Raw genomic sequence first — 51,349 nt, 5'->3', positions numbered from 1 at the left:
CGCGTCGGCGAGGGCGCGGCCATGATCCGGACCAAGGGCGAGGCCGGCACCGGCGACGTGGTCGAGGCCGTGCGCCATGCCCGGACCGTGCAGGGTGAGATCCGCCGGGTCCAACTCATGCCGGCCGAGGAACTCATGACTTTCGCCAAGGTCATTGGCGCGCCCGTGGAGCTGTTGCGCCAGGTGCGCGAGCTGGGCCGTTTGCCCGTGGTCAATTTCGCGGCCGGAGGCGTGGCCACGCCGGCCGACGCGGCCCTTATGATGCAGCTCGGCATGGACGGCGTGTTCGTCGGTTCGGGCATCTTCAAGAGCGGCGATCCGGCCAAACGGGCGCGGGCCATTGTCCAGGCCGTGACCCATTACGACGACGCGGACATCCTGGCCCGCATCAGTGAAAATCTGGGTGAGGCCATGTCCGGCGTGGCCGTGCGCAGCCTGGACAACGCGGAGAAGTTGGCCGGACGGGGCTGGTGATGCGCATCGGCGTTTTGGCCCTGCAGGGCGCTTTCGCCGAGCATGTCGCCATGCTTGACACCTTGGGCGCGCGGACCGTGCTGGTCCGCCTGCCCGAACATCTTGACGGATTGGACGGACTGATCCTGCCCGGCGGCGAAAGTACGAGCATGCGCCTCTTGGCCCAGGATTTCGCCCTGACCGGGGACTTGCGCGGGTTTGCCGCGCGCCTCCCGGTCTGGGGAGTGTGCGCCGGACTTGTCCTGCTGGCCAGGGATGTGGCCGGCGAGCCGTCGCTGCTCGATGGCCTCGATATTGGCGTGGCCCGCAATGCCTACGGCCGGCAAAGGGACAGCTTCGTGGCCACGGTGGCCATGGCGGGTATTTCCGATTCGGAGCGTCCGTTTCCGGCCGTGTTCATCCGCGCGCCGCGCATTGTCGCGACGGGTGTGAACGTGACGATTCTGGCCAGGTATCGGGGTGAACCCGTGGCCGTGCGTCAGGGGCGGCTCATGGCCACGGCCTTTCATCCGGAATTGACCGACGATGTCCGCCTGCATGTCTTTTTTGTGGGCCTTTGCGCTGGCCAGCAATGACGGGCGCTGTCAGGCCTTGATGGACAACGGGGCGTTGATCCCGTTATCAGGTACCTCCATTCATTACGGCGCAACCGGAGGTACCCGTGACTATTCTGATCAAGAACGTGCGCTTGAAGGGCGAACCCGTGGATGTCCTCATTCGCGGCAATCGCTTCGATTCCATCGGCCCTGGCGTGGACGCGCCGGCCGATGTCGTCATCGACGGCACGGGCAAGGCCATCCTGCCCTCGCTTCACAACTGCCACACCCACGCGGCCATGACGCTCATGCGCGGCTATGCCGACGACATGAGTCTGCATACCTGGCTGGCCGATCATATCTGGCCTTTCGAGGCCAAGCTGACCGAGGACGACATCTACTGGGGGGCCAAGCTGGCTTGCCTGGAGATGATCAAATCCGGAACCACCTTTTTCACGGACATGTACTGGCATTGGCGTGGCACGGCCCGTGCCGTGGAGGAAATGGGCATGCGCGCGGCCCTTTCGGCGGCGTTTTTCGATTTCGGAGATGCCGCCCGGGCTGAGTCCATGAAGCGCCAGGTCATGGACCTGCATGCGGCCAGCTCGGCCTATTCCGACCGCATCCAGTTTATTCTGGGGCCTCACGCCATTTATACCGTTTCGTCCGATTCCCTGCGCTGGCTGTGGGACTATGCCGCTCGTCATGACCTGCTGATCCATACCCACCTTTCCGAGACGCAAAAGGAAGTGGAGGATTGTTTGGCCGCTCATGGCAAGCGACCCGTGGAGTATCTGCACGATTTGGGTTGTTTGGGGCCGAATTTGAGCCTGGCGCACGCCATCTGGATGACGGATGCCGAGATGGCCCTGTTGGCCTCACACGGTGTGCCAGTGGTGCATTGTCCAGTCTCGAACATGAAGCTGGCCTCGGGCCGATTCGACCACGCGGCCATGATCCGTCAGGGCGTGACCGTGGCTCTGGGCACGGACGGCTGTGCCTCCAATAACAATTTGGATATGTTCGAGGAGATGAAATTCGCGTCCTTGTTGGCCAAATTGGGGACCATGGATCCGACCGCGCTGCCGGCCCGTGATACCTTTGATTTGGCCACGGTCAACGGGGCGCGCATGTTCGGCCTGGAGGGCGGGCGTATCGCCACCGGCCTGTTGGCCGACTGCATTTTGGTCGATCTGAACGATGTCCGCCTGGTGCCGGGGTTCAATCTGGTCTCGGACATGGTCTACGGCGCGGATGGTGGATGTGTGAATACAACCATCTGCAATGGTCGCGTGCTCATGCGGGATGGCAAGGTCGAGGGCGAGGAGGAAATCCTGGAGCGGGTCAGGGCCTGCGTGGCCCGTCTGACCGGACGGCAACCGGAGGCAGATGCGTGCTCCTGATTTATACCGGAAACGGCAAGGGCAAGACCTCCGCCTGCGTGGGGCAGGCCGTGCGCGCCCTGGGTCGGGGATTCAGGGTGGCCTTTGGTCAGTTCATGAAACGCCCGGATCAGGCCGGCGAGCAAAAGATTCTGGCCCAGCTTCTGGGCGCGGCTTTTTTTGCGTGCGGCGCGGGTTTTTATCGCGATCCGGCTGATTACCAGCGGCATCGCTCCAGGGTGGAAGAGCTGCTTGGCTGGGTCCGGACCCGGCTGGCCGATGGACTGGATCTGCTGGTCCTGGACGAGGCTGTCTATGCGTTGGGCGCCGGACTGCTCACGGCGGAGGAAATGATGGAGATGATCCAGCTCTGCGCGGCCCGGAATTGCCATTTGGTTCTTTCCGGTCGGGGCGCTCCAGGCTGGCTGGTGGACCGGGCGGATATCGTGTCCGAGATCGTCGAGGTCAAACATGTTTTCGCCCAGGGGGGAAAAGCCCGGCCGGGTATCGAGTTTTGATCGGCCCGGCCACGATTGCTGCTTTAGAGATTGCGCCCCAGATGCTCCGGCTTGATGATGACCCTGCCGCAGGAGTTGCAGCATCCATCGGTCAGGCGGGTGCGGCGGATGGTGAAGCCCGCGCGTTCGATCACGACGTGCCCGCAGCCCGGACAGATCGTGTTTTCCAGATCCGATCCGGGCACATTGCCCACGAAGACATAGTGCAGGCCCTCGGCCCGGCCGATGTCATAGGCCCGTTTCAAGGTGTCGAGTGGTGTCGAGGGATGGTCGGCCATGCGGTAGCAGCCATGAAACCGCGAGACATGCCAGGGCACGTCCGCGCCCAGTTCGCGGACCACGAAGCGGGCGATGTCCGTCAGTTCCTGATCGGAATCGTTGAGTTCCGGAATGATCAAGGTGGTGACTTCCAGATGCCAGCCCAGGCGGCGGATGTGGCTCAGGTTTTTGAGCACGGGCGCCAGACGGGCCGAGCAAACGTCACGATAAAAATGTTCCGTGAAGGCCTTGATGTCGATATTGGCGGCCTGGATCAGTCCATCCAGGGCGTCCAGACAGGCCGGACTCTGAAAGCCGTTGCTGACCATGATGTTTTGCAGCCCTTCTTTTTGCGCTAGTTCGGCCGTTTCACGCATCAACTCGAAAAAAATCGTGGGTTCGGAATAGGTGTAGGCCATGGATGCGGCTTTTTGGCGCAGGGCCGTGCGGACGAGATCTTGGGGAGGGATGCGTTCCCCCTCGATACGTCCGCTTTCGCGAGGGGTTTGGGACAGACTGGCGTTCTGGCAAAAAGCGCAGGCCAGGTTGCAGCCCGGCGTGCCCAGCGACAAGGCGGTGGTGCCGGGCAGGAAATGGAAGAGTGGCTTTTTTTCCACCGGATCCAGGTTGAGGGCCGCCACGGCGTCGTGTACCAACGTGAAAAGCTCGCCATCGCGATTTTCGCGTACCCCGCATCGGCCTCGCTGGCCGGGCTTGATGACACAAAAATGCGCGCAGAGCTGGCATTGTACGTCATGATCGGTTAGGGCTTTCCAAAGGAGTGCTGGGGTGGACATGGTGCATGCTCCCGTACCCGGATTTCCGGGGTTATGATGATCGGCTCGGTCCAGGTTTCTGGCGGAGCCTGTGGATGAGCTTCCATGACGGTGTCCTGATTTTCGCCGGACTCGATGATGACAGACCCCGGATTGGTGGATGGTGCGTTCGGGTTCACGGAGATGATGGTGTCTTTTTCCTCGCCGGACTCGATCCGGATTTCTCCGCCCCAGGCCGCGCTCCCCAAGAACGTGGCGACAATCCACGCCAGGCACGCCGTGCCCAGGGATTTCACTTTACTTGGGTTGGGGTTGTGATTATTCAAATGGGCCTCCCAAAGGGGAAAGTTCTTTTTTTGATCTGTTACATGGTTGGCGCGTAAGAAACAAGGAGATGGATCGTGTCCGAGAGAGATAAGGCATACAAGGAAGCCGGAGTGGATATTGAAGCCGGGAATGCGTTCGTGTCCCGCATCAAATCCCTGGTGGCCTCCACCTATACCAAGGGCGTGGTCAACGATATCGGTGGATTCGGCGGCCTGTTCAAGCCGTCCATGACCATGGTTAACGAGCCGGTACTGGTGGCCTCCACCGATGGCGTGGGCACGAAACTGAAACTGGCGTTTCTGTTTGACAAGCATGATTCCGTGGGGATCGATCTTGTGGCCATGAGCGTCAACGATATTATCGTTCAGGGAGCGCGCCCCCTGTTTTTTCTCGATTATTTCGCCACGGGCAAGCTGGATATCGACAAGGCCGAGGCGGTCATCAAGGGCATCGCGGACGGGTGCAAGGAAGCGCAATGTGCCTTGATCGGCGGCGAAACCGCCGAGATGCCAGATTTTTACGCCGACGGGGAATACGATCTGTCCGGATTTTGCGTTGGCATGGTCGATAATGATAAAATTGTCGACGGCTCCAGTATCGGCGTGGGCGACCTGGTCATTGGCTTGGCTTCATCCGGTATCCATTCCAATGGGTATTCCCTGGTTCGCAAGCTGTATGCCCAATCCGGCCTTAAGCCCGATGATATTTTTCCCGGTACGCAACAAACCGTGGCCGAGGTGTTGTTGACGCCGACCCGTATTTATGTGGAGGCCGTGCGCAATATCATGCGCGACTGGGAAATCCACGGCATGGTTCATGTCACTGGCGGCGGTTTTTACGACAACATCGTGCGCATCCTGCCCAAGGGCGTGACCGCCACGATCACGTTCGGGACCTGGACCGTTCCGCCGGTCTTTGAATGGCTCCGTGAGCAGGGCGATTTGTCCTGGGAGGAGATGCTGCAGATCTTCAACAGCGGTATCGGCTATATCATGGTGGTCAAGAAGAACGTCGCCAAGGATGTGGTCCACCGGTTGGGGGCCCTGAAACAGGACGCCTGGATCATCGGCGAGATCGCGGAGCGAAACGGTGACGAAGAACAGGTTCGGATCAGTTTTTAATGATCCAGAGATCATGGGCGGCCACGGCCGCCTTTTTTATTGGGTGCGTGTCCTTTCGATCCCCGCGATCCATTTCACTCCATAATAGCCCGACTTGATCCGGATCGTGACCCTGCTGCCGGGCACGGCGAGGATCGGGTCAAGGTCGCGCGGTCTGCTTTGCTCTTCGGTTTCTTGTGTTTTGGGCATGATCGTGCCGTCCCGAAGTATCACTGCCTCGCGGAGACGGCCCTCCGACGTGTCCAGCCAGCCATTGCCGAAGTGATGCCAGCCGACACCGGCCACGGTGCCCCCGCCGAGGAGCAGGGCCAATATCGCGCTGGGTAGGAACGGATTGATCGTGCCCAGCGGATTGGTTCGCCGTTGCATCCAGATCGAGGCAAAGGCCGAGGGCACGGCCAAGGCCAGGGCCGGCGGCAGGGCTTGAAGGACGGCGCGTCCTGGGTCGCTGGTCACCGCCGGGAAGAAGTTGATACCCCAGGTGGTTCCGATCACGCCAAGCATCGCGGCTGCATGGGCCAGACCGATCACGAAAAAACGCCATGCGCCGCGTCCATGCCGGGCCAGGGCGCATGTCCCCCAGATAAGAATCAGGGCGCTCCAAGCCAGAACGACAAAGTGGATAAGCATGCATGCCTCCAACGTGAAGCACGGCGTGTTGTGGGTTGAAAGGGCGTTGTCCCGTCAACGCCCGGTCGGGTCGTTTGGCTGGCTAGCCCCACAACACGGGGCTGCCGTTGTCCAGATAGGGGTTGAAGTATCCGTACTCAATCCATGGGCAGGCTTTTTTGAGGCGCTTCATGAAGTTGTGCAAACCCATGGAGGGTTCCAGGGGGGTGCCCACGCAGCGCAGGTAAATTTCCGGGTCCAGGCTCAGGTTGCGCATTTGGATGAAGTCTGGCCTGGTCGTTTCGACCAGCGCGGTCAGGGCTCCAAGTTCGCTTTCGACATCGCTCACGCCCGGAGCGAAGAGATAGTTCAGGGAAACAAACAGACCATGGGCCTTGGCCGTGCGGATTGTTTCGAGGACATCGTCGAAGCAGTATCCATGCGGACGATAATATGCGGCATACACAGCGGCGCGGGCGCTGTTCAGGCTGACGCGGATGGAGTCCAGGCCGGCCTCGGCCAGCCCGGGGATGACAGTCGGAAGGCTGGCGTTGGTATTGATGTTGATCGTGCCTTGCCCGCCGGCGGCACGGAATTGGCGGATGGCCGTGCCGATGAGAAGGGCTTCGGTCAGGGGCTCGCCTTCGCAGCCCTGGCCAAAGGACAGAACGGGATTCTTGGCCCGCCTGGCGTGGAGGAGCATGACCTCGGTGATTTCTTCGGGCGTGGGGGTGAAATCGATCCGGTTTTGGGAGGCCGGAAAGCCTGAGTCGGCGGGTTGGTGTGAAATGCAGCCCAGACAGCGGGCATTGCAGGTTCTGGCCGTGGGCAGGGGACCCTCGTAGCGGCCCAGGGCCAGGTTTTTGGCCGCGGGGCAGCAGAAGGTCAGGGCGCAGCGGCTTAAGTGTTGAATGAGACGGTTTCCAGGGTAGCGCTTGAGCAGATCGTGGGCGCCCTTGGTGATGCGCTCCGGCGTGATGTGCGTGAAGACTTGGCGGCGGTCTTTGTCGACCTGCCTGGCCGCGACCCAGAAGCGGTCCTGGGCAAAACCAACAGCCCCATAGGCGAACAGCGGCAGGGCTGGCGCGCCCTCGCTGGTCAGGTAGGCGGCGGTGGCGGACAGGGTGTAGGCCGGGCAGACAAAGGCGGCCACGGCCTGCTCCTCCATGGCTTCGACCGATCCGGTTTGCGCGTCCAGTCCCAGGGCGTGTCGTCCAGGCAGGAGATAGAGATCGCTGCCTTCGGGCAAGGGGATGAGTTCGTCCGGCCGGGGCTGGGTCAGTTCGTGGCCTCGTCGGACGAGCATCAACAGCTCCGGATGGTCGTAGATATTGCCGCTTTCGTCCGCGAAAACGAGATAAGGATGAATTTTTTTGGCGGCCATGGGGTTCTCCCTAAAAAAGCAAGGCAGGGATGCACTCGCACCCCTGCCTTCGATGAATCGTCGTGACCAGCGGATTAACGCTTGGAGTACTGGTAGCGGGCGCGGGCGGCGCGCTGGCCGTACTTCTTTCTTTCCTTGACGCGGGAATCACGGGTCAGGAAGCCGGCGCGTTTGAGCACGCCACGCAGTTCCGGATCGAATTCCAGCAGGGCGCGGCTGATGCCGTGCCGCACGGCCTGGGCCTGGCCGGACAAGCCGCCGCCGGTGACCCGACAGGCGATGTTCAGTTTTTCCAGTGTTTTTGTCAGCTTGAGCGGCTGGCGGATGATCATCTGCAACGTGGCCCGGGGAAAATAATCACCCAGTTCACGGCCGTTGATGGTGATGCTCCCCGTGCCTTTGTACAATCTGGTCCGGGAAACGGACGTCTTTCTTTTGCCGGTACCATAGAAGAAATCTTGACTCATAATCCTCTCCATCCCTGATTAGATGTCCAGCACTTCAGGCTGCTGCGCCTGATGGGGGTGTTCCGCGCCGGGGTAAACCTTCAGTTTCGTGATCAGCTGGTAGCCCAGGGCGCTTTTGGGCAGCATGCCGCGAACAGCCTTGGTGATGACGTCCGAGGGTTTCTTGTTCAGCATTTCCTGCAGGGTGGTTTCCTTGAGGCCGCCGATATGGTGCGTATGCCGGTAATAGACCTTCTGGGCGAGTTTGTTGCCAGTCACCTTGATTTTGTCCGCGTTGATTACAATGATGAAGTCACCATTGTCCATGTGCGGGGCAAATTCTGCTTTGTGCTTGCCGCGAAGGCGGGAAGCAATTTCCGTGGCAAGCCGTCCCAGGACCTTGTCCTTGGCGTCGACAAGATACCATTTATGGGTCAATTCACTTGCTTTGGGACTGTACGTCTTCATTTTTGTGGCTCCTGCCTGATAAAACCCGTGTCGTCGCGGGCGCTCTCAACGTTGAAATCGGCGATAAGGCCCAATGATGGTTGCGCTTTTTCGCCGGAACCGCTACAACGTAACGAAACAATACTAGTGGGATAAGGAACGAAAGAGCTATCCGTCCTTGCTTTGCTTGTAAAGTTTTTTTCTGGAATTTTCGGAAAAAACATGACCGGCCGCGCGCGCTGCTGGCATTGATGGGGAGGTGTTCGTGGCCAGTATTCGCAAGGGGCTGTTGCAGCTAGTTTTTTCGGGAAGCTTCATGAAGCGTTGGAACGACAAGATGCGCCCCATGGAGCTTGTGGAGGTGGACAAGCAGGCGCACAAGATGATCGCTGCGTGGCTTCTTTTCGAGCTCAATTCCCGCGACTTGTCGCCGCGGGATAAATCCAGCCTGGGCGAGGAGATCGTCCGGGGAGGAATTTTCGATTATCTCTATCGCCTGGTCATCACGGATATCAAGCCGCCCATTTTTTATCAGATCAAGGCCAATCCCGCTCATTATCAAAAGCTCACGGCCTGGGTGCTTGAGCAGCTCCAGCCCCGGGTACAACCCCTGGGCAAGGATTTTTGGGATGGAATGTGTCGTCATTTCGAACTTCAGGCCCGTCGGGAGCAGCGGTTGGCCACCCGGATTCTGGACGCGGCCCATCTGTTCGCCTCGCGTTGGGAGTTTCATCTTATCCGGGGCATGAATACCTGGGACGAGGAGATGGACGACATCGAGGCCAATTTCCGGCATGGCCTGGAAGCGCATCTTGACTTGATCGGGGTGTCCCAGCTTTTGGAGGGGCCAACCACCCGTCTGGGAAAATTCGCCTATATGTGCGGCCAGTTGCGTTTTCAGAAGCGTTGGTCCCAGACGCCGCGCATTCCGGAGACCTCGGTTCTGGGGCACATGTTCATCGTGGCCTGTCTGGCTTATTTTTTCAGCCTCGCGGCCGGAGCCTGCCCGGTGCGGCGTCACAACAATTTTTTTGCCGGGCTCTTTCATGATATTCCGGAACTGTTGACGCGGGATATCATTTCCCCGGTCAAGAGTTCGGTCCAGGGCATCGGGGATTTGATTCGTGAATACGAGGCCCAGGAAGTGGAGCGACGTCTTTTTTCCATCCTGGACCGCTCCGTGTATACCAGCCTCATCGAGCGATTGAGCTATTTTTTGGGCATTGCCGTGGGCTCGGAGTTCGAATCCACGATCTTGCGGGATGGCGTTGCGCGTATTGTCAGCTGGGATCAGCTCCAAGGCGCGTACAACAAAGACGAATTCTGTCCCAAGGATGGACGGATGCTCAAGATTTGCGATCATTTGGCCGCGTTTCTGGAGGCATACACGGCCCTGTCCAACGGTATCACCAACGATCAGCTCCAACAGGCGCTGTGGCGGATTCGGACCAAATACCAGAACGAATCCCTGACCGAGGACCTGCATATTGGCGCCCTGCTCGCGGATTTTGATTGACGCGCGACCTCGGACATCCTGTCCGTTTTTTTTTACGAAGGAGGAAAGCATGCTGTTACGTAAACGAGCCTGGGATATCATGCGCGAGGATTTCGCTGCGGTGCGTGAAGACGCGAGCCTGTCCGAGGCCATCCGCGCCTTGAGCGCCAGCCGGGAAAAGCAGCCAGACAGTTCGTTTGTGCTGGTTTTTTCCAAAAGCGACCATTTTTTGGGAATCCTGTCCATGTGGAACCTTGTTCAGGGCATGGGCCCATGCCTGCTCAAGGGTGCTCTTGGGGATGGTCCCGATGTTGACTGGGACAAGGCCTTTGGTCTGGCCTGCCGTAACTGCGCCCAGGTCCGGATTTCGGAATGTCTGCAAACCGATGTGCCGGTGCTCAAGCCCAACGATCCCCTGGCCCGGGTTCTGGAGGTTTTTCTTGATTACCGGCGGGGACGGGCCGTGGTCGAGGAAGGCGGCCGCGTCATCGGCGTGGTCACTCTGGCCGATTTGTTCAAGGAGATCGCCGGCTCGCTTGATGCCTAGGTTGTGATCGGAGCCCTGGCCAGGGCTCCGATTTCCATCATGATTTGACACCGAATCAGGGGTGGCGTTGTTGCAAGGCGATTTTGAAGCAGCTTCCGCGCGGCGTCATGGCCGTGGCCGTGATGGTCCAGCCTTGGTGGGCGCAGATGCGTTGCACCAGGGACAGGCCCAGGCCCAGACCTTCGCCCCGTGTGTGGGAACCGCGCACGAAGGGGTCGAAGATCCGCTCCCGGTCTTCGTCCGGGATGCCGGGACCGCTGTCCTCGACGCGGAATCCGTCGCGTCCCAGCACCAAGCGGACCTGGCCACGGTCCGTGTAGTGCCAGGCGTTGCGGAGCAGGTTGGAAAGGACCGTGTTCAGGAAGGTCTGGTTGTAGCGGCCCGTGTCGGTCTCTTCCTCGATGATGGAAAACTCCAGGCCCTTGTCCCGGAAGCGCGTTTTCCAATGCAGGGCCTGGTCGCGCGCGGCCTGGAGCAGGGTGATCCGTTCCTCGGCCGCGTTTTCGCGTACTTGGGATCGGGCCAGGAGCAGGAAGGCCTGGATCAGGGTGCGCATGTCGCCGGTCGCGCTTTCGATGCGGCGAATCTGGGTTTGCTGGTCCGGCGTGAGGGAGGATTCCCGCAGCAGTTCGCAGGACGAGGCGATGACCATGAGCGGGGTGCGCAGTTCGTGGCTGACGTCGCTGGTGAAGAGGCGTTCCCGGTCCAGGGCCTGGCGGAGCTGGGCAAAGGCGGCGTCGAAGGTCGCGGCCAGGCGGCCGATTTCATCGTCGGCGAATTCCGGAGCCAGGGGAGCGCGGCGGTCCGCGCCCTGTACGCGGCGGGCCAGGCGCGTGACCGGCTCCATGACCCGCGCGGCCATGAATTCACCCAACGCCCACGATCCGGCCACGCACAGCAGGAATCCGGCCAGGGCCACATTGAACAATACATGTTCGCGGGCCTCGAACTCGCTTTGCTCCTGGATCAGGGCATGGCGGGTTTCCCCCACGTCGCGCAGGAAAACATAGACCGCCTCGCGCTCGTTGGCGATCTCGGTGAAGCCTTCAGGCAGTGCACGGAAACGGTCAGGAATGGGATGGTCCGTGGAATCGGAGGACAGGAGGCGGGTCCGGGCATCGAGACGCGGTGGGCGGCCGGCGGCCATGTCCTCCAGCGCGCTGGCGAGTTCTCCCTCCAGTTCCTTGGACACCAAGTGCTCCTCCACGAAGAGCACCGTGCCGTAGATGCCCCAGGAGAAGAGGCCGCTGACCAGGGCGGTCATGAGTACGAAGGCCAGGACGATGCGGCGGGCCAGGGGCAGCTTAGCGAGCATCGTCGTCCTCGGCCAGACGGTATCCGATGCCGTGCACGGTGTGCAGCAGGGGATGGCCAAAGGGTTTGTCCAGGACTTGGCGCAACTGGTGGACGTGGGTGCGCAGGCTGTCGCTGTCCGGGCAGTTTTCGCCCCACAGTTCGGCTTCCAGGGTTTCGCGGCGGACCACGGCCGGACTCTTGCGCATCAGGATTTCCAGCAATTTGAGGCCCAGGGGATTGAGCTTGAGGGACGCGCCGCCCCGTGTGACCCGCAGGGTGTCCAGGTCGTAGTGCAGATCGCTGACGCGCAGACCGCGCGCGTGCCCTCCGCCGCGCCGCAGCACGGCCAGGATGCGGGCGTGCAGCTCGGCCAGGGCGAAGGGTTTGACCAGATAGTCGTCGGCCCCGATGTCCAGGCCGTGCAAGCGGTCGTCCAGGGTGTCGCGGGCCGTGAGCATGATGATGGGGATCTCACTGCCCGCGTCCTCGCGCAGTCGTTTGCAGATCTGGTAGCCGTCGATGCTGGGCAGCATGACGTCGAGTACGATGAGGTCATGGCTTCCGGTCACGGCCAGGTGCAGGCCGCTCAGTCCGTCCTGGGCGCAGTCCACGACATGGCCCTTGAGGGTCAGATAGTCGGCCACGTTGGCCAGGATGTCCGGATTGTCCTCGATGATCAGAATGCGCACGGCGCCTCCTTGGCGTTTCACGAAATTTTCACATCCCCATGACGCGGGGCTGACGGACCGAGGGCTAGAGCGGGGGCTCATCACAAGGAGGAACCCATGTCCCTGTTCCGTCATGTTCTGGTCCGTTACCTGACCGCCCTTGGCCTGGTTTGGCTGGCCGCATTTTTCCTGACCCGTTGTGCTTTGCTTGTGGGCCATTTCGGCCAGATCGATCCCGGCCTTCTGGACGTGCTCCGCATCTTCGGCGTCGGCCTGATTTTCGACCTGGGTTTTCTGACCTACGCGGTCGCGTTCCTGGCCGCGCTGTTGATGCTCGCCCCGCGCCGCCTGTGGGCCGGCCGAAAGGTCGCGCTTCGCGTTCTGACCACGGCGGTGCTGTTCGTGATGTTTTTCACCGCCACGGCGGAGTGGTTGTTCTGGGATGAATTTTCCAGCCGATTCAACTTTATCGCCGTCGATTATCTGGTCTATTCGCACGAGGTGGTCAACAACATCCTGGAATCCTACCCGGTCTATCCGCTCCTGGCCCTGTTCGTGCTTTTGGCCATGGCCGGGGCCGTCCTGCTGCACCGGACCCTCGACCGTGTTCCGGATGCCGGACCTGTCCGGCGGCCCTGGCCGTTTTTGGCTGGGCTCGCCGCCCTGGCGCTTTTGGTCACGGCCGGGATCGATCAGGATTTTCCGCGCGGTCTCGGCGGCGATGTCCCCCAACGGGAGCTGGCCGGGAACGGGCCGTTTCGTTTCTTCGCCGCCTTCCGTAACAACGAGCTGGATTATGGGCAATTCTACGCCACAATGCCGGAGCGGGAGCTGGGCGAGCTGCTGCGCCGGGAAGTGGGCGAACCCAACGCGCGGTTCCTTAATGTGGACCCTCTGGATATTCGTCGTTCAATCGACAATCCCGGACAATTTAGTCCCCTCAATGTGGTGTTGGTCACGGTGGAAAGCCTGAGCGCCAAGTATCTGGGCAGCTTCGGGGATACCTGCGGCCTGACGCCCAACCTGGACCGGCTGCGGGCCGAGAGTCTGTTCTTCACCAACGTGTACGCCACCGGCACGCGCACCGATCGCGCGCTGGAGGCCATCACCCTGTCCCTGCCGCCGACACCGGGGCGTTCCATCGTCAAACGCCTGGGTCGCGAAAGCGGTTACGCCAGCCTGGGCCGCCAACTCGGGGCCAAGGGATACGACTGTGCGTTTTTGTACGGGGGACGTGGTTATTTTGATAATATGAACGCGTTTTTCAGTGGCAACGGGTACCGCATTGTCGATCAGAGCAGCGTTCCCGAAGAGGAGATTTCTTTCAAGAATGCCTGGGGCATGTGCGACGAGGATCTTTATTCTCAAACCTTGCGCCAGGCGGATGTCGACACCGCCGTGGGCAAGCCGTTTTTTTTCCATCTGATGACGACCTCCAATCACCGCCCTTTCACGTATCCCGAGGGCCGTATTGATGTCCCGTCCGGGTATGGCCGGGATGGCGCGGTCAAATACACGGATTTCGCCCTGGGCCGTTTTTTGGATCAGGCCCGGACCAAGCCCTGGTTTGATCGGACCATTTTCATCATCGTGGCTGACCATGACGCCAACAGCGCCGGCAAGGACGATCTGCCCGTGGCCAAATACCATATTCCGCTCCTGGTGTACGCACCCAGGCTGATCCCGGCCAGGGACGTGGACATCCTGGCCAGCCAGATTGATTTGGCTCCGACTCTGCTTGGTCTTTTGAACATGGATTATGAATCGACGTTCTTTGGCCGCAACGTGTTGCGCGAGGACGCGGCCCCTGGCCGGGCCTTGATTGGCAACTATCAGCATCTGGGGCTGTTCGACGGCCAAAGTCTCGCGATTTTGAGCCCCAGGCGGGGCCTTCGCCGCCACGACGACGCTCTGGGCCTGAGCGATGAGTCCGCAGCCAGTGTCTCCGACCCGTTGGTGCGGCGCGATATCGCCTATTACCAGGGTGCGAGTCACGGATTCCGGCACGGGTTGTTGCGGTGGCCCTCAGGGCGTGCGCGATGATGCGTGTCGGTCGTGGAACATGTCTTCGCAATCATGCCCGCGTCATGTGGAGAGTTCATGATTGACCGTTTGCTTCGTTCGTTCGTGGCTCTTGGCGGCATGTCCGGACTTCTGTTGCTGCTTGCCGTTGGGATTTTTGCCCATCGCGACCTGCTTGGCGTGGACATCATGGAGGCCCGCAATCTGATCACGGCCCGCGAAATGATCGACACGGGCCAGTGGTTCCTGCCGACCATGTTCGGCCAACCACGTCTGGCTAAACCGCCTTTGCCGACCTGGCTCACGGCCATGGCCATGCTGGGCGGCAACGCCGGACTGGACACGGATCTGGCCGTGAATCGCATCCCCTCGGCCTTGGCTGGATTGCTCCTGGCCGCGTCGCTTTTCGGCCTGACCAGGTTTTGGACCAAGAGCACGGAAGCTGCGGCCTGGGCCACGGCTTTTCTGGCCACAAGCTACATGTTCGTGCTCATGGCCCGCCGCAACAGTTGGGACATTTATTGCCACGCCTTCATGCTGGCCGCGATCTGGGCTCTGGCCGTTATCGCGGACTCGCCCGCGCCCCGAAAGCGGCTGGCCGTTGTCGCGGGCGTGCTCCTCGGGCTGTCGGGCCTGAGCAAGGGACCGGTGAGTTTTTACGCGCTGCTTGCGCCCTGGATCGTGGCCATGCTGGCCACGGGCGGGTGGCGGGGCATCCGGCTCCGCCTCAAGGATCTGGGGCTGGCGCTCGGCCTCGGCCTGGCGTTGTCCGTGGTCTGGCCGGTGGCGGCCTGGGTCGTGATGCCGGGCGCGTTCTCGGACATGGTGGCCGTCGAACAGGCCGCGTGGATGGTGGAACACACCAAGCCGTTCTGGTTCTATCTCCAGTTTCCGCTCATGACCGGCGTCTGGACGCTCATGGCCTGCGCCGCGCTGTGGCCCGGACACGCCCGGAGCCGGGTCGAGCCGTTTTTGCCCTATTGGCGTCCGGCTCTGTGGACCTTGATCTGCGTGGGCCTGCTCATGCTTGTGCCGGAAAAGAAGGACCGCTACCTGCTGCCGGTTCTGATTCCCTTGTGCCAGCTCATGGGCGTGTACCTGACCGGCCTGCTGCGTGATCCGGACGCGGGCGGGCGCGTGGGCCGTTTCGTGGTTTGGGTCAATGGCGCGGTTTTCGGATTGGTTTGTCTTGCCGCGCCCGTGGGGTTGTGGTGGCTGCGCGACCGCTTCACCCTGGACATTCCGACCCTGGGCGGGGTGTTCCTGGCCGGCGTGCTGGGCGCGGCGCTGCTGTATCGTCTGGTCCGCGCGGGCGATTGGCGTCTGCTTTTCGGATTTCAATTCCGACTGCTGGGGCTACTGACTTTCGGGTTGCCCGCCCTTGTCCATCCTCCGGCCGGGGACATGTCCGTTCCCCTGGCCAAGATCCGCGCCCTGACCGCCGGCGCGCTCGTGGTGCGCGACACGTCGCTCAAGTTTCAGGATTTTTGGGTGCTTGGCGGAAAACCGCTGCGTCTGGAAGCGTTTTCCGCTCTGGAGGGCTCCGCGCGGGTTTGCTTCGCGTCCCGCGAGGAACCTCCGGTCATTCCGGGCGCGTTGCGCGGGTATGTCGAATGCGAACGGCTCGACGTGTCCAATTTTTCCGGGAAGACACTCCATCTTACCGTGCTGCGGCGCGAGACAGCGGATCGGGGAGAGAAGAAATGAAGCATTTCCTGTGGGCCGCCCTCGGACGGCGGTTGTTGTGGAGCATGGTTGGGTTGTATGCGCTGGCTCTTGGCGTGCAAGTTTACGCCGTTGTCGCCACAAGTGCGGCCCGATCAAGCGTGCTGCCGGAGAATTTCGGCAATTTCTAGCACGTGCGAACGATGCTGCCCGCTTCCGATCCGGGAGCGCCATTCACTTTCGTCGTGGTCGGCGATCCCCGCAGCAAGGGGACGTTCGAGGCCCTGGCCGAGGACATCAACGCGGCCAAGCCGGATTTCGTGGTCATTCTCGGAGATTGGGTCGATGCGGGGTCCACGGACTGGCACGCCTATTACCGGCAGGAATGCCCGGAGTACGGCTTTACCTGTCCTGTCTTTTTCACGCCCGGCAATCATGATGTCGATCCCAAAAAATACGACCTGGACGCGTTCGCGCGCGACTACGGGCCGCGCAATTTTTCCTTTGTCCATGGCGATTGTCTGTTCGCCTTCATCAGTCATCTCGACAGGCGCTTTTCCAACCGCGAGTCCCTGGATTATCTGCGCTCCCTGGCGGGCCAGGACCTTGGAAAGTATCGCAGGCGTTTCGTGTTCATGCACATTCCTCCCTGGGTCTCGCCAGACATCAAGGAACGGCACACGACCGACGAGGCTGAACTGACGCGGATTTTCGAGGATCTGCATATTGACTACGCCGTGGCTGCGGATTTTCACGGCTACAACCAGACTTGGCTGCGCGGGGTGGAGTATCTCGTCACCGGTGGCGGCGGGGCGCACCTGCACGAATCGATGGGGAAGCAGTTTCACCACGCCGTGGCCCTGACCGTTGGGTCGGACATGGTCTCGGAGCGCATCCTGCCGGTGGCGGCGCGGTTCGATTTTGGCGACTGGCTGGAGTTGAATTCCGTGGTCCGCATTGGGCCGATGATGCTGGCGCATCCCGTGCTTTTTGCCGTGGGCAACGCGATCATGGCCCTGGCCGTGGCTGGATTGTTCAGGAAGCGAACCGGCGGGAGCTGAGGCGGCTTCGTCCCAGGAGCTGTTCCCGGGACGCGGCGCTCTGAAAAACAACGATGCGCTCATTTTTCTTCACCGCCGGTTTGAAATTTTTGCTCGGCTATCTTGGCGTCGTGATGCTGGTGATCGCCTTTGCCGTGTTCCTGAATATCTGGATAAACGGCAATTTCGCGGTGCTCACTCCGGGCGCGGTCTACCGATCCGGACAATTGCCCCCGACCAGGCTTGACCATGTTCTGCGCACCTACGCCATCCGCAGCGTATTGAATTTGCGAGGTCGATCATCCTCCAGGTGGTATGCGGAGGAAATCGAAGCGTGCGGAGCTGCTGGTGTTGAACACTATGATCGAAAATTGTCCGCCAGGAAGTTCGTGACGCCTTTCGATCTCGCGGAGATCATTGAACTCGTCCGGCTCGCTCCCAAGCCAATCCTGATCCACTGCGATGGCGGCGCGGACCGCACGGGCCTCGTCGCGGCCGCGTGGATGATCGCGGGGGAACATGCCGCGCCGCATCGTGCGGAACTGGAACTTTCCCTTTGGCGTGGCCATGCTCCATTTTTTATCTGGAAAAAGAGCGCCGCCATGGATAAAAGTTTCAGGCGCTTCATGAATTCCCAAAAACACTGACGCGTTATCTTCCGTTCAAGGACCGACAAGCTCGGAACGAGCGGAATCAGATATGCACCTTTTGCCCTGAGTTTGAAAACGGACACGATCAGTCCGTCCATAAACGCACGAAATGATGCAGCGGACCTCGCGGCGTTCCTCATGGTTCCCGCCCTCGGTTCATTCATTTCCACTGTCTGCGACACGATCCCTGTGTTTAAGGATACGAATATCCGGATCGAGGCGGTGTCTCTGGTTTGGCCGGCATCCCTTTCTTCCCCGCTAAGTGGATCAGTTTTCCGCCTCGCCCGTGATGTGTTTGCGCAACGTCACCGCGACCAGAACAGCCAGAAACGCCGCCACTCCGTCGAGCACGAAGGGCGCTCCAGGTCCGATGAGATCCCAGCACAATCCGGCGGCGATGCTTCCGGCCAGGGCCATGAACCCGACTCCCATGTGGAAGATGCCCATGGCCGTGCCCTTGCGGTCCTCGGGGATTTGGTCGCGGATGAGGGCGCGGTCGACGCCGTCGGTCAGCCCCATGAACAGGCCGTACACGGCAAAAAGCCACCACACGTCGCTCATGTCCGCCCAGGCCACGCCCAGATAGACGAAGCCATACAACGCCCAGCCGCAAAGGATCATTCGCCAGCGGCCCACGCGGTCGCTCAAGATGCCGAGCGGGTAGGCGCTGAGGGCATAGACAAGGTTGAAGAGCAGGTAGGCCATGATGGACTGGGTGTCGGAGAGGCCCAGGTTCTTGGCCCGCAGAATGAGGAACGTGTCCGAGGAGTTGGCGAAGGCGAAGACGAGGAGCGGGGCCAGGGTCATCCAGAACGCTTTTGGCAGGCTGACCCAGGCCTGGCCGGTGAATAGGTCGCGGGTCGAGGATTGCGCGCAGGCCGGGGCCTGTGCGGCTTCCTTCAGCCGGAAGGTCAGCCATACCGCCGCCAGTCCGGGCAGCGTGGCGACCAGGAAAACAATCCGGTAGTGGCCGGGGAGCAGGGCCAGCAGGATCGTGGCCAGAAGCACGCCGAGCATGGCCCCGGCCGTGTCCATCATGCGGTGGAAGCCGAAGGCCTGGCCGCCCTGGGATGCGTCCACGGCGTCGGCGATGAGGGCGTCCCGGGCCGTGGTGCGCAATCCTTTGCCGGTGCGGTCCACGGCCCGGGCCAGCAGGATTGTGGGCCAGGAAAAGGCCATGGCCATGAGCGGTTTGGACATGGCCCCGAGGCCATAGCCCCACCGGATATACGGTACGCGGCGCCCCAGTTTGTCGCAATGCCAGCCGGAAAGGCCTTTCATCAGACTGACGATGACCTCGGCCAGACCCTCGATGGTCCCCAGGATGGCCACCGGCGCGCCAAGCACCGAGGTCAGGAAGAGCGGCACCACCGGATAGATCATTTCCGAGGCCACATCGGTGAAGAAACTGACCCAGCCGAGGCGTTTGACCTCCTCGGGCAGGGCAGGGCGCGCCGTGAATGTATCGTGGAAGAAACCCATGCCATGCTCCGTAGGTTGGGGGCGGCCCAAAATAAAAAACCACGCAAAGCGTGGTCCAGACCACTGACAAGAGCCGGGCGGCCGTTGTCAGGACAGTACAGGTCTTTGACCTTGTCGAGGATGAAACGGAAATCGACGAATTTGGTGATTTTGCGAAGCAGGTGATCCTTCGGAACCAAGCGCTCGATGCAGACGAATTCGTATTTCAGTTGTTTGGATCCTGTGCTGCGTAGCCGCTTTCATAGCAAAACAACCGTCATTTGATGATGGTTTTGAGATGACTTTGGCAGCAGCCTGAACCCCGTCATCCTTGCTGGATGGCGGGGCTTCGCGTTTAGAGGCATTCCACGCTATTTCTGGACCCGGACTTCCGGCCAGATTTCGTCCACGCATTCCACTGTTTTGACCACGATGCGCTTGCGCAAGTCCTTGGGTATTTCGTCCAGGTCGTGGGCGTTCTTGGCCGGGATGAGCACCTTGCTCACGCCGTGGCTGACCGCGGCCAGGATTTTTTCCTTGATGCCGCCCACGGGCATGACCCGCCCGCGCAGGGTAATCTCGCCGGTCATGGCAATATCCGAGGCTATGGGCGTATTGGTGATGGCCGAGACCAGGGCCGTGTACAGGGTCACGCCAGCCGACGGCCCATCCTTGGGCGTGGCACCGGCCGGGACATGGATGTGGATGTCGTGGGTGTCGAAGAAATCGTCGGCGATGTTCAGGCTCGCGCTTTTGGTCCGGGCGAAGCTCAGGGCCGCCTGGGCGCTTTCCTTCATCACGTCGCCGAGCTTGCCGGTCAGCAGCAGTTTGCCCTTGCCCGGCAGCAGGCTGCACTCGATGTGCAGAATTTCCCCGCCGTACGGAGTCCAGGCCAGACCCAGAGCCACCCCCGGAGGCATGGTCTGCTCACGTTCCTCGTCCATGAACTTGGGTTGCCCCAAGAGCTTGACCAGGGCCGCGCTGGTCACCCGGAAGGGGCCTTTTTTGCCCTCGGCCACCTTGCGCGCGTACTTGCGACAGACCGAGCCAATTTCACGTTCAAGGTTGCGCAGGCCCGCTTCCCGCGTGTAACCACGGATAATTTCGGACAAGACCGCGTCGGACACGATCAGGTTTTCGTTGGTCAGACCGTTTTCCTTGATTTGACGGGTCAGCAGATAGCGTCGGGCAATGGTGATTTTTTCCTGTTCCGTGTAGCCGGGGATGCGGATGACCTCCATGCGGTCCAGCAGGGCCGAGGGGATGGTATCGAGCATGTTGGCCGTGCAGATGAACATGACCTTGGACAGGTCATAGGGCACGTTCAGGTAGTGGTCGGTGAAGGAATTGTTTTGTTCCGGATCAAGCACCTCCAAGAGGGCCGAGGACGGATCGCCCCGGAAGTCGCTGCCGAGCTTGTCGATTTCGTCGAGCATGATGACCGGGTTGATGGTCGCCGCGTCCTTCATGGACTGGATGATGCGACCGGGCATGGCTCCGATGTAGGTCCGGCGATGGCCCCGGATTTCCGCTTCGTCACGCATCCCGCCCAGGGACATGCGCACGAATTTGCGCCCCAGGGAGCGGGCGATGGATTTGCCCAGGGATGTCTTGCCCACGCCGGGAGGGCCGACAAAACACAGAATGGGGCCTTTCATGGACGGGTTCAGCTTGCGCACGCTCAGGTATTCGAGAATGCGTTCCTTGACCTTTTCCAGATTGTAGTGGTCCTCGTTGAGGATTTTGGCGGCTTCCTTGATGTCCAGGCGGTCCTTGGAGGTTTTTTTCCAGGGCAGGTCGATGATCCAGTCCAGATAGGTGCGCAGGACCGTGGCCTCGGAACTGTCCGGGTGCATGGATTCCAGGCGTGTCAGTTGCTTGTCGGCTTCCTTTTTGACTTTTTTGGGCAGGCCCAGGGAGTTGAGGGTGGAGCGCAGTTCCTCCATCTCCTCGCCCTCGCCACCCTTGTCGCCGAGTTCGCGACGGATGGCCTTTAATTGCTCGCGCAGGAAATACTCGCGTTGGGCCTTGTCCATGCCTTCCTTGGCCATGGACTGGATCTTGGCCTGCATGGAGGCCACTTCGACTTCCTTGACCAGCTGCGTGTTGACCAGATTCAGGCGTTCGATGGGGTCGTGGCTTTCCAGGATGCGTTGGGCCTCGGATGCCTTCATGCGCAGGTTGGAGGCCACCAAATCGGCCAGCCGGCCATGCTCGTTGACGGAATTGAGCACGTTCATGATTTCGGTGGAGTCGATGCCGCGCAGGCTCAGGATTTTTTCACTCTGTTCCTTGACCGTGCGCAACAACGCCTCCTCCTGGGGGCCGGGGTTTTCCATGACCAGCTCGTCGATGAGTTCGATGTCGACCGTGTCATAGGGCTCGTGCTGGACGAAGTTCGTGATCCGGGCCCGGGTCAGCCCCTGGACCAGAACTTTGAGACGGCCATCGGGCATTTTCAGCATGCGCATGATCATGGCCACCGTGCCAACCTGATAGAGGTCGTCCGGACCTGGATCGTCGACGCTTTCGTCTTTTTGGGTGCAGATCAGGATATACCGGTTGCTGTTCAAGGCCGCATCCACGGCCTGGACGCTTTTTTCACGCCCTACAAAAAGGGGCAGGATCATGTAATTGAAAACGACAATGTCCCGCACGGCCAGCAAGGGCAGGGTGGTCGGAATATCCGCTTCCTCCATGGCGCCCTCGGCACTGGCGTTTTCCGTCGGTTCGGTGGTCGGGGGGGTATTTTGCTCCGAAGCGGGCGTGTGTTCGTCGCTCATGGGTTTCTCCTCGTGATAGGGGGGGCGCGAATGGTCTGGATTCGCGAAAAGTGAGACAAGTATAAGTCGATTCAAGGGGCAGGCAAGGGAAAAAAGCGGTTTTTTCCCTCGACGAGGCGAAAATCAGAGCAAATTCAGGCTTCGGAAGCTGGAATAGGTCTCGCCCGTGACAATAAGATGGTCCAGCAGACGGATTCCAAGCTCTTTGGCGCCCCTGGAAACAGATTCAGTCAGATTTTTATCCTGAACGGAGGGCGTGGGATCGCCACCGGGGTGGTTGTGGACCAAAATCAGGCCGCTGGCCTTGTGGCGCAGGGTCAATTCGAGGATTTCGCGTGGGTAGGCCGCGGTTTGGTCCACCGTGCCGCTGAAAACACGTTCGAAATTGATCAAACGGTTTTGGTTGTCCACCAGAATGACCCAGAATTCTTCCTTGGCGAGGTGGCCAAGACGCGCGCAGACCATGCTCCGCACTTGTTCGGGAGAGGAAAATTTGACCTTGTCGCGGACGCAGTCCTGGGCGCGGCGGGCGTGACATTCCTGGAGCAAGCGCCAGAACATGGCCACGCCCTGGCCCAGACCCTGGACCTCGGTCAGGCGGTCCGGATCGGTCCGCAAAACCTCGTCCATGGAGCCGAACCGGGCCAGCAAGGCCTTGGCCATGGGCTTGGTGTCCTTGCGGGGGAGGGCGTGGGCCAGCAACAGTTCAAGGAGTTCGTAGTCGGCCAGGTCCTGGGGATTTTTGGCCAGCCGGGTCCGCAGGCGGGCGCGGTGGCCATCGTTGCCGGGCGGGTTCACCATAGACGCTGCACGTCGCGGATGAGAGCTTCCATGGCCTGGAACGGCTTGACGCGTCCGGTTTTGATATCGGTGTCGGCCTTGAGGGCCAGATCCCAAAAGCGACCGATGCGGGCCGGACCCAGTCGCTGGGCCAGCTTTTTCTTGTCCGCTTTCATGCCGGGAGGCAGGCTTACCTTGGAGTCCTCGCCGTGGGCCAGATGCCAGAGCTGGCGTGCTTCGCGCACGAGCAGGGCCGAGATGGGAAAGATCATGTCGCCGCTGGCCATGGCCGGGTCGTTGAGAACGCGGTCCCAGGCGACGCGGCGACCATTGGGGTGTTGCAGGCCGCGCAGGAAGGCGAAGATGTCGAATGCTTCTTCCTGGGTCAGGGCGTCCAGGTGGGACAGGGTGATGGTCGTGGCGTCGCCGGCCCGAAGAAGGATCTTGTCCAGCTCGTTGCGCAGGGCAATGGTCGCGAGCGGGAGAACCTCGCCCAGGTGTTTTTTGACCCCCGGTGCCAGGGCGCGGCCATTTTTGGCCGCGAACCGGTCCAATTCCTGTCCGATAGTGTTGCGGGACAGGCCCGGATGCTCCCAGATCCAGCCCTTGGACTGGGCCACGGCCCAGTATTTTCCCTTGGTGATGTGCTTGGCCACGGCCGGCTTGCCCGCCTTCCACTCGCCTTCCAGGCAAAACATGGGCCAGATGGACGAGCGGGCCATGGCCAGGATCGAAGACACCTTGGACCAGAACTCCTCGCCTTGCTCCTGGGCCCGGCGCAGGACCACGGCGGTGGGTGGAGCCATCATGGCCGGCACGGTCAAGGCCTGCCAGTATTCGGCCGGCAACTCCTCGTCACCCCAAAAAAATTTGGCCGCGAAGCCCCCAGAGTCGTGCAGGAGGTCTGCGACCCGGTCCTTGATCAGTTCCGTGTCCGCGCAGACAAGAAAGGAAAAGCCGTGCTTGGCCATGGTCGCGTCAGAAGTTTTGGCTCATGCGGTCCGCCACCATGCGCATGGCCAGCTCCACGGCCTTTTGGGTCGCGTCGCGTTTGGTCTTGGCGCCACGGAAGGATTCACTGGCCACGACCGGGCCAGAGGTCCAGATGAGGACGTTGGTGCGGGCGTTGTAGAAATTGACCGTCAGGTTGATGGTGGCCGCCGATTTGAGGGTCTGATCATCCTGACCGGTGAGGGCGGTCGACGAGCTGTAGGACGTGACCGCTACCGTGACCGTGGCCTCGGCGTGTTCCCGCTCCACCCACGTGACCTTGCCCCGGCGGGTGAATTCGTCACGCAGGGCGGTGCGCAACATGGGATCCATCCAGCTTTCGGTGGTCGGGTTGGTCACGTTTGTCAGGAAAAGCCTGGTGCTGTCCTCGGGCAGGACAATGGGTTCCTGGGCCGTGAGGTGGTAGCCACAGGCCGTGGCAAGGAGGGCGACCACAAGGATCGCCCCAAGAATCCTAGCGGACCACCACGTTGACCAGCTTGCCGGGGATGACAATGACTTTGACAATGGTTTTGCCCTCGATGTGCCGTTCGACATTTTGATCTCCCAAGGCCTTGGCCTGGATTGTCTCCGCGCTGGCATCGGCCGCGACGGTGATCTGCCCGCGCAGTTTGCCGTTGACCTGCACGACCACCGTCACCTCGCTGGTTTTGAGCGCTTCCGGGTCATGGGCCGGCCAGGGTTCCGTGGCCAGGCTCCGGTCATAGCCCATGCGCGCCCACAGTTCCTCGCAGATGTGCGGGGCAATGGGGGACAGAGCCACCAGCAGGGAGGAAATGGCCGAGGACAGGAGCCGTCGGCCGTTTTCGGTGCCGCGCAGGTCATCCTTGGCGGTGTACAGGGCGTTGACCAATTCCATCATGGCCGCGATGGCCGTGTTGAACTGGAATTTGTTTTCAATGTCGCGTTCCACACGACGGACGGTGTCGTGTTCCTTGCGCCGCAGGTCGGCCTCGGCCTCGCTCAAGATCCCTTCAACCGTGGCGCACGGGCCAACCGGGAGCAATGCGTTTTCCAGTTCGTCCACCAGACGCCAGAGGCGGTTCAGAAAGCGGCTGGCCCCCTCGATGCCCTTGTCGTTCCATTCCAGATCCTTTTCCGGAGGCGCGGCAAAGAGGCAGAACAGACGGACGGTGTCGGCCCCGTATTTGCCGATCATTTCGTCCGGATCGACCACGTTGCCCTTGGATTTGGACATTTTGGAGCCGTCCAAAAGAACCATGCCCTGGGTCAGCAGGTTTTGGAATGGTTCGTCGAAGCCCAGATAGCCTTCGTCGCGCAGGGCCTTGACGAAGAAGCGCGAGTACAACAGGTGCAAAATAGCGTGTTCGATGCCGCCAATGTATTGATCGACCGGCATCCAGTAGTCCGTGTCCGCGGGGGAAAAGGCCGCGTCTTCATTGCGTGCCGCGGTGTACCGGCAGAAATACCAGGACGATTCGACAAAGGTGTCCATGGTGTCGGTCTCGCGCCGGGCCGGCTTGCCGCAGATCGGGCAGGCCACGTTGACGAAGGACTCGCAGGCCGGCAGGGGCGAGCGGCCGTCCGGATTGACCTGGACGTCCAGGGGGAGCTCCACCGGAAGCTGCGACTCCGGAACCGGGACAATGCCACAGTCGTCGCAGTAAATGACCGGGATGGGCGCGCCCCAGTACCGCTGGCGGGAAATGTTCCAATCCCGCAGGCGGTAGTTGACAGTGGGTTTGCCCAGACCTTTGGTCCCGAGCATGTCCACGATGGCCTTTTTGGCCGGTTCGGAATCCATGCCGTCGAATTCGGCGGAGTTGGTCATGACGCCGGCCTGGGTGTAGGCCTCGGTCATGGTTGCCGGGTCCAGGTGTCCCTCTTTGGGGGAGATGACCACGATTTTGGGCAGATTGTACTTGGCCGCGAATTCAAAATCGCGCTGGTCGTGGGCGGGAACAGCCATGACCGCGCCCGTGCCGTAGCCCATGAGCACGAAATTGGCGACATAGATGGGCATTTCCCGGCCCGTGACCGGGTTGAGGCAGTAGCGGCCCGTGAACACGCCTTCCTTTTCCAGGTCCTCGGCCGTGCGCACGATGCGGTCCATTTTGGCGATGCGATCGACAAAGGCCATGACCTCGGTTTCCTGGCCAGTACCGGCGATAAGCGTGGACACCAGCGGATGTTCCGGGGCCAGACTCATGAAGGTCGCGCCGTAAATGGTGTCGGGGCGGGTGGTGAAGACCGAAATTTTTTCGTCCAGCTCCTTGACGGCGAAGGACAATTCCGCGCCCACGCTCTTGCCAATCCAGTTGCGCTGCATGGTCAGGACGCGTTCCGGCCAGCCTCCGGACAGCTTGTCCAGATCCGCCAGAAGCTCCTCGGCGTAGTCGGTGATGCGCAGGAACCACTGGGACAGTTCCTTTTGCTGGACTTCGGAATCGCAACGCCAGCACAGACCGTCCTCGACCTGTTCGTTGGCCAGAACCGTGTGACAGCTTGGGCACCAGTTGACCGGAGCTTTTTTGCGGTAGACCAGCCCTTTTTTGAGGAATTTGAGGAAAAATTCCTGCTCGAAGCGGTAGTATTTGGGGTGACAGGTCGCGATTTCCCGGTCCCAGTCGTAGGAATAGCCCAGGCGCTTGAGCTGGCTGCGCATGTAGGCGATGTTTTCATAGGTCCATTTGGCAGGGTGGGTGTTGTGCTTGATGGCCGCGTTTTCGGCCGGCAGGCCAAAGGCGTCCCAGCCCATGGGATGGAAGACGTTGAATCCGCGCATCCGTTTGTACCGGGCCACCACGTCGCCGATGGAGTAATTTCGCACGTGGCCCATGTGGATGCGTCCGGACGGATACGGAAACATTTCCAGGACATAGTATTTGTCCTTGTCCTTGGCCGGATCGGTTCGAAAACAGGCCTGATCCACCCAGGCTTGTTGCCATTTTTCCTCGATATGCTTGAAATCGTAGTGCGCCATGCTGTCCTCGCGTGGTGTGCCCGGAATGTCGGGGGTTAGGCTTCGTTTCGTTCCGCGTCCTTGGCAGCCGCGTCCAGGACGCCGTTGACAAAGGTCTTGGAGTTGTCGTCCCCGAAATCCTTGGCTAATTCTATGGCTTCGTTCATGGCCACCTTGAAGGGGATGTCCGGGCAAAAAAGCATTTCGTAGAGGGATAGCCGCAAAATGGTCAGTTCGACCTTGGCGATGCGGTTCAGTTTCCAGTGTTGGGAGTGTTTGGTGATGATGGCGTCGAGGTTGTCGTAGTTGTTGAACACCCCTTCGGCCAGGGCCCAGGCGAAGGAGTCCCTGGGCTCCACGTCGAATTCTTCCTCGGACCAGAAGTTGTCGAAGGATGTCGCCAACAGATCCTTCGACATGCTTTTGGTGAAGTTGAGGGAATAAATGACCTGAAAGGCGAAACGGCGTTGGTGCCGGCGATTTTGATTCACGGACGGGCCTCTATATCTGCTGCAGGACGCGCATGGTTTCCAAGGCAGCGGCGGCCGCCTCGACACCCTTGTTGCCGCCCTTGCTGCCGGCGCGTTCGATGGCTTGTTCCAGGGAATCCGTGGTCAGCAGACCAAAGCCGATGGGGACGCCCGTTTCCAGGGAGACATGGGCAATGCCCTTGGTCGCCTCGGCGCAGACATAGTCGAAATGCGGGGTGGCTCCGCGAATGACGGCGCCCAGACAGATGATGACATCGGCCTGGCCGGATTTGGCGACCTTGCTGGCCACAAGTGGCAGTTCAAAGGCCCCGGGCACGCGGATGAGGGTCATGTTGGCCCGGTCCGCGCCGTGACGGACAAGGTAGTCCACGGCGCCGCCCACCAGTCGGTCCACGACAAAGTCGTTGAAACGGCTGGCAATGATGGTGAATTTCAGATCCTGGGCCTGAAGGAGGCCTTCGATGGTTTTGATGTGCGGCATGACGTGTCCTCGGCTATTTGTCCGACTCGGCATCCAGGTGCAGCAGATGTCCGAGCTTGGCGAATTTGGTGTGCAGATAACATTTGTTTTCGTCGCAGGCCGGGATTTCGATGGGCACCCGTTCCTCGACCTTGAGACCGTAGCCTTCCAAACCAATGATTTTTTTGGGATTGTTGGTCATGAGACGCATCCGCTTCACGCCCAGGTCAACCAGTATCTGCGCGCCCAGACCATAGTCACGCAGGTCCGGGGCAAAGCCCAGTTCCAGGTTGGCCTCCACCGTGTCCCGGCCTTCGTCCTGAAGATGGTAGGCCTTGATTTTGTTGCCCAGGCCAATACCCCGGCCCTCCTGGCGCATGTACAGAATGACGCCTTCGCCCTCGCGATCGATCATCTGCATGGCCCGCTGCAGCTGGCTGCCGCAGTCGCAGCGCATGGACCCGAACACGTCGCCGGTCAGGCATTCGCTGTGCACGCGCACCAGGACGGGTTTGTCCTCGGAAAATTCGCCCTTGACGAGCGCGATGTGGGTGTGGGTGTCGATGTCGTTTTCGTAGGCGATGATGGTGAACTCGCCATAGCAGGTCGGCATGCGCGCCTCGGCCACGCGTCGAACCAGGGAATCCTTGCGCGAGCGGTAGGCGATGAGATCGGCGATGGTCGCGATCTTCATGTCGTGCTCCTCGGCGAATTTGCGCAGTTCGGGCATGCGGGACATGGTGCCGTCGTCGTTCATGATTTCGCAAATCACGGCCGCGCCCTTGAGACCCGCCAGCCTGGACAGATCCACGGAACCCTCGGTTTGTCCGGCGCGGACCAATACCCCGCCGGGCTTGGCCCGCAGGGGGAAGATGTGTCCGGGCGTGGCGATATCCTCGGGCGTGGTCGCATCGGCCACGGCTGTCTGGATGGTCAGGGCCCGGTCATGGGCGGATATGCCCGTGGTCACGCCTTGTTTGGCCTCGATGGACACTGTGAAATTGGTGCCGAACTTGGACGTGTTGCGTTTGGCCATGAGCGGCAGTTGGAGCTTGTCGACCAGGGCCGGTTCCAGGGCCAGACAGATCAGGCCCCGGCCGTATTTGGCCATGAAATTGATGGCCTCGGGCGTGACCTTTTCGGCGGCAATGGTCAAATCGCCTTCGTTCTCGCGGTCTTCGTCATCCACCAGGATGATCATCCGACCTTCCTTTATTTCCTTGATGGCCTCTTCGGCCGTGCATTTGGGCATGAGTTCCTCGCGTGTTCGGATTCCCGACAGATCAGAATCCGTGTTCTCTCAGAAAATCCGGGGTAATGGCCGATGGTTTGGCAGGGGTGGAAGCGCCGGTCCAGGGACCGAGCATGCGCTGGACGTATTTGCCGATGACATCGGTTTCCATGTTGACCCGCTGTCCCGGACTCCAGCCGGAGATGGTTGTCTCCTGCTGCGTGGCCGGGATGACGTTTACTTCCAAATAGTCCGGACCGCAATCGTTGACCGTCAGGCTGATGCCATCCAGGGCCACCGAGCCCTTGGGGATGACCTGACGTCCGAAGGCGGGATCGAATACCAAGCGGTAAATGCGTGACTCCCCGGCCGGTTGGATGGACGCGACCGTGGCCAGACAGTCCACATGACCGGAAACGATGTGTCCGCCCAGACGATCGCCCATGGCCAGGGCCCGTTCCAGGTTGGCCGGGGATGAAGGCCCCAGGGCGCCGAGGTTGGTCACGGACAGGGTTTCGGCCGATGCGTAGGCCGTGAACCAGCCCTGGCCAAAGGTTTCCACGGTCAGACAGACTCCGTTGACGGCGATGGATTCGCCGGTTTGGTAGTCGCGCAGCGGAAAATCCGGTCGGATGGTGAAGCGGGTTTCGCCGCCGCGTCGGTCCATGCCGGCCACGCGTCCGATACCCTGGATGATGCCGGTGAACATTGCCTTACTCCTTGGGCCGCAGCCTGAGATAGTGGTCCTGGCCGATCATGCGGTGCTCGACAAGGCGGAAATTCCAGGCGTCGTCCATGGTCATGGCGACGTGGCCGGCGAATCCGGATCTGGCCTGTTCGTCGCCGAGGATCTTCATGGCCTGGAAGAGACGCAGTTCATCCAGCAGCCCTTGGGCTCGCAGGGACGCAGCCAGATGCCCGCCGCCTTCGGTCAGAACATACAGACAGCCTTTTTCCCGGCGGAGCAGGCGCATGCCCTCGGTCAGATCCAACCCGTCGTCGCGGCCCGGCAAACCCCAGACCGAAACCCCGAGGTCGGCCAGACAGGTCGCCCGGCGGGAACGGCTTTCGGCTTCGGTGGTCCAGAAAACGACATCCCCGGGTCTGGTGGCGAGCAGGGCAGACTGGTGCTGTTCATCCGGCAGCGTCCGGGAAACAACAACCGCCAGGGGTTGCGGGCCAACGTGACCGTCCATGCGACAGGTCAGGCGGGGGTTGTCGGCGCGGTACGTGGCACCGCCGATCATGACCGCCCCACACCAGGCCCGCAGCTTGTGCACTTCGGCGCGGGATCTTTCACCAGAAATCCAGGCCGAATGCCCTGTGCGGGTGGCGATTTTGCCGTCCAGGGTGACGGCCAGCTTGACGATGGAAAAGGGGCGGTCCGTGTCCTGCCAAATCCGAAAATCGGCGATAAGGTCGGTACAGGCCTGACGGCGGATGCCAGCACGCACATGTACTCCCCGGCCTTCCAGAAATTCCTTGCCGCCACCGGTAACGCTTTGGTTCGGGTCCAGACAACCAATGACCACGGTCTTGATGCCGGCAGCGAGAATGGCCTGAGTGCAGGGCGGGGTTTTCCCATGGTGGTTGCACGGCTCCAAGGTCACGTACAGGGTGCATTCGGCCGGATCCACGCCTTTGGTCGCGGCATCGCGCAGTGCCTCGACTTCGGCGTGGGCCTTGCCGCAGGCCGTGTGCCAGCCTTTGGCCACGACCCTGCCGTCACGGACCAGAACGGCCCCGACACAGGGGTTGGGCGCTGTTTTGCCCCGTCCTCGTTCGGCCAGGGCAATGGCCTTGTCCATGAATCGCGTGTCATTGGTCATGGGAACCTCGTTCCAGGCGAATAAAGGGGATATTGGCCTCCTCAAGCATTTCCCTGGACATGTCGTCCGGGTAGCCCTCGGCGAAATAGATGGCGTTGATGCGGCAGTTGATGAGCATTTTCGCGCACAGGATGCAGGGCTGGGTGGTGCAGAAAATGTCCGCTCCGACGATGCTGACCCCATGCACCGCGGCTTGGATGATGACGTTCTGCTCGGCGTGCAGGGCGCGACAGAGTTCGTGGCGTTGTCCCGAGGGGATGCCGAGCTTTTCCCGGAGACAACCGATTTCCAGGCAATGGGTCAACCCGACCGGAGCGCCGTTATAGCCCGTGGCCAGGATGCGTTTGTCCTTGACGGCCAGGGCCCCGACCTTGCGTCGCAGGCAGGTCGAACGTTCCGCCACGAGATAGGCGATGTTCATGAAGTAGTCGGGCCAGGGGATACGGTTGTCCATGAGCGCCTCGGTGGAAACGAATCAACCACAGGGCCGCGAACGTGGCCCTGTGGTTGGGGGAATCCGGATGCAGGGTGGATGTTACCAGGCAAAAAGCGGAAATTGTCCCGCGAATTTTTCCACTTCCCGACGAACCTCGCCCAACGTGGTCTCGTTGTCCAGGTTTTGCAAGACGGTCACGATCCATTTGGCCACCTTGCGCATGTCATCGGCCTTCATGCCCCGCGTGGTCAGGGCCGGAGTGCCGAGCCGCACACCGGAGGTGACGAAGGGCGAGCGCGTCTCGAAGGGAACCGTGTTTTTGTTGACGGTGATGCCGGCCTTGTCCAGGGCGATTTCCGCATCCTTGCCGGTGATGTCCTGGGGGGTCAGGTCCATGAGCATGAGATGGTTGTCCGTGCCGCCCGAAACCAGACTGTACCCGGCGGCGGTCAGTTCCTCGGCCAGGGTCTGGGCGTTGACCAGTACCTGTTGCTGATAGTCCTTGAACTCGGGCTTCAGGGCTTCGGCGAAGGCCACGGCCTTGGCGGCGATGACATGCATCAGCGGTCCGCCCTGGATGCCGGGAAAAATCTGGGAATTGAGCGTCTTGCCGAATTCCTCGGAGCTTAAAATCATGCCGCCGCGTGGGCCGCGCAGAGTCTTGTGCGTCGTCGTGGTTGTGAAATGGGCGTGGGCGATGGGCGAGGGATGCAGTCCCGTGGCCACCAGACCGGCGATATGGGCCATGTCCACGAGCAGTTTGGCGCCAACGCTGTCCGCGATTTCACGAAAACGGGCGAAATCCAGAATGCGTGGATACGCACTGGCTCCGGCGATAATCAGCTTGGGCTGGTGTTCCTTGGCCAGGGACTCGACTTCTTCGTAATTGATCTGCCCGGTTTCCTTTTCGACCCCATAGGACACGACGTTGTAGAGCTTGCCGGAAAAATTGACAGGACTGCCGTGGGTGAGGTGGCCGCCATGGGACAGGTTCATGCCGAGAATGGTGTCCCCTGGTTCAATGGCCGCGAAATAGGCGCCCATGTTGGCCTGGGACCCGGAGTGTGGCTGGACGTTGGCGTATTCGGCCTTGAACAGCTGCCGGGCCCGTTCCATGGCCAGATTTTCGGCCATGTCCACGAATTCGCAGCCACCATAGTACCGCTTGCCCGGATAGCCCTCCGCGTATTTGTGGGTCATGACGCTGCCCATGGCGAGGCGTACCGCGTGGGACGTGAAATTTTCCGAGGCGATGAGTTCGAGCTTGGTGATCTGGCGGTTGGTTTCCAGCTGAATGGCTTTGGCTATCTGCGGGTCCTGACGAGTGAGTTCGTCCATGGTTCCTCCCGGGGAGTGCGTCGCGTTGGTCGCGGCGGTTATTCGAATCGGCGCAGGATGATGGAGGCGTTGGTGCCGCCAAATCCAAACGAGTTGCTCATGCCGACCGTCGGGTTCACCGTGCGGCTGGCGTTGGGGACATAGTCGAGGTCGCAATCCGGATCCGGATTGTCCTGGTTGATCGTTCCAGGCACGATGCCCGTGTGCAGGCTCAGGGTCGTGAATACCGCTTCGGCGCCGCCTGCCGCCCCAAGTAGGTGGCCGATCATGCTTTTGTTGGCGGTGATGGGCATTTTGTAGGCGTGGTCTCCGAACACGAGTTTGATGGCCTTGGTCTCGGTTTTATCGTTGAGCTTGGTCGACGTGCCGTGGGCGTTGATGAAGTCAATGTCCGTGGGGGCGCATTCGGCATCGCGCAACGAGCCGCGCATGGCCAGGGACATGCCCGTGCCGGAGTCCTCGGGCGCGGTGATGTGGTAGGCGTCCCCCGAAGCCCCATAGCCGATCATCTCGGCGTAGATGGTCGCGCCGCGCGCCTTGGCGTGCTCCAACTCCTCGAGCAAGAGCAGCCCCGCGCCCTCGCCAATGATGAACCCGGTCCGCTCCGCGTCGAAGGGGCGGCTGGCGGCCTGCGGCGTGTCGTTGGCCGTGGACAGGGCTTTGAGGGCGTTGAAGCCGGACACGCCCATGGGCGTGATGGTCGATTCCACGCCGCCTGTGATGCACGCCTTTGTCCGCCCGAGTTTAATGTCGGAAAAGGCGTAGCCGATGGCGTGGGTCGCCGAGGCGCAGGCCGAGGTGGTGACCAGGTTGGGACCCTTGGCGCCCGTGAGGATGGAGAGCTGTCCGGCGCACATGTTGGCGATGAGCATGGGAATGTAGAATGGCGAAATCCGGCGCGGACCGGAATGGAGCAGCTTGGAATGGAACTCCTCGATGGTGGATAACCCGCCAAGGCCGCAGCCAAGAATGATACCCACGTCGGCGGCGTTGTCCTCGGTGATGCCCAGACCGCAGCTGTCCATGAGCTGTTTGCCAGCGGCCACGGCGATTTGGATAAAGCGATCCATCCGCTTGGCATCCTTGGCGCCCATGTACGCGGTTGGGTCGAAATTTTTAAGTTCGCCGGCGATGCGGGTTTCAAAGGCCGAGCAGTCGAAAAGCGTGATGGGGCCAATGCCACACACGCCGGCAACGAGATTGTCCCAACTTTCCTGAACGGTGTTGCCAATGGGAGTCAGGGCCGAAAGTCCGGTCACGACAACGCGTTTTCCAATCATGATCTTCCCGTGAAATGTCGTCCGCGGGGATGCGAACGGCTATGCATGAAAAAAACGGTACCTGGCCTGCGCGAGGTACCGTGCTGTGACTCGCGCGAAACAGGGCTAGGAATTCGCCTTGATGTAGTTGATGGCGTCCTGAACCGTGGCGATTTTCTGGGCGTCCTCGTCATCGATTTCGATGTCGAATTCTTCCTCCATGGCCATGATCAGCTCGGTCAGGTCCAGGGAGTCGGCGCCCAGGGCCTCCACGAAGGAGGATTCCGGCTTGACCTCGTCGGGGGAAACGCCCAGCTGTTCGACCACCAGTTCTTTAACTTTTTGTTCAATAGACATGTTGTTCCTCCAAAGTGTGTGTATGCGTGATGGGATGGAATCCGGCTACATGGACAGGCCGCCGTTGATTCCGAGCACCTGACCAGTGATGTAGGACGCCTGGTCGGATGCGAGATAGGCCACGGCATCGGCGATGTTTTCGGCCGAACCGAGGCTGCCCAGGGGGATCCGTTCGAGGTATTTGGCGCGTACCTCCTGGGGAAGTGTTTCGGTCATGTCGGTTTCGATGAAACCCGGGGCGATGGCGTTGACGGTGATGCCACGCGAGGCCAGTTCCTGGGCGGCCGCCTTGGTCATGCCGATCATGCCCGCCTTGGACGCGCAGTAGTTGATCTGGCCGGCATTGCCGGTTTGTCCAACCACGGAGCTGATATTGACGATGCGACCGGCCCGCTGCTTGACCATGATCTTGGCGGCCTGTTGCAGACAGACAAAGGCCCCGGTCAGGTTGACGGTCAGCACCTGCTCCCAGTGTTCGCGCTTCATGCGGACCAAAAGCCCGTCCTTGGTGATCCCGGCGTTGTTGACCAACACCGAGAGATGGACCTTGTCCTTGATCTGTTCGGAAAAAAAATGGGCCACGGCGTCCCAGTCACTGGCGTCAAGTTGGAAGCCCATGGCATGGCCACCCGTGGCCGCGATGTCGGCGCACAGGGACTCCGCCAGCTCTGGACGACTGACGAAGGTGAAATAAACCTGGTACCCCAGGCCTGCAAGTTTTTTTACAATGGCCTTGCCGATCCCTCTGGTGCCGCCGGTTACCAGGGCGGTCCTGGTCAGTTCGCTCATGATCACCTCGCCATGCATGGTTGGAAAATGGGAGCTGCTTGGTTACGCAATCACCCTCAGAATTGCAACAGGGCCGAGCCCCATGTGAAGCCGCCTCCAAAGGCGGCCAGGAGCACTTTCATCCCCGGTTGGATGCGACCCGTGGCCCGTGCCTCGGCCAGGGCAATGGGTACCGATGCCGCGGATGTGTTGCCGATTCTGTCCACGTTGACGTAGAACCTGTCCATGCCGACATCGAGTTTCTTGGCGATGGCCTCGATGATGCGGATGTTGGCCTGGTGGGGGATGAACAGGTCGATGGCGGATGTTTCGAGGCCATTGCGTTCCAGCAGGGTCGAGGAGATGTCGGACATGAACCGCACCGCGTGTTTGAACACGTCGCGACCGTTCATCTGGATGAAGTATTCCTCGCCGATGGCCTGACCCAGCACGGGCTTGCAGACCGATCCTCCGCCGTGGACCGTGAGCAGGTCGCCCAGGGAGCCATCCGCCTTGAGCAGGCAATCAACCACCTGGACCGAAGTCGGATGTTCGGCCCCGGTGATAATGGCCGCGCCGGCGCCGTCTCCAAAAAGCACGCAGGTGGTGCGGTCCTGAAAATTGACGCGGGCCGTGGTCATTTCGCTGCCGACGACAAGAATTTTGCAGTCCGGGTGGAGCTGGGCGTACGCCCGTGCTGTTTCCAGTCCGTACAAAAAGCCGGAGCAGGCCGCGGCCAAATCAAAGGAAGGAATGCCGCGCAGGCCCAAATGATTTTGCAGCAGACAGGCCGTGGAGGGGAGATTGTAGTCCCCGGAAAACGTGCCCACGAAAATATGGGTCAGATCCCCGGGCACCATGCCCGCGTCGGCCAGGGCCGCTTCGGCGGCCTTGAAGGCCAGGATCGAACAGGGCTCGTCATCCTGGGAAAAATGTCGGGTAAGGATGCCGGATCTGGTGCGGATCCATTCGTCGGTCGTGTCGACCATGCGCTCGAGATCCGCGTTGGTGACGACGGTCCGCGGCAAATACAAACCCAGGCCGGCGATGTGACACTGTAGAGACATGTGATTCCTCGTGGGCAAATGACGCGCGGTGGGATTCGACCCTAGGCCGAAGCCTCCTGCCGGAGCGTGGGCGACTGCCCGGTGCGCGAAAAAAGACTCAATTCCGTGTTGGCGTGCAGGCCGGCGATCAGTTGTTCGTTGGCCTTTTTTTCAACAAAGATGGCCGCCTGTTCCAGGGCGGTGGTGATGGCGCGGGCATTGGACGCCCCATGGCAGACGATGGCGATACCGTTCAGGCCAAGGATGGGCGCGCCGCCGTATTCGGCGTAGTCGATTTTTTTTCCGAAACGTTTGAACGCGGGTAGAGCGATGAGCGTGCCCAGGCGGGACCAGATGGATTTTTTGAGTTCCGTCTTGAGCATGGTGGCCAGGGCGGACCCCAAACCTTCGCTGAGCTTGAGAGCCACGTTGCCAACGAACCCGTCGCAAACAATGACGTCGGTTTCGCCGGCGAAAACGTCGCGACCCTCGACGTTGCCAACGAAATTGAGAGACGAACTTTTCAGCAGCTTGTAGGCTTCCTTGGTCAGGGTGTTGCCCTTGCCTTCTTCCTCGCCGATACTCAAAATCCCTACCCGGGGGCAGGGAATATCCAGGACATGCCGGGCCAGGACCTCGGCCATGAGGCCAAACTGGACTAGGTTGTAGGGCTTGCACTCGGCGTTGGCGCCGACATCGATGAGCACGACGGGCTTTTTGAGCGTCGGCAGGATGGAAGCCAGGGCAGGGCGGTCCACGCCATTGATGCGGCCCAAAATGAACATACCGCAGGCCAGGGCCGCCCCGGAATTTCCGGCGGTCACGACGCCATGGGCGCGACCTTCGCGCACCAGTCGGAACGCAACCTGGATCGAACTGTCCTTCTTGCGGCGCAGGATGTCGGAAGGTTTCTCGGCCATGCCCGCGATTTGGGTCGTGTGGATGATTTCAAGCTCCACGTCCCGATGGACATGCTTGTTCAGCTCCGACCGCAGAGATGGCTCGTCGCCCACCAGGATGATTTTGGCACCGGTCTCGCGGGCCGCTGCGAGAGAGCCCGGAACGTTGACTTCCGGGCCGAAATCTCCCCCCATGGCGTCCACGGCGAGGCAGATGTCTTTAGGCATCTGCGCCCTTGGTGTACTGACGTCCCTTGTATTTGCCGCAACTGGGGCAGATGCAGTGGGACAGAGTGGCTTCGCCGCATTCGCAGTAAACGACGTTGGGAATGGCGACGTGGTCATGGGACCGGCGCATGTTTCTTCTGGACTTGGATGTTTTCTTCTTGGGCAATGGCATGATGATACCTCTATGGCAAAAGGACTCTAGTTGGTTTTGATGTGAACGCTCCGCAATGCCTGCGCCAAGGGAGATTGGTTCTCCGTGGCGTCGCAGGTACACGGGTCCAGGTTCCTGTTTTTTCCGCAGTGCGGGCATAGCCCCAAACAATTTTCGGAGCAAAGAATTTTTTCCGGCACGGCCAGGAGGAATTCCTCCCAGAGCAGGGCCGCGACGTTCAGTTCCCAGCTCCCCTCGGAGCCGCGCAAGTGGGATCCCTCGTCGATATTGTCGACGTCCTCATGCGCTTCGAACAGATCGAAAGCGTGATCGAGATCCACGCGGGCGTCTTCGGAACAGCGGTGGCAGGCCGTGACGAAAGAGCCGGTCAAGCGTCCCTGAATCAGGAAGCCGCTGGACTGGGGGACGATGGTCAGGACGGCCGCGAACGGGACGAGGATTTCCGCCTCAAAACGGAACTCCCGCCACAGGGCGCGCCACATTTCCTGGTCATCAAAAGAAAATTCCCGACCGAGCGTCGGGATGTTTGTTAACGTGATCCAGTGTTCTACCATGTCCACCTCGAAAGCGAATGTGTATAGTTGGCGATTTTCCCTTGTCAAGGATTTTTGCTTGCCATTAGTTGGGGCGAGCTATATAAACGCGAATTCCTCTGGCGGCAAACCATGCTCATGGCCGGCAGGAAGGTCTCGGAGCTGCCAGGCCATGACAGCTGAGATATTTTAGCACTACTTAGGAGGACACTATGTCAAAGGTATGTGATATTTGTGGAAAAGGGCCCCAGGTTGGCAACAATGTCAGCCATGCCAACAACAAGAACAAGCGGCGCTTCATGCCCAATCTGCAGTCCGTGCGCGTTCAGCTCCAGTCTGGCGAAGTGAAGCGGCTCAAGGTTTGCACCCAGTGCATCCGTTCTGGCGCCGTGACCAAGCCGGTTGCCAACTAGTTTCCACGTTCTGATTTTTTTCAACAAAAAAGGCGATCCGAGAATCGCCTTTTTTGTTGTCCGCCGGATTATTTTTTTAGGGTGTGGTTGACGAATTCCCAGTTAACCAACCGGTCCAGGAAATCCTGGAGATAGTCGGCCCTGCGGTTTTGGTAATCCAGATAATAGGCGTGCTCCCAAACGTCGACTGTGAGAAGTGCCTTGGCCCCGTGAGCCATGGGCGTATCCGCGTTTCCGGTTTTCATGATTTCCAGCTTGCCGTTTTTTTCCACCAGCCAGGCCCAACCGCTGCCAAACTGTGTCATACCCGCTTCCTTGAAGGCTTTGGAAAAATTTTCATGGCTGCCAAAAGTCTGGGCAATGGCTTCCGCGATGGCTCCCGTGGGGGCTCCGCCTCCCCCTGGTTTCATGCATCGCCAATAAAAAGAGTGATTCCAGCTTTGGGCCGCGTTGTTGAAAATGGCGGTTCGGGCAGGATCGCCGGCCGTGGCGGCGATGATGTCCCGCAGGGTTTTGCCGTCAAGGTCCGTGCCCGCGATCAGCTTGTTGGTGTTGTCGATGTAGAGCTGGTGGTGTTTGCCATGGTGGAAATCGAACGTCTTGGCGCTGATACACGGGCTTAAGGCATCCTTGGCGTAGGGAAGATCCGGGAGCACGAAGATCATACAAGCCTCCTTGATGGATATGACGTTGATCCGATTCCCGCGCCGCCTCGCCGGCGGTGGCGGAAATGGGCGGGTTTGGCATTACGCTGAATCAATGAAAGCGCTCTGTCAACAGGGATGGAGAACTCAGTCGGGTCGTAGAGGATTTGAAAGAATCAATACAGACCAAATTTGGCCAGCCGACCGTCCAGCCCTCCGTTTTTTAATGGTTTTTTCCATTCGGGTCGCAGCCCGATGGATTTGAGCCAGGTACGGTCACCGAAATAGACATAGGCCGTGGAACCTGCGCAACGGCGTTTGAGATGATCCCCGAAGCGTTTGAACCAGGCCGCCATATCGTCATTTTTGCCCAGGCGCAGCCCATAGGGTGGGTTGCAGAGTATGGTCGTGCCCGCGAGATCGTCTCTGTCGAAAAAATCCCGGCGTCCGATGACCACCTCGTCGCCGCCCGGCAGGTTGGCCAGGTTGACGCGGGTTGCCTCCACCGCGCGCGGGTCGATGTCGCCGCCACGCAGGGGTGGAATGTCGGATTTTGGTGCGCATTCCTGGCGGACACGGGCCCACAGCTGGGCACTGAAATCCGGGAGGTGTTCGAAACCGAAACGCTGGCGCAGAAACGCGGCCGGAATATCCGCCCCGGCCATGAGGGCCTCGCACAGGATGGTGCCCGATCCGCACAGGGGGTCCACCAAGGCCGACTGGCCATCCCAACCGCTCATGCGGACAATGGCCGCAGCCACGGTCTCCTGCATGGGCGCGTCCACGCTTTGGGTCCGGTAGCCGCGTCGATGCAACGAACCGCCGGAAACATCCAGGCTGATGGTCGCCTTGTTTTCGTGGATGTGCAGGTGCAGCCACAGGTCCGGATTTCTGGGATCGACGTTTGGCCTGCGGCCGCCATGGTCGCGGAACCAGTCGGCCACGGCGTCCTTGAGCTTCAGGGCCGCGTATTGCGAATGGCCGATGGCGCTGGCCGAGACATTGGCGAAAATGGCGAAGGTTTGGTCGGGCCGCAGAAAATCGCTCCAACGGATGTCCCGGCCGCTTGCGTACAATGCCTGGTCCGAGGTGCACGCGAAGTGGGCCAGGGGCGCCAAGACCCTGGTGGCCAGTCGGGAACGGTGCACGACCCGGTACAGGCTGCCATGATCGGCGTGGAAGCGCACGAAGCGAAAGCCTCTGGCGCAGTCCGTGCCTCCGAGTTCCTCCAGTTCGGTCTGGAGGAGTTCTTCCAGGCCGTCGGCAACCTGGACTGTGTAAATATGGTCTTTTTGGTAGGCGTACATGAAAAGGCCCGGTCGAGCCGGGCCGGATGCTAGAGGGTCAGCGCTTTCGCGAAGCGGGCCAGGGTGCGCTCGCGCCCCAGGACGTCCATGGTTTCGAACAGGCCGGGACTCATGGTCGAGCCGGTGATGGCCACGCGGATGGGCTGGGCCAGGGCCTTGAACTTGAGTCCGGTTTCTTCCAGATAGGCGGCGGCCATGTCCTCCAGGCTCTTCTGGTCAAAGGACGGCAGGGACGCCATGCGTTCTGTCAGGACGCGGAGGTGCTCTTTGATTTCGGGCGTCAGGAATTTGGCCACGGCTGTCTGGTCATAGGGCAGGCTGGCCGCGTCGTGCAGGAAAAAAGCGGCCTGCTCGGCCATTTCCTTCAAGGTTTTGGCGCGGGGCTGATACAGGGGTACGATGGCTTCCAGATAGTCCCGCGCCGGCTCGAAATTCGTTCCGGATCGGATGAGCTCTTCCAGCAGCGCGGCCAAGCGAGGCACGTCGCCGGTTTTGATGAAATGACTGTTGGTCCAGTTGAGCTTGTCCATGTCAAAGACCGAGGCGGATTTGCCCAGGCCGGACAAGGAGAATTTTTCCAGGAGTTCGGCCATGGTGAAAAGTTCGTCGTCGCCGTGGGACCATCCCAGGCGGACCAGATAGCTGAGCATGGCCTCGGGCAGGTAGCCCATGTCCTTGTACATCATGACCGAAGTCGCGCCGTGGCGCTTGCTCATTTTCTTTTTGTCCGGTCCCAGGATCATGGGCACGTGGCCGAATTTGGGCAGGGGAAAGCCCAGGGCCTCATAAATGAGGATTTGCTTGGGCGTGTTGTTCTGGTGGTCGTCGCCCCGGATGACGTGGGTCACGCCCATGACCGCGTCGTCCACGACCACGGCCATCTGATAGATGGGCGAGCCGTCGGCGCGGCGGATGACGAAGTCGTCCATTTCCTGCACGTCCCAGGCGATGGGGCCCTTGATGAGGTCGTCAAAGACCACTTTTCCGGTCAGCGGGGTTTTGAAGCGGACCACCCGGCCCGGTCCGGGGCCCAGGCCCATCTCGCGGCACTTGCCGTTGTATTTGGGCTTGAGGCCGGCCGTGCGGGCTGCTTCGCGCATGGCCTCCACTTCTTCGGGTGTGCAGGAACAGTAATAGGCCTTGCCCGTTTCCAGAAGCTTGTCCACATAACTGTTGTACAGGTCGTTGCGTTCGCTTTGGAAGTACGGGCCTTCGTCGAAATCCAGACCCAGCCAGTGCATGGCGTCGATGATGGCGTCGGTCATGTCCTGGGTCGAGCGGGCCTGATCCGTGTCCTCGATGCGCAGGATGAACTTGCCGCCGTTTTGGCGGGCGTAGAGGTAGTTGAAGAGCGCGGTGCGGGCTCCGCCGATGTGCAGATAGCCCGTCGGGCTTGGAGGAAAACGGGTCACGATTGTGGTCATTGCTGCTCCAAAAAGAAGAGAGCGGCCGGGCCGCTCTGAAAATCGGGATAAGGTTACACGGCCTCCACGGCCTTGACGCCGGGGACCATCCGTTTGACGGCGCGTTCGATGCTGCTTTTGAGCGTCATCTGGGACATGGGGCAGCCGTGGCAGGCGCCGGTCAGTCGGACTTGCACGATGCCGTTTTTTAAAATGTCCACCAGTTCCACATCACCGCCATCGGCGCGTAGGATGGGACGCACCGATTCCAGGGCTTTTTCCACCTGTTCTCGCATGGCATGCTCCGGGGCTCGCGCATAGAAAAGCGCGTCGGCCCTTGTCAATCATTCTTCGAAAAGAAGACCGGCCAGAAGTTTTTCCGGATCGCGGCGCTCGGGCACCACATCGTGCGGAATTGTGTCGTCGTTCCATTCCTTGGAAACGTACAGGCCGCAATAGCAGGCGCCGAATTCTCGCACGTCCGCCTCGCGGTAGGTGCATGGGCAAAAGATGTCCTGATCCAGATCGCGCTTGCCCGAGGCCAGCCGACAGGGACAGGCCATGTAGCCGTAGCGATCGCGGTTGATGAGCAGACTTTCCAGCAGATCCAGGACAAATTGTTTGTCCTTGTTGAAATAGTAGCCCTTGGCTTCCTGCAGGGGACGTAGTTTGCCGTATAATTCTTCCGGGGTCATGATCTCTCCAGGGCGTCCTTGATCTGGTCCTGCTTGAAACCGACGATGGTTTCCTCATTAACGAGCAGGGTCGGGAAGGACAGTTTGGGGTTGATCTTCTTGATGGCCTCGATGATTTGCTTGCGCTCCTCGCCTTCGAGCTTGTCCACGAAAACACAGTCGTACTTGGCGCCGCAATCGTCGAGGTATTCCTTGGTCTTTTTGCAATGAATACACGTGCTCAGGGCGTATAGCGTGATGGATTTTCCGGTCATGAATCCTCCTTGTCATGGTGGGGGCGTTGAGATAGCCCTGGGGCCGTCTCGCGGATTGGAAATCTATAAAGATTAATCACGTCAACGTCCACGCCGGGCCGAAGCGCTTTTTTCAGGGAGAAGAACATGCGGGAAAATTTCTTGGTTTTTGGCTCACCCAGGATCGAGGAAGATGAAATCGACGAGGTCGTGGCCTGTCTGCGCAGCGGCTGGATCGGCACCGGCCCGCGCGTGGCCGAATTCGAGCGGCGTTTTGCCGCGTACAAGGGCGCCACGCATGCCGTGGCCGTCAATTCCTGCACGGCGGCCTTGCATCTGAGCATTTTGGCCGCCGGGATTGGCCCCGGTGACGAGGTCATCACCACGCCCCTGACCTTTTGCGCCTCGGTCAATGCCATCATCCACGCCGGGGCCACGCCTGTTTTGGCCGATGTGAACCCGCGCACCATGAACATTGATCCCGAGCAGGTCCGCCTCCGGATCAGCCCCCGTACCAAGGCTATTCTTCCCGTGCATTTCGCTGGTCGCGCCTGTGACATGGACTCCCTTTGCGTCTTGGCCGAGGAGCGTGGGCTGGCCCTCGTCGAGGACTGCGCCCATGCCATCGAGACCGAATACCATGGCCGCAAGGCAGGGTGTTTTGGAGACTTTGGCTGTTTCAGCTTTTACGTGACAAAGAATGTCATCACCGGGGAAGGCGGCCTGATCCTGGCCCGGAATCCGGAGCATGCCGCCCGGCTCAAGGTGTTGGCCCTGCACGGCATGTCCAGCGACGCCTGGAAGCGTTTTGGCGATGAAGGCTACAGGCATTACCTCGTGACCGAGGCCGGCTTCAAATACAATATGATGGATTTGCAGGCCGCCCTGGGGCTTGGGCAGCTGGAGAAGGTGGAGCGCCACTGGCGACGGCGGCGGGAAATTTGGGATCGGTACATGACGGCTCTGGCCGGTTTGCCCCTGACCCTGCCCGCTCCGGTTGAGCCGGACACCCGTCACGCCTTTCATTTGTTTAATATCCTGGTCGATGAACAGCGGGCCGGCGTGAGCCGCGACGCCTTTCTGACCGCCATGACGGCCCAAAAGATCGGGGTGGGTGTCCATTATCTGTCCCTGCCCGAGCATCCCTTCTATCAGACCCGGTTTGGGTGGAACCCGGACGAATACCCGCGTGCCCGCGATATTGGCCGGCAAACCGTCAGCCTGCCTTTGTCCGCGAAGCTGTCGGACGAGGACGTCGGGGATGTCATCCGGGCCGTGACCGAAATTCTGGGGTGATCAGACCACCAGTCTCGAATTTCGGCCGGCCCACCAACGTTCCAGTAAAAACAGGACAATGGCGGTCCAGACCGCGCCAAAACCAATCATCTGGGTGTGCGTGAACGCTTCGCCGTAGACCAGGACACCGATCAGAAATTGGATGCTTGGCGCGATGTATTGCAGAATGCCGATCATGTTCAGCGGGATGCGCTGGGCCGCCGAGGCGAACAGGACCAGGGGGCCGGTGGTGACCAGTCCCGCGCCCACGAGGAGCAGATCGCTTTCCAGTCCCGCCTGCGTAAAAGAACCCGTGCCACGCGCGGCGCACAGCCCCAGCCACGTCAGGGCCGGCGGCAATAAAAGCCCGGTTTCCAGGGTTAACCCTTCAAAAGCGCCCAGTGGCGCTTTTTTCTTGACCAGACCGTACAGGCTGAAGGTCACGGCCAGGCACAGCGCGATCCATGGCGGCTTCCCATGGGACCAGGTGAGATAGAGCACGCCCGACGCGGCCAGCATCAGCGGTATCCATTGCAGTCGCCGCAGTCGTTCGCGGAGAAACACCATCCCCAGAAGCACGGACAGCAGCGGATTGATGAAGTAGCCGAGGCTGGTTTCGACAATGTAGCCGGCGTTGACGCTCCAGACATAGACGCACCAATTCACGCCGATAAGCAGACTGGCCGCGATGTAGATTCTCCAAACGGCTGGGGACAGGCTGTGGCGCAGGGCCCGGAGCCTTTTTTTCACGGCCAGGAAGAGCGCCAGCACGACAAAGGACCAGACAATGCGGTGTCCAAGAAGTTGCAGCGTGGGGACGTGCGCCAGCAGTTTCCAGTAAACGGGCAGCAGTCCCCAGCTGGCGTAGGCGCCGATGGCGGCAAGAATACCTGTGTTCATAGATGGATTCCTTAGGGCCAGGTGATGTGTTTTTGGCCCAGTTGGCGCATTTGGGTTTGGACCCATTTGGCCCGGCTGTTCACATAGGATGACGGCTGTTTTGCGTGCAGACGTCTGGGGCTGGGCAGGACCGAGGCCAGGACGGCCGCCTCGCGTCGACTCAGTTTTTGTGGCGTTTTGCCAAAATACCGCTTGGCCGCCGCGCCCACGCCATAGGTTCCGTCTCCGAATTCCGCGACATTGAGATAGATTTCCAGAATCCGTGCCTTGGGCCAGACGACCTCGACGGCCAGGGTCAGGACCGCTTCGAATCCCTTGCGGACCAGGCTCCGGCCGGGCCACAGGAAGAGGTTCTTGACGGTTTGCTGGGTGATGGTGCTGGCCCCCCGCATGCGATCGTGGGTTTCGTTGTACTTCACGGCCCTGGCGATGGCGGTCAGATCGAAACCGAAATGGCGGGGAAAATTTTGGTCTTCGGCCGCGACCACGGCCAGGGCCACGTGCGTCGGGATGTCCGTCCTTGCGGTCCAGGTGTAGAGAATCGGGGGGCCGGGCTTGGTGGCCAGGAGTCGCTCCGCGTGGCGGATCAGCATGAACATGCTGGTTGGGGGTGGGGCCCAGCGCAGGGCCAGGATCAGTATCGCCGTGGCCAGCACCACATACGCGGCCATTCGGGCCGCGCGGCGGGACCAAGTCACGGCGCGCGTGGCCAAGGAGCGGCGCGCGACGCGTCGCGGAGAGGATGATCGGGGTGAGGGAGTGCGCGCCATGATGCCTGGATGGTCGAAGTGTCCGCCTGCTTGTGCGCCGGCCCGGAAGCGAAGTCAATCCGGGCTGGAATGTGACGGCGGGAGAACCGCGCTGGTCGCTGGTTCCGGCCCTGGCGTGGACGGCCAAGGCTCAGTCGTTGATGTCGAATCCCGGCTCGTCCGGCCGGAGTTGCGCGAAGGGTGTCGGCCGGCCCGTGAAAAAGCCCTGCACATAGGTGCAGCCTTTTTGACGCAGGAAGTCGAGCTGGAATTTGTCCTCGACCCCCTCGGCCACGATGGACAGGCCGAGCTTGCCGGCCAGGTTGATCAGCGCGTCCATCAGGGCCGCTGACTTTTGGTGTTCGGCCTGATCGGGCCCGATGCCCATGACAAAGCTGCGGTCGATTTTTAGGCAATCCAGGGGCAGGCTTTTCAGGTAGGAAATCGAGGAATAGCCCGTGCCAAAATCGTCGATGGCCATGGAGATGCCCATGGAGCGGAGCTGGTTCAGGCGGGTGGCGACAATTTCGATATCGTGCATGACCGCGCTTTCCGTGACTTCCAATTCCAGATGGGTTGCGGGGAAGCCGGTCGCGTCCAAGACCTGGCGGACCAGGTCGGGGAAATTTTCCTGCACGAACTGGATGGTCGAAACATTGACCGCCAGCTTCACGGACGTGTGTCCGGCCCGGCGCAGATCTTGGAACAGGGTGCAGGCCTGTTCCAGGACCCAGGTTCCCAGGCGGACGATGTGGCCGTTTTCCTCGGCGATGGGGATAAACACGGACGGCGGCACGTTGGTCCCATCCGGCCGGGTCCAGCGCAGCAGGGCTTCGTAGCCGGCCACGGACGCGGTGTCGGTTCGGAATTGGGGCTGAAAGACCAGGGTGAACTCCCCGTCGTCCAAGGCCTTGGCCATGTCATTTTCCAGTTCCAGTTTTTCCAGGAACAAATTCATGATGCCCCGGTCATGGAATTTGACGACATTACCGCCGCTTTTCTTGGCATGGTAAATGGCGATGTCCGCGTTTTGATGCAGCGTGACCGGGTCTTCGCCGTCGGTGGGATAGAGGCTGACACCCAGGCTGATGCCAAGGTTGATGCTGTAACTCTCCAGGTCGAACGGCTGGGTCATGATGTCGCGAATCCGCTCGCAGATGACCTTGATGTCCTCGTAATCGTCCAACGGGGCGGAGATGAGCATGAATTCATCGCCACCCATGCGGGCCAGGGTGTCCGTCTGGCGGATCACGCTTTTGATCCTGGCGGCCACCTCGCGCAGGACCTTGTCGCCAAAGGTGTGCCCCAGCAGGTCGTTGGTTTTTTTGAAACGGTCCAGGTCCATATAGACCAGAGCCCGTTTTTGGCCCAGCAGTTTGGCCTCGTGCAGGGCGTGTTCGAGTTTGTCCATGAACAAAAAGCGGTTGGGCAGGCCGGTCAGATTGTCGTGAAAGGCCTGATAGTGGAGCGCCGAGGACAAACGGTGGTTTTTGAGCGTGATGGCCGAGATTCCGGAGATGGTTTGGAGAATTTCGTCGTACAGATCGGGTTCTGGCCGGACCGTGTCCCGGGGAAGAAACAGGCAGATCAGGGTGTCCGGCGTGTCTTCATCGGTCAGGACGGGGAGCACGACCAGGGTTTCGTGGCCGCCGGGGTTTGGAATCAGGCTCATGTCGAATTCCAGGGGCTGGCGCGGGTCCGCGTCCAAGGTGTTGCCGATGGCCCTGGTCAGAGGGGCCGGGAAGATGAAGGATGTCCCGGCCGGGTTCTGGGTCGGGGTGGGTCGGGTGCATCGCCAGCCATCGGCGTCGCGGTTGGCCACGGCCAGATCGCTGCCGGGGATCTGGTGGGCGAGCAGGGTTTTGAGCCCGGCATGGAATTCCGTCATGTCCGCGTTTTGCAGCACGCGTTCAAAGATATGGTTGCGGTCCTGCTGAAGCTGGGAGCGCAGCTGGTCCGTGGTGATGTCCTGGATGGTGCCGCAGAGGGAAATCGGATGCCCGGCTCTGTCCCGGCGGATTTCCAGGGTGTGTCGGACGCTGCGCGGCTCGCCGGTTTTGCGGACGACATGGTGATCGAAGGTGCGGCCTTTCCCCGTGGTGCCGACCTGATGCATGATCTGCAGCACGAGAGCCTGTTCCTGGGCGGGGATGGAATCGAGGAATGGTAAAAAACTGTCCGTCGGGGACCACTCCGGGTTGCTGAACAACAACCGGAATTGTTCGGACGTGGTGATCCGGCCCGTGCTGAAATTTTTTTCCCAGTTACCGATTTTGGCCATCATCTGGGCCTGGGCCAGCAGGCGTTCGTTTTCCCTGGCCCGACCGAGGGTCTGGCTCGCCCGCCACATGTAGCGCACCCGCTGGACCAGGAGATACCAGTTCAGGGGCTTGGGCATGAAATCCGTGGCTCCGGCGGCATAGGCGGCCAGGATGGAATCGTGATCCTCGGCGCCGGTGATCATGAGGATGGGCGTGTCGGAATGGGTCGGAGTCTGGCGTAATTCCGAGCAAAGATCGATGCCATTACCGTCGGGGAGCTGGACATCCAGGAGGATGATGGCGGCGCGGAAGCGGCTCAGGATCAGACGCATATGGGCCGCGTCATGGGCCACGCTGACGCGGAAATGAGCCTGCTGCAACGCTTCCTGGGCCAGAAGCCCCACGGTGAGATCGTCGTCGACGATGAGGACATTGGGAGTGTCGTGTTCGGGCATGCCGCTGTGTTACCGTGCATCCCGGCGGGCCGCAATGGCTTCCCGGACGCGTTCGTATTCGCCCTTGATTTGGGCGTGGATATCCCGGGCTAGGTCCGCCGCGCCCTCCCTGGCCGCGTTTTCCAGATTCAGGGCCATGCCGCCCAGGGTCACCGCGCCGATATTATGGCTGGATGACTTGAGGGTGTGGGCGTTCTGGCGGACAAGGTCCAGATTGTCCGAGACCAGGGCTTGGTCGATGCCGGCCAGAAGGTCCGTTGTCGAGGATTCGTAGGCCATGAACAGCCGGTTCAGGAGGTCGGACGAGCCTTGGCGTTGCAGTGCCAGGAGGGATTCGAGGATGGTTGCGTCCAGGGTCGCGCCCTCGCCCTCGGGCGTTGGCTCCGGAGCGCGAGCCAGGGCTTTGGCCATGACCAGATCGGCGGACGAGACAAACTCGTCGGAGGTCGCGTCCGCTGGCGGCGGGGTGAATTCCTGGTGCCCGACGGGGGCCTGAATCCTGGCCTGGGCCGGTAGCCATTGCCGCAGGCAGCGGCGCAGGACGTCCAAGGAAAAGGGCTTGGCCACATAATCGTCCATGCCGCGTTGGAAACAGAGCAGCCGATCCCGACTGAGGGCGTGGGCGGTCAGGGCCACGATGGGAACGCGCCTTCCGGGGCGGTTGACCTGTTCCCATTCGCGGATTTTGGTCGTGGCCGTGTACCCGTCCATGATGGGCATCTGGCAGTCCATGAAAATCAGGTCGTAATGGGTCGATGTGGCTTTTTCCAGGCCGATGAGCCCATTGGCGGCCACGTCGATGGTCAACCCGAAGATTTCCAGGGCGCTGGCGGCCACTTTTTGGTTGACTTCGTTGTCTTCGACCAGGAGCACGCGGGCGTCGAAGAACTCGGTCATGCCCTCGGGTTCGACCGGAGTCTGCTCCGCGCCGCTGGCAATGTCCTGCAGCAGGTTGTGCATCTCGGACTGGCGCGGGGGCTTGGTGAGCACGAAATCCACGTCCGGGTCCGGTTCGGCCGCGGAGCCCGTCAGCAGGACGACCCGGCTCCCCGGACCGGCTTGGCCGCGCAGGGCCTGACCGATGTGCTTGCCGTCGGTCGCGAATTGTCCCTCGTCGATGAGAAAGAGCATGCGCCCGGATGCGGGCGGGGCGATCAGCAGCTCCTTGGTGGTCGCGTGATGGGCGGCCTGGATGCCGAACCGGCTCAGGATGTTGTCCATGGCTTGGCGGTACAGGGGGCTCAGGCCCACGGTCACGGCCCGGAGATCGGCCAGGGACGGGGCCGCGTCGCGTAGTCCCATGTCCTCGGGAAAGACAAAGGGGATGGTCACCGTGAACACGGTGCCCCGGCCTGGCTGGCTGTCCAGGTTGATGGCGCCTTCCAGCAGCGCGGTCAGCTGCTTGACGATGGCCAGTCCCAACCCCGTGCCGCCGTGGTGACGGGTCATGGTGTCGTCGGCCTGGGTAAACGGCGAAAAGATGCTGGCCTGGGCCTCGGGAAGAATGCCGATGCCCGTGTCCCGGACTTCGATCACGAGTCGTCCCTGGTTGCCATTGGTCTGACCCAATCGGGCCGACAGCACCACGCTGCCACCGGGGGTGAACTTGATCGCGTTGGCGACCAGGTTGAGCAGAATCTGGCGGATGCGGTCCGGGTCGCTTTGGATGAAGCGGGGTACTTCGGGGTGGATGATGGTCGCGATTTCCAGGGTTTTATCCCGGGCACTGGCGCTGAACACGCCAATACAGTTGTCGAGCAGGGTGTACAGGTTGAACGTGGACATGTTCAGGTCGAATTTTCCGGCCTCCAGCTTGGAAAAATCCAGAAGGTCGTTGATGATGCCCATCAGGTCCGAGCCGGATTGGCGCAGGGTCAGCAGCAGCTGGCGTTGCCGTTCGGACAGGGGGGATTTGGATAGGATTTCGGCGATCCCCAGGACGCCATTCATGGGGGTGCGGATTTCGTGGCTGATGTTGGCCAGGAATTGCATCTTGGCCTGGCTGGCCTCCTCGGCCCGGGCCTTGGCGGCGCGCAGTTCGGTGATGGTGTCCCGCAGTTCGGAGGTGCGGGCGCGGACGTTTTTTTCCAGTTGTTCGCGGTGCTGGCGCAGTTCCTGGTCTTGGTGCTCGATTTGATCGAGCATGGCGTTGAACCGCGTGGCCAGCGCGCCCAGTTCGTCGGTGCCGGCGGCGTGCGCCCGAATACCATAATCGCGTGTTTCGGCCACGGTGGTCATGGTCCGTTGCAGGGCCTCGATGGGCGCGGCGATGAAGCGCTGGGAATAGACCGACAGACCATAGGCGACCAGGGAACTGGCGAGCATGATGGCCGCGCTGATCAGCAAATAGGCGCGTAACCGCCGGATCAGTTCCGTCTGGGCGGAAACCAGGGTCACCGTGCCAAGGCGTTCCTTTTCGAGCATGATGGGGCTGTGAACGGTCAGGACGCGCCCGTCCCAGAAGCCGCCGGACGCGGTCTCCAAATCAATGCGCTGGGCTGGTTCCTCGCCACGCGCGATGGCGGCGAAGAGACGCCCTTGCTTGTCGTAAATGGCGGCCGAAACCAGGTTGCTTTCGGCGTTTAGGGATTCGAGGGTTTCGGTGGCCGCTTCCTTGTCCTGAAAAGACAGGCTGGCCATGCTGTTCAGGCCGATGATGCGGGCGATGGCCGAAGTCTCGTTTTCCGCGCTTTCACGGAACATGAGCAGTTCGTGACCGATGAACGCGGTCACGGCGAAGGCCAGGGCCGCGAAACCGGTCAGCATCATGAGCAGGATGGACTTGGTGCGTAGATTCATGATCATTCCCCCCGGACTTCCGAGGCCAGGCGGAGCAATCTGGAACTGATTTCCAGGCCGGACTGTCTCGCGCTGTTCAGATTGACGGCAAAACGGAGTTTGCCGCCCATGGTTTGGAGTTGGATGGTCGCCCCGTGATCGAGCGCCCTGTCCCAATCGCTGACCACGAGCATCGTCGAGCCGAGCTGCTTCCAGGTCGGGGGTGGGATGTCCGGGGCGCTGTCCTTGGAGATGAAGACGGCGTTGGCGCCCGTCAGATCGTCTGGCGTGACGCCGAGACGAATATCCAGGTTTTTGCCGTGGATCGAGGTCCCGGCCGCGTCCAGAAGCGCGTCATGAATTTTTTTGTCGCGCAGGATACGGACGTGCAGGGTCGTGGGATCGGCCGTGGCGGGCCATGTGGCGAATTTGAGGAAGTTGAAAAAATAGGCTGCCTGCACCTGGGCCAGGGGCTCCTCGGCCAGAATGGGCGCTGGGACGTGAACAAGCAGCGCGACAAGGAAAACGCGGATCAGCCAGCTCAACGGCATTTAGGAATCCATGCGCAGT

General features: G+C 60.9%; 52 protein-coding genes. 13 read left to right on the top strand and 39 right to left on the bottom strand.

The window, feature by feature from the left end; all coding sequences use genetic code 11:
- The 4 genes from EOL86_00985 to EOL86_00970 all read left to right on the top strand — a co-directional run.
- Positions 1-474, top strand: a 474-nt coding sequence (locus EOL86_00985; protein ID NCD24155.1) for a pyridoxal 5'-phosphate synthase lyase subunit PdxS, incomplete at its 5' end; no start/stop codon positions are given.
- A complete protein-coding gene (pdxT, locus tag EOL86_00980; protein NCD24154.1) occupies positions 474-1,049 on the top strand; it encodes a pyridoxal 5'-phosphate synthase glutaminase subunit PdxT in 576 nt (191 codons plus the stop codon). The genes EOL86_00985 and pdxT, both read left to right, overlap by 1 nt.
- Positions 1,050-1,135: 86 nt before the next feature.
- Complete coding sequence (locus EOL86_00975; protein ID NCD24153.1) at positions 1,136-2,413, top strand: amidohydrolase; 1,278 nt, start codon at positions 1,136-1,138, stop codon at positions 2,411-2,413.
- Positions 2,404-2,910, top strand: coding sequence for a cob(I)yrinic acid a,c-diamide adenosyltransferase (locus tag EOL86_00970; GenBank protein ID NCD24152.1), 507 nt, complete (start codon positions 2,404-2,406; stop codon positions 2,908-2,910). The genes EOL86_00975 and EOL86_00970 overlap by 10 nt, the downstream gene beginning before the upstream one ends.
- Positions 2,911-2,933: 23 nt before the next feature.
- Here EOL86_00970 and amrS read toward each other — a convergent pair whose 3' ends face one another.
- Both amrS and EOL86_00960 read right to left on the bottom strand, forming a co-directional pair.
- Positions 2,934-3,965, bottom strand: coding sequence for an AmmeMemoRadiSam system radical SAM enzyme (gene amrS, locus EOL86_00965; protein ID NCD24151.1), 1,032 nt, complete (start codon positions 3,963-3,965; stop codon positions 2,934-2,936).
- Positions 3,932-4,270: a hypothetical protein gene (locus EOL86_00960; protein NCD24150.1), complete on the bottom strand. Its 339-nt coding sequence runs from the start codon at positions 4,268-4,270 to the stop codon at positions 3,932-3,934. The genes amrS and EOL86_00960 overlap by 34 nt, the downstream gene beginning before the upstream one ends.
- Before the next feature lie 75 nt (positions 4,271-4,345).
- Here EOL86_00960 and EOL86_00955 point away from each other — a divergent pair, with 75 nt between their 5' ends.
- Positions 4,346-5,392 carry a phosphoribosylformylglycinamidine cyclo-ligase gene (locus EOL86_00955; protein NCD24149.1) on the top strand — a complete coding sequence of 349 codons (1,047 nt, stop codon included), beginning with the start codon at positions 4,346-4,348 and terminating at the stop codon, positions 5,390-5,392.
- 36 nt (positions 5,393-5,428) lie between these two features.
- Here EOL86_00955 and EOL86_00950 read toward each other — a convergent pair whose 3' ends face one another.
- The 4 genes from EOL86_00950 to EOL86_00935 all read right to left on the bottom strand — a co-directional run bounded on the left by EOL86_00950 (position 5,429) and on the right by EOL86_00935 (position 8,299).
- Positions 5,429-6,022, bottom strand: coding sequence for a hypothetical protein (locus tag EOL86_00950; GenBank protein ID NCD24148.1), 594 nt, complete (start codon positions 6,020-6,022; stop codon positions 5,429-5,431).
- A gap of 82 nt (positions 6,023-6,104) precedes the next feature.
- Entirely contained in the window at positions 6,105-7,385 is a 1,281-nt protein-coding gene (locus tag EOL86_00945; protein ID NCD24147.1) for a radical SAM protein, read from the bottom strand.
- Positions 7,386-7,459: 74 nt separating this feature from the next.
- On the bottom strand, positions 7,460-7,852 hold the full coding sequence (locus EOL86_00940) for a 30S ribosomal protein S9 (GenBank protein NCD24146.1): 393 nt from the start codon (positions 7,850-7,852) through the stop codon (positions 7,460-7,462).
- An 18-nt stretch (positions 7,853-7,870) separates the two neighbouring features.
- Positions 7,871-8,299, bottom strand: a complete 429-nt coding sequence (locus tag EOL86_00935; GenBank protein NCD24145.1) for a 50S ribosomal protein L13 — start codon at positions 8,297-8,299, stop codon at positions 7,871-7,873.
- Positions 8,300-8,543: 244 nt separating this feature from the next.
- Here EOL86_00935 and EOL86_00930 point away from each other — a divergent pair, with 244 nt between their 5' ends.
- Both EOL86_00930 and EOL86_00925 read left to right on the top strand, forming a co-directional pair.
- Entirely contained in the window at positions 8,544-9,794 is a 1,251-nt protein-coding gene (locus EOL86_00930; GenBank protein ID NCD24144.1) for an HD domain-containing protein, read from the top strand.
- A 49-nt stretch (positions 9,795-9,843) separates the two neighbouring features.
- Positions 9,844-10,320 (top strand): CBS domain-containing protein, encoded by a 477-nt coding sequence (locus EOL86_00925; protein NCD24143.1) that lies wholly within the window; start codon positions 9,844-9,846, stop codon positions 10,318-10,320.
- A gap of 55 nt (positions 10,321-10,375) precedes the next feature.
- Here EOL86_00925 and EOL86_00920 read toward each other — a convergent pair whose 3' ends face one another.
- Together EOL86_00920 and EOL86_00915 are read right to left on the bottom strand one after the other, a co-directional pair.
- Positions 10,376-11,635, bottom strand: a complete 1,260-nt coding sequence (locus EOL86_00920) for a HAMP domain-containing histidine kinase (GenBank protein ID NCD24142.1) — start codon at positions 11,633-11,635, stop codon at positions 10,376-10,378.
- On the bottom strand, positions 11,625-12,305 hold the full coding sequence (locus EOL86_00915; GenBank protein ID NCD24141.1) for a response regulator transcription factor: 681 nt from the start codon (positions 12,303-12,305) through the stop codon (positions 11,625-11,627). Before EOL86_00915 ends, EOL86_00920 begins: the two co-directional genes overlap by 11 nt.
- A gap of 96 nt (positions 12,306-12,401) precedes the next feature.
- On the opposite strand from EOL86_00915, the gene EOL86_00910 reads away from it, so the two are divergent.
- From EOL86_00910 to EOL86_00895, 4 genes are all read left to right on the top strand, one after another.
- Complete coding sequence (locus EOL86_00910; protein NCD24140.1) at positions 12,402-14,327, top strand: LTA synthase family protein; 1,926 nt, start codon at positions 12,402-12,404, stop codon at positions 14,325-14,327.
- Between the two features lie 33 nt (positions 14,328-14,360).
- The gene (locus EOL86_00905) at positions 14,361-16,013 is read left to right on the top strand and encodes a hypothetical protein (protein ID NCD24139.1); all 1,653 of its coding nucleotides are present in this window, start codon (positions 14,361-14,363) and stop codon (positions 16,011-16,013) included.
- Positions 16,014-16,174: 161 nt separating this feature from the next.
- Complete coding sequence (locus EOL86_00900; GenBank protein NCD24138.1) at positions 16,175-17,032, top strand: metallophosphoesterase; 858 nt, start codon at positions 16,175-16,177, stop codon at positions 17,030-17,032.
- Positions 17,033-17,085: 53 nt separating this feature from the next.
- The gene (locus EOL86_00895; protein ID NCD24137.1) at positions 17,086-17,658 is read left to right on the top strand and encodes a protein tyrosine phosphatase; all 573 of its coding nucleotides are present in this window, start codon (positions 17,086-17,088) and stop codon (positions 17,656-17,658) included.
- 270 nt (positions 17,659-17,928) lie between these two features.
- On the opposite strand, the gene EOL86_00890 is transcribed toward EOL86_00895, so the two are convergent.
- The 20 genes from EOL86_00890 to EOL86_00795 all read right to left on the bottom strand — a co-directional run bounded on the left by EOL86_00890 (position 17,929) and on the right by EOL86_00795 (position 37,687).
- The gene (locus EOL86_00890; protein ID NCD24136.1) at positions 17,929-19,143 is read right to left on the bottom strand and encodes an MFS transporter; all 1,215 of its coding nucleotides are present in this window, start codon (positions 19,141-19,143) and stop codon (positions 17,929-17,931) included.
- Positions 19,144-19,493: 350 nt separating this feature from the next.
- Positions 19,494-21,905 (bottom strand): endopeptidase La, encoded by a 2,412-nt coding sequence (lon, locus tag EOL86_00885; protein ID NCD24135.1) that lies wholly within the window; start codon positions 21,903-21,905, stop codon positions 19,494-19,496.
- Positions 21,906-22,028: 123 nt separating this feature from the next.
- Positions 22,029-22,706, bottom strand: coding sequence for a DNA repair protein RadC (radC, locus tag EOL86_00880; protein ID NCD24134.1), 678 nt, complete (start codon positions 22,704-22,706; stop codon positions 22,029-22,031).
- Positions 22,700-23,656, bottom strand: coding sequence for a DNA polymerase III subunit delta (locus tag EOL86_00875; GenBank protein NCD24133.1), 957 nt, complete (start codon positions 23,654-23,656; stop codon positions 22,700-22,702). The genes radC and EOL86_00875 overlap by 7 nt, the downstream gene beginning before the upstream one ends.
- Before the next feature lie 7 nt (positions 23,657-23,663).
- Positions 23,664-24,233: a hypothetical protein gene (locus tag EOL86_00870; GenBank protein NCD24132.1), complete on the bottom strand. Its 570-nt coding sequence runs from the start codon at positions 24,231-24,233 to the stop codon at positions 23,664-23,666.
- Positions 24,151-26,640, bottom strand: a complete 2,490-nt coding sequence (locus tag EOL86_00865; GenBank protein ID NCD24131.1) for a leucine--tRNA ligase — start codon at positions 26,638-26,640, stop codon at positions 24,151-24,153. The genes EOL86_00870 and EOL86_00865 overlap by 83 nt, the downstream gene beginning before the upstream one ends.
- Positions 26,641-26,675: 35 nt before the next feature.
- On the bottom strand, positions 26,676-27,110 hold the full coding sequence (gene nusB / locus EOL86_00860; protein ID NCD24130.1) for a transcription antitermination factor NusB: 435 nt from the start codon (positions 27,108-27,110) through the stop codon (positions 26,676-26,678).
- Between the two features lie 10 nt (positions 27,111-27,120).
- Complete coding sequence (locus EOL86_00855) at positions 27,121-27,591, bottom strand: 6,7-dimethyl-8-ribityllumazine synthase (GenBank protein NCD24129.1); 471 nt, start codon at positions 27,589-27,591, stop codon at positions 27,121-27,123.
- A gap of 13 nt (positions 27,592-27,604) precedes the next feature.
- Positions 27,605-28,822, bottom strand: coding sequence for a bifunctional 3,4-dihydroxy-2-butanone-4-phosphate synthase/GTP cyclohydrolase II (locus EOL86_00850; GenBank protein ID NCD24128.1), 1,218 nt, complete (start codon positions 28,820-28,822; stop codon positions 27,605-27,607).
- Positions 28,823-28,853: 31 nt separating this feature from the next.
- Positions 28,854-29,510: a riboflavin synthase gene (locus tag EOL86_00845; protein NCD24127.1), complete on the bottom strand. Its 657-nt coding sequence runs from the start codon at positions 29,508-29,510 to the stop codon at positions 28,854-28,856.
- Between the two features lie 4 nt (positions 29,511-29,514).
- Positions 29,515-30,630, bottom strand: coding sequence for a bifunctional diaminohydroxyphosphoribosylaminopyrimidine deaminase/5-amino-6-(5-phosphoribosylamino)uracil reductase RibD (gene ribD, locus EOL86_00840; protein NCD24126.1), 1,116 nt, complete (start codon positions 30,628-30,630; stop codon positions 29,515-29,517).
- On the bottom strand, positions 30,620-31,084 hold the full coding sequence (locus tag EOL86_00835) for a cytidine deaminase (GenBank protein NCD24125.1): 465 nt from the start codon (positions 31,082-31,084) through the stop codon (positions 30,620-30,622). The genes ribD and EOL86_00835 overlap by 11 nt, the downstream gene beginning before the upstream one ends.
- 81 nt (positions 31,085-31,165) lie before the next feature.
- A complete protein-coding gene (locus EOL86_00830) occupies positions 31,166-32,404 on the bottom strand; it encodes a serine hydroxymethyltransferase (GenBank protein NCD24124.1) in 1,239 nt (412 codons plus the stop codon).
- A gap of 38 nt (positions 32,405-32,442) precedes the next feature.
- Positions 32,443-33,684 carry a beta-ketoacyl-[acyl-carrier-protein] synthase II gene (fabF, locus tag EOL86_00825; protein NCD24123.1) on the bottom strand — a complete coding sequence of 414 codons (1,242 nt, stop codon included), beginning with the start codon at positions 33,682-33,684 and terminating at the stop codon, positions 32,443-32,445.
- Positions 33,685-33,789: 105 nt separating this feature from the next.
- The gene (locus EOL86_00820; GenBank protein ID NCD24122.1) at positions 33,790-34,020 is read right to left on the bottom strand and encodes an acyl carrier protein; all 231 of its coding nucleotides are present in this window, start codon (positions 34,018-34,020) and stop codon (positions 33,790-33,792) included.
- A gap of 45 nt (positions 34,021-34,065) precedes the next feature.
- Positions 34,066-34,809, bottom strand: coding sequence for a 3-oxoacyl-[acyl-carrier-protein] reductase (fabG, locus tag EOL86_00815; protein ID NCD24121.1), 744 nt, complete (start codon positions 34,807-34,809; stop codon positions 34,066-34,068).
- A 56-nt stretch (positions 34,810-34,865) separates the two neighbouring features.
- Entirely contained in the window at positions 34,866-35,855 is a 990-nt protein-coding gene (locus tag EOL86_00810) for a ketoacyl-ACP synthase III (protein ID NCD24120.1), read from the bottom strand.
- Between the two features lie 41 nt (positions 35,856-35,896).
- Entirely contained in the window at positions 35,897-36,961 is a 1,065-nt protein-coding gene (gene plsX, locus EOL86_00805) for a phosphate acyltransferase PlsX (GenBank protein NCD24119.1), read from the bottom strand.
- Positions 36,954-37,133 carry a 50S ribosomal protein L32 gene (locus tag EOL86_00800; GenBank protein ID NCD24118.1) on the bottom strand — a complete coding sequence of 60 codons (180 nt, stop codon included), beginning with the start codon at positions 37,131-37,133 and terminating at the stop codon, positions 36,954-36,956. The genes plsX and EOL86_00800 overlap by 8 nt, the downstream gene beginning before the upstream one ends.
- Positions 37,134-37,159: 26 nt before the next feature.
- The gene (locus tag EOL86_00795) at positions 37,160-37,687 is read right to left on the bottom strand and encodes a DUF177 domain-containing protein (GenBank protein NCD24117.1); all 528 of its coding nucleotides are present in this window, start codon (positions 37,685-37,687) and stop codon (positions 37,160-37,162) included.
- Between the two features lie 191 nt (positions 37,688-37,878).
- Between EOL86_00795 and rpmB the strand changes: the two genes are divergently transcribed.
- Positions 37,879-38,079: a 50S ribosomal protein L28 gene (gene rpmB / locus EOL86_00790; GenBank protein NCD24116.1), complete on the top strand. Its 201-nt coding sequence runs from the start codon at positions 37,879-37,881 to the stop codon at positions 38,077-38,079.
- A 68-nt stretch (positions 38,080-38,147) separates the two neighbouring features.
- On the opposite strand, the gene EOL86_00785 is transcribed toward rpmB, so the two are convergent.
- From EOL86_00785 to EOL86_00760, 6 genes are all read right to left on the bottom strand, one after another.
- Positions 38,148-38,744: a superoxide dismutase gene (locus tag EOL86_00785; GenBank protein NCD24115.1), complete on the bottom strand. Its 597-nt coding sequence runs from the start codon at positions 38,742-38,744 to the stop codon at positions 38,148-38,150.
- Between the two features lie 155 nt (positions 38,745-38,899).
- The gene (locus EOL86_00780) at positions 38,900-40,030 is read right to left on the bottom strand and encodes a class I SAM-dependent RNA methyltransferase (protein ID NCD24114.1); all 1,131 of its coding nucleotides are present in this window, start codon (positions 40,028-40,030) and stop codon (positions 38,900-38,902) included.
- A 29-nt stretch (positions 40,031-40,059) separates the two neighbouring features.
- Positions 40,060-41,454, bottom strand: coding sequence for a glutamate--tRNA ligase (locus tag EOL86_00775; protein ID NCD24113.1), 1,395 nt, complete (start codon positions 41,452-41,454; stop codon positions 40,060-40,062).
- A gap of 53 nt (positions 41,455-41,507) precedes the next feature.
- Positions 41,508-41,729: a NifU family protein gene (locus tag EOL86_00770; GenBank protein ID NCD24112.1), complete on the bottom strand. Its 222-nt coding sequence runs from the start codon at positions 41,727-41,729 to the stop codon at positions 41,508-41,510.
- 48 nt (positions 41,730-41,777) lie between these two features.
- On the bottom strand, positions 41,778-42,128 hold the full coding sequence (locus EOL86_00765) for a ferredoxin:thioredoxin reductase (protein ID NCD24111.1): 351 nt from the start codon (positions 42,126-42,128) through the stop codon (positions 41,778-41,780).
- The gene (locus tag EOL86_00760) at positions 42,125-42,382 is read right to left on the bottom strand and encodes a glutaredoxin family protein (protein ID NCD24110.1); all 258 of its coding nucleotides are present in this window, start codon (positions 42,380-42,382) and stop codon (positions 42,125-42,127) included. The genes EOL86_00765 and EOL86_00760 overlap by 4 nt, the downstream gene beginning before the upstream one ends.
- A gap of 126 nt (positions 42,383-42,508) precedes the next feature.
- On the opposite strand from EOL86_00760, the gene EOL86_00755 reads away from it, so the two are divergent.
- The gene (locus tag EOL86_00755) at positions 42,509-43,657 is read left to right on the top strand and encodes a DegT/DnrJ/EryC1/StrS family aminotransferase (GenBank protein ID NCD24109.1); all 1,149 of its coding nucleotides are present in this window, start codon (positions 42,509-42,511) and stop codon (positions 43,655-43,657) included.
- Here EOL86_00755 and rarD read toward each other — a convergent pair whose 3' ends face one another.
- The 5 genes from rarD to EOL86_00730 all read right to left on the bottom strand — a co-directional run bounded on the left by rarD (position 43,658) and on the right by EOL86_00730 (position 51,330).
- Positions 43,658-44,536, bottom strand: a complete 879-nt coding sequence (rarD, locus tag EOL86_00750) for an EamA family transporter RarD (protein NCD24108.1) — start codon at positions 44,534-44,536, stop codon at positions 43,658-43,660. It abuts the gene before it with no gap.
- Between the two features lie 11 nt (positions 44,537-44,547).
- The gene (locus tag EOL86_00745) at positions 44,548-45,306 is read right to left on the bottom strand and encodes a monofunctional biosynthetic peptidoglycan transglycosylase (protein NCD24107.1); all 759 of its coding nucleotides are present in this window, start codon (positions 45,304-45,306) and stop codon (positions 44,548-44,550) included.
- A gap of 130 nt (positions 45,307-45,436) precedes the next feature.
- Positions 45,437-48,001: an EAL domain-containing protein gene (locus tag EOL86_00740; protein NCD24106.1), complete on the bottom strand. Its 2,565-nt coding sequence runs from the start codon at positions 47,999-48,001 to the stop codon at positions 45,437-45,439.
- 9 nt (positions 48,002-48,010) lie between these two features.
- The gene (locus tag EOL86_00735) at positions 48,011-50,806 is read right to left on the bottom strand and encodes a response regulator (GenBank protein ID NCD24105.1); all 2,796 of its coding nucleotides are present in this window, start codon (positions 50,804-50,806) and stop codon (positions 48,011-48,013) included.
- Positions 50,803-51,330: a YfiR family protein gene (locus EOL86_00730; GenBank protein ID NCD24104.1), complete on the bottom strand. Its 528-nt coding sequence runs from the start codon at positions 51,328-51,330 to the stop codon at positions 50,803-50,805. Before EOL86_00730 ends, EOL86_00735 begins: the two co-directional genes overlap by 4 nt.
- Positions 51,331-51,349 lie beyond the last annotated feature (19 nt).

Source organism: Deltaproteobacteria bacterium, assembly GCA_009930495.1.
In the GTDB taxonomy this organism is placed as follows: domain Bacteria; phylum Desulfobacterota; class Desulfovibrionia; order Desulfovibrionales; family Desulfomicrobiaceae; genus Desulfomicrobium.
Note: the sequence above shows the minus strand (reverse complement) of the source record. Positions and strands in the feature narration are given on the sequence as shown.

Coding starts and splice junctions, on each gene's coding strand:
- EOL86_00735 (NCD24105.1), bottom strand. CDS start 50,806: ATGATCATGAATCTACGCACCAAGTCCATCCTGCTCATGATGCTGACC.
- EOL86_00795 (NCD24117.1), bottom strand. CDS start 37,687: ATGGTAGAACACTGGATCACGTTAACAAACATCCCGACGCTCGGTCGG.
- EOL86_00845 (NCD24127.1), bottom strand. CDS start 29,510: ATGTTCACCGGCATCATCCAGGGTATCGGACGCGTGGCCGGCATGGAC.
- EOL86_00740 (NCD24106.1), bottom strand. CDS start 48,001: ATGCCCGAACACGACACTCCCAATGTCCTCATCGTCGACGACGATCTC.
- fabG (NCD24121.1), bottom strand. CDS start 34,809: ATGAGCGAACTGACCAGGACCGCCCTGGTAACCGGCGGCACCAGAGGG.
- pdxT (NCD24154.1), top strand. CDS start 474: ATGCGCATCGGCGTTTTGGCCCTGCAGGGCGCTTTCGCCGAGCATGTC.
- fabF (NCD24123.1), bottom strand. CDS start 33,684: ATGATTGGAAAACGCGTTGTCGTGACCGGACTTTCGGCCCTGACTCCC.
- EOL86_00865 (NCD24131.1), bottom strand. CDS start 26,640: ATGGCGCACTACGATTTCAAGCATATCGAGGAAAAATGGCAACAAGCC.
- rpmB (NCD24116.1), top strand. CDS start 37,879: ATGTCAAAGGTATGTGATATTTGTGGAAAAGGGCCCCAGGTTGGCAAC.
- EOL86_00895 (NCD24137.1), top strand. CDS start 17,086: ATGCGCTCATTTTTCTTCACCGCCGGTTTGAAATTTTTGCTCGGCTAT.
- EOL86_00765 (NCD24111.1), bottom strand. CDS start 42,128: ATGACCCCGGAAGAATTATACGGCAAACTACGTCCCCTGCAGGAAGCC.
- EOL86_00855 (NCD24129.1), bottom strand. CDS start 27,591: ATGCCGCACATCAAAACCATCGAAGGCCTCCTTCAGGCCCAGGATCTG.
- EOL86_00910 (NCD24140.1), top strand. CDS start 12,402: ATGTCCCTGTTCCGTCATGTTCTGGTCCGTTACCTGACCGCCCTTGGC.
- EOL86_00730 (NCD24104.1), bottom strand. CDS start 51,330: ATGCCGTTGAGCTGGCTGATCCGCGTTTTCCTTGTCGCGCTGCTTGTT.
- EOL86_00770 (NCD24112.1), bottom strand. CDS start 41,729: ATGCGAGAACAGGTGGAAAAAGCCCTGGAATCGGTGCGTCCCATCCTA.
- EOL86_00830 (NCD24124.1), bottom strand. CDS start 32,404: ATGGACGAACTCACTCGTCAGGACCCGCAGATAGCCAAAGCCATTCAG.
- EOL86_00945 (NCD24147.1), bottom strand. CDS start 7,385: ATGGCCGCCAAAAAAATTCATCCTTATCTCGTTTTCGCGGACGAAAGC.
- EOL86_00935 (NCD24145.1), bottom strand. CDS start 8,299: ATGAAGACGTACAGTCCCAAAGCAAGTGAATTGACCCATAAATGGTAT.
- EOL86_00940 (NCD24146.1), bottom strand. CDS start 7,852: ATGAGTCAAGATTTCTTCTATGGTACCGGCAAAAGAAAGACGTCCGTT.
- amrS (NCD24151.1), bottom strand. CDS start 3,965: ATGTCCACCCCAGCACTCCTTTGGAAAGCCCTAACCGATCATGACGTA.
- ribD (NCD24126.1), bottom strand. CDS start 30,630: ATGACCAATGACACGCGATTCATGGACAAGGCCATTGCCCTGGCCGAA.
- EOL86_00900 (NCD24138.1), top strand. CDS start 16,175: ATGCTGCCCGCTTCCGATCCGGGAGCGCCATTCACTTTCGTCGTGGTC.
- EOL86_00835 (NCD24125.1), bottom strand. CDS start 31,084: ATGGACAACCGTATCCCCTGGCCCGACTACTTCATGAACATCGCCTAT.
- EOL86_00920 (NCD24142.1), bottom strand. CDS start 11,635: ATGCTCGCTAAGCTGCCCCTGGCCCGCCGCATCGTCCTGGCCTTCGTA.
- plsX (NCD24119.1), bottom strand. CDS start 36,961: ATGCCTAAAGACATCTGCCTCGCCGTGGACGCCATGGGGGGAGATTTC.
- rarD (NCD24108.1), bottom strand. CDS start 44,536: ATGAACACAGGTATTCTTGCCGCCATCGGCGCCTACGCCAGCTGGGGA.
- EOL86_00950 (NCD24148.1), bottom strand. CDS start 6,022: ATGCTTATCCACTTTGTCGTTCTGGCTTGGAGCGCCCTGATTCTTATC.
- radC (NCD24134.1), bottom strand. CDS start 22,706: ATGGTGAACCCGCCCGGCAACGATGGCCACCGCGCCCGCCTGCGGACC.
- EOL86_00820 (NCD24122.1), bottom strand. CDS start 34,020: ATGTCTATTGAACAAAAAGTTAAAGAACTGGTGGTCGAACAGCTGGGC.
- EOL86_00905 (NCD24139.1), top strand. CDS start 14,361: ATGCCCGCGTCATGTGGAGAGTTCATGATTGACCGTTTGCTTCGTTCG.
- EOL86_00800 (NCD24118.1), bottom strand. CDS start 37,133: ATGCCATTGCCCAAGAAGAAAACATCCAAGTCCAGAAGAAACATGCGC.
- EOL86_00760 (NCD24110.1), bottom strand. CDS start 42,382: ATGACCGGAAAATCCATCACGCTATACGCCCTGAGCACGTGTATTCAT.
- EOL86_00890 (NCD24136.1), bottom strand. CDS start 19,143: ATGGGTTTCTTCCACGATACATTCACGGCGCGCCCTGCCCTGCCCGAG.
- EOL86_00870 (NCD24132.1), bottom strand. CDS start 24,233: ATGTCGAACGGCACATCGAGGGCAAAACCATTGTCAAAGTCATTGTCA.
- EOL86_00775 (NCD24113.1), bottom strand. CDS start 41,454: ATGACCACAATCGTGACCCGTTTTCCTCCAAGCCCGACGGGCTATCTG.
- EOL86_00925 (NCD24143.1), top strand. CDS start 9,844: ATGCTGTTACGTAAACGAGCCTGGGATATCATGCGCGAGGATTTCGCT.
- EOL86_00755 (NCD24109.1), top strand. CDS start 42,509: ATGCGGGAAAATTTCTTGGTTTTTGGCTCACCCAGGATCGAGGAAGAT.
- EOL86_00850 (NCD24128.1), bottom strand. CDS start 28,822: ATGCCCAAATGCACGGCCGAAGAGGCCATCAAGGAAATAAAGGAAGGT.
- lon (NCD24135.1), bottom strand. CDS start 21,905: ATGAGCGACGAACACACGCCCGCTTCGGAGCAAAATACCCCCCCGACC.
- EOL86_00810 (NCD24120.1), bottom strand. CDS start 35,855: ATGTCTCTACAGTGTCACATCGCCGGCCTGGGTTTGTATTTGCCGCGG.
- EOL86_00785 (NCD24115.1), bottom strand. CDS start 38,744: ATGATCTTCGTGCTCCCGGATCTTCCCTACGCCAAGGATGCCTTAAGC.
- EOL86_00745 (NCD24107.1), bottom strand. CDS start 45,306: ATGGCGCGCACTCCCTCACCCCGATCATCCTCTCCGCGACGCGTCGCG.
- EOL86_00875 (NCD24133.1), bottom strand. CDS start 23,656: ATGGCCAAGCACGGCTTTTCCTTTCTTGTCTGCGCGGACACGGAACTG.
- EOL86_00780 (NCD24114.1), bottom strand. CDS start 40,030: ATGTACGCCTACCAAAAAGACCATATTTACACAGTCCAGGTTGCCGAC.